General features: G+C 66.0%; 53 protein-coding genes, 2 tRNA genes and 1 pseudogene (2 of these 56 only partly in view). 34 read left to right on the top strand and 22 right to left on the bottom strand.

All coding sequences use genetic code 11. From position 1 onward, the window contains the following. On the bottom strand, positions 1 to 424 hold the start of the coding sequence (locus WFP78_RS06070) for a LysR substrate-binding domain-containing protein (RefSeq protein WP_336959747.1). The gene continues 497 nt to the left of window position 1, outside the view; 424 of the gene's 921 nt are visible here — the first part of the coding sequence; the start codon lies at positions 422 to 424; the stop codon falls past the left edge of the window. 115 nt (positions 425 to 539) lie between these two features. Here WFP78_RS06070 and WFP78_RS06065 point away from each other — a divergent pair, with 115 nt between their 5' ends. From WFP78_RS06065 to purC, 8 genes are all read left to right on the top strand, one after another. Continuing rightward, a complete protein-coding gene (locus WFP78_RS06065; RefSeq protein ID WP_336959745.1) occupies positions 540 to 704 on the top strand; it encodes a hypothetical protein in 165 nt (54 codons plus the stop codon). A gap of 281 nt (positions 705 to 985) precedes the next feature. After that, positions 986 to 1,165 carry a hypothetical protein gene (locus tag WFP78_RS06060; protein WP_336959744.1) on the top strand — a complete coding sequence of 60 codons (180 nt, stop codon included), beginning with the start codon at positions 986 to 988 and terminating at the stop codon, positions 1,163 to 1,165. Positions 1,166 to 1,255: 90 nt separating this feature from the next. Then, positions 1,256 to 2,032 carry a trehalose-phosphatase gene (gene otsB / locus WFP78_RS06055; protein WP_336959742.1) on the top strand — a complete coding sequence of 259 codons (777 nt, stop codon included), beginning with the start codon at positions 1,256 to 1,258 and terminating at the stop codon, positions 2,030 to 2,032. Between the two features lie 51 nt (positions 2,033 to 2,083). Continuing rightward, positions 2,084 to 3,862 carry a glycoside hydrolase family 15 protein gene (locus WFP78_RS06050; protein ID WP_336959955.1) on the top strand — a complete coding sequence of 593 codons (1,779 nt, stop codon included), beginning with the start codon at positions 2,084 to 2,086 and terminating at the stop codon, positions 3,860 to 3,862. Beyond that, positions 3,859 to 5,256, top strand: a complete 1,398-nt coding sequence (locus WFP78_RS06045; protein ID WP_336959740.1) for an alpha,alpha-trehalose-phosphate synthase (UDP-forming) — start codon at positions 3,859 to 3,861, stop codon at positions 5,254 to 5,256. The genes WFP78_RS06050 and WFP78_RS06045 overlap by 4 nt, the downstream gene beginning before the upstream one ends. A gap of 156 nt (positions 5,257 to 5,412) precedes the next feature. Then, positions 5,413 to 5,658 carry a hypothetical protein gene (locus WFP78_RS06040; protein ID WP_336959739.1) on the top strand — a complete coding sequence of 82 codons (246 nt, stop codon included), beginning with the start codon at positions 5,413 to 5,415 and terminating at the stop codon, positions 5,656 to 5,658. Beyond that, the gene (locus WFP78_RS06035) at positions 5,655 to 7,178 is read left to right on the top strand and encodes a methyl-accepting chemotaxis protein (RefSeq protein ID WP_336959737.1); all 1,524 of its coding nucleotides are present in this window, start codon (positions 5,655 to 5,657) and stop codon (positions 7,176 to 7,178) included. The genes WFP78_RS06040 and WFP78_RS06035 overlap by 4 nt, the downstream gene beginning before the upstream one ends. Before the next feature lie 145 nt (positions 7,179 to 7,323). Next, positions 7,324 to 8,103 (top strand): phosphoribosylaminoimidazolesuccinocarboxamide synthase, encoded by a 780-nt coding sequence (gene purC, locus WFP78_RS06030; protein ID WP_336959735.1) that lies wholly within the window; start codon positions 7,324 to 7,326, stop codon positions 8,101 to 8,103. A gap of 65 nt (positions 8,104 to 8,168) precedes the next feature. On the opposite strand, the gene WFP78_RS06025 is transcribed toward purC, so the two are convergent. Further along, positions 8,169 to 8,318 (bottom strand): hypothetical protein, encoded by a 150-nt coding sequence (locus tag WFP78_RS06025; RefSeq protein WP_336959734.1) that lies wholly within the window; start codon positions 8,316 to 8,318, stop codon positions 8,169 to 8,171. Positions 8,319 to 8,563: 245 nt separating this feature from the next. On the opposite strand from WFP78_RS06025, the gene purS reads away from it, so the two are divergent. Then, positions 8,564 to 8,797 (top strand): phosphoribosylformylglycinamidine synthase subunit PurS, encoded by a 234-nt coding sequence (gene purS, locus WFP78_RS06020; protein WP_004207358.1) that lies wholly within the window; start codon positions 8,564 to 8,566, stop codon positions 8,795 to 8,797. Positions 8,798 to 8,800: 3 nt separating this feature from the next. Beyond that, on the top strand, positions 8,801 to 9,475 hold the full coding sequence (gene purQ, locus WFP78_RS06015; RefSeq protein ID WP_336959731.1) for a phosphoribosylformylglycinamidine synthase subunit PurQ: 675 nt from the start codon (positions 8,801 to 8,803) through the stop codon (positions 9,473 to 9,475). Between the two features lie 329 nt (positions 9,476 to 9,804). Here purQ and WFP78_RS06010 read toward each other — a convergent pair whose 3' ends face one another. Further along, on the bottom strand, positions 9,805 to 10,176 hold the full coding sequence (locus WFP78_RS06010) for a hypothetical protein (RefSeq protein WP_336959729.1): 372 nt from the start codon (positions 10,174 to 10,176) through the stop codon (positions 9,805 to 9,807). Beyond that, complete coding sequence (locus tag WFP78_RS06005) at positions 10,176 to 10,913, bottom strand: queuosine precursor transporter (protein ID WP_336959727.1); 738 nt, start codon at positions 10,911 to 10,913, stop codon at positions 10,176 to 10,178. The genes WFP78_RS06010 and WFP78_RS06005 overlap by 1 nt, the downstream gene beginning before the upstream one ends. A 155-nt stretch (positions 10,914 to 11,068) precedes the next feature. Between WFP78_RS06005 and WFP78_RS06000 the strand changes: the two genes are divergently transcribed. Next, positions 11,069 to 11,145, top strand: a tRNA-Arg gene (locus WFP78_RS06000). Between the two features lie 256 nt (positions 11,146 to 11,401). Here the strand turns inward: WFP78_RS06000 and WFP78_RS05995 are convergent. The 4 genes from WFP78_RS05995 to WFP78_RS05980 form a co-directional block, all read right to left on the bottom strand. Beyond that, positions 11,402 to 11,653 carry a hypothetical protein gene (locus tag WFP78_RS05995; RefSeq protein WP_336959725.1) on the bottom strand — a complete coding sequence of 84 codons (252 nt, stop codon included), beginning with the start codon at positions 11,651 to 11,653 and terminating at the stop codon, positions 11,402 to 11,404. 23 nt (positions 11,654 to 11,676) lie between these two features. Continuing rightward, positions 11,677 to 12,981: a M20/M25/M40 family metallo-hydrolase gene (locus WFP78_RS05990; RefSeq protein WP_336959723.1), complete on the bottom strand. Its 1,305-nt coding sequence runs from the start codon at positions 12,979 to 12,981 to the stop codon at positions 11,677 to 11,679. Positions 12,982 to 12,997: 16 nt separating this feature from the next. Further along, complete coding sequence (locus WFP78_RS05985; protein WP_336959721.1) at positions 12,998 to 14,293, bottom strand: M20/M25/M40 family metallo-hydrolase; 1,296 nt, start codon at positions 14,291 to 14,293, stop codon at positions 12,998 to 13,000. An 81-nt stretch (positions 14,294 to 14,374) separates the two neighbouring features. Then, positions 14,375 to 17,281, bottom strand: a complete 2,907-nt coding sequence (locus tag WFP78_RS05980) for a TonB-dependent receptor plug domain-containing protein (protein ID WP_336959719.1) — start codon at positions 17,279 to 17,281, stop codon at positions 14,375 to 14,377. Positions 17,282 to 17,522: 241 nt separating this feature from the next. On the opposite strand from WFP78_RS05980, the gene WFP78_RS05975 reads away from it, so the two are divergent. From WFP78_RS05975 to WFP78_RS05950, 6 genes are all read left to right on the top strand, one after another. Next, positions 17,523 to 18,779, top strand: coding sequence for an amidohydrolase family protein (locus WFP78_RS05975; protein ID WP_336959717.1), 1,257 nt, complete (start codon positions 17,523 to 17,525; stop codon positions 18,777 to 18,779). 110 nt (positions 18,780 to 18,889) lie between these two features. Beyond that, a complete protein-coding gene (locus tag WFP78_RS05970) occupies positions 18,890 to 19,555 on the top strand; it encodes a response regulator transcription factor (RefSeq protein ID WP_336959715.1) in 666 nt (221 codons plus the stop codon). Positions 19,556 to 19,578: 23 nt separating this feature from the next. Next, positions 19,579 to 21,057 carry a sensor histidine kinase gene (locus WFP78_RS05965; protein WP_336959713.1) on the top strand — a complete coding sequence of 493 codons (1,479 nt, stop codon included), beginning with the start codon at positions 19,579 to 19,581 and terminating at the stop codon, positions 21,055 to 21,057. A gap of 78 nt (positions 21,058 to 21,135) precedes the next feature. Further along, entirely contained in the window at positions 21,136 to 21,537 is a 402-nt protein-coding gene (locus WFP78_RS05960) for a cytochrome c (RefSeq protein WP_336959711.1), read from the top strand. Then, positions 21,534 to 23,453: an outer membrane protein assembly factor BamB family protein gene (locus WFP78_RS05955; protein WP_336959709.1), complete on the top strand. Its 1,920-nt coding sequence runs from the start codon at positions 21,534 to 21,536 to the stop codon at positions 23,451 to 23,453. The genes WFP78_RS05960 and WFP78_RS05955 overlap by 4 nt, the downstream gene beginning before the upstream one ends. Next, positions 23,450 to 24,832, top strand: coding sequence for a CapA family protein (locus WFP78_RS05950; protein ID WP_336959707.1), 1,383 nt, complete (start codon positions 23,450 to 23,452; stop codon positions 24,830 to 24,832). Before WFP78_RS05955 ends, WFP78_RS05950 begins: the two co-directional genes overlap by 4 nt. A gap of 43 nt (positions 24,833 to 24,875) precedes the next feature. Here WFP78_RS05950 and WFP78_RS05945 read toward each other — a convergent pair whose 3' ends face one another. After that, the gene (locus WFP78_RS05945) at positions 24,876 to 26,159 is read right to left on the bottom strand and encodes an amidohydrolase family protein (RefSeq protein ID WP_336959705.1); all 1,284 of its coding nucleotides are present in this window, start codon (positions 26,157 to 26,159) and stop codon (positions 24,876 to 24,878) included. 230 nt (positions 26,160 to 26,389) lie between these two features. Here WFP78_RS05945 and WFP78_RS05940 point away from each other — a divergent pair, with 230 nt between their 5' ends. The 15 genes from WFP78_RS05940 to rplL all read left to right on the top strand — a co-directional run bounded on the left by WFP78_RS05940 (position 26,390) and on the right by rplL (position 41,197). Continuing rightward, on the top strand, positions 26,390 to 26,722 hold the full coding sequence (locus WFP78_RS05940; protein WP_336959703.1) for a c-type cytochrome: 333 nt from the start codon (positions 26,390 to 26,392) through the stop codon (positions 26,720 to 26,722). Further along, positions 26,719 to 28,632, top strand: a complete 1,914-nt coding sequence (locus WFP78_RS05935) for an outer membrane protein assembly factor BamB family protein (RefSeq protein WP_336959700.1) — start codon at positions 26,719 to 26,721, stop codon at positions 28,630 to 28,632. The genes WFP78_RS05940 and WFP78_RS05935 overlap by 4 nt, the downstream gene beginning before the upstream one ends. Next, positions 28,629 to 29,966: a M20/M25/M40 family metallo-hydrolase gene (locus WFP78_RS05930; protein ID WP_336959698.1), complete on the top strand. Its 1,338-nt coding sequence runs from the start codon at positions 28,629 to 28,631 to the stop codon at positions 29,964 to 29,966. The genes WFP78_RS05935 and WFP78_RS05930 overlap by 4 nt, the downstream gene beginning before the upstream one ends. 53 nt (positions 29,967 to 30,019) lie before the next feature. Beyond that, positions 30,020 to 31,261 carry a dicarboxylate/amino acid:cation symporter gene (locus WFP78_RS05925; protein WP_336959696.1) on the top strand — a complete coding sequence of 414 codons (1,242 nt, stop codon included), beginning with the start codon at positions 30,020 to 30,022 and terminating at the stop codon, positions 31,259 to 31,261. 218 nt (positions 31,262 to 31,479) lie between these two features. Continuing rightward, positions 31,480 to 32,532, top strand: coding sequence for a purine nucleoside permease (locus WFP78_RS05920; protein ID WP_336959693.1), 1,053 nt, complete (start codon positions 31,480 to 31,482; stop codon positions 32,530 to 32,532). A 118-nt stretch (positions 32,533 to 32,650) separates the two neighbouring features. Further along, positions 32,651 to 35,908, top strand: coding sequence for a TonB-dependent receptor (locus tag WFP78_RS05915; RefSeq protein WP_336959691.1), 3,258 nt, complete (start codon positions 32,651 to 32,653; stop codon positions 35,906 to 35,908). 155 nt (positions 35,909 to 36,063) lie between these two features. Next, complete coding sequence (locus WFP78_RS05910) at positions 36,064 to 36,474, top strand: low affinity iron permease family protein (protein WP_336959952.1); 411 nt, start codon at positions 36,064 to 36,066, stop codon at positions 36,472 to 36,474. A 64-nt stretch (positions 36,475 to 36,538) separates the two neighbouring features. Beyond that, positions 36,539 to 36,614: transfer RNA gene (locus WFP78_RS05905), tRNA-Trp, on the top strand. 173 nt (positions 36,615 to 36,787) lie between these two features. Next, positions 36,788 to 36,994 carry a preprotein translocase subunit SecE gene (secE, locus tag WFP78_RS05900; protein ID WP_275484960.1) on the top strand — a complete coding sequence of 69 codons (207 nt, stop codon included), beginning with the start codon at positions 36,788 to 36,790 and terminating at the stop codon, positions 36,992 to 36,994. A 46-nt stretch (positions 36,995 to 37,040) separates the two neighbouring features. Continuing rightward, positions 37,041 to 37,577 carry a transcription termination/antitermination protein NusG gene (gene nusG / locus WFP78_RS05895; RefSeq protein WP_336959687.1) on the top strand — a complete coding sequence of 179 codons (537 nt, stop codon included), beginning with the start codon at positions 37,041 to 37,043 and terminating at the stop codon, positions 37,575 to 37,577. Positions 37,578 to 37,781: 204 nt separating this feature from the next. Continuing rightward, positions 37,782 to 38,213, top strand: a complete 432-nt coding sequence (gene rplK / locus WFP78_RS05890) for a 50S ribosomal protein L11 (RefSeq protein ID WP_336959685.1) — start codon at positions 37,782 to 37,784, stop codon at positions 38,211 to 38,213. A 3-nt stretch (positions 38,214 to 38,216) separates the two neighbouring features. Beyond that, positions 38,217 to 38,915: a 50S ribosomal protein L1 gene (gene rplA / locus WFP78_RS05885; protein ID WP_336959683.1), complete on the top strand. Its 699-nt coding sequence runs from the start codon at positions 38,217 to 38,219 to the stop codon at positions 38,913 to 38,915. A 192-nt stretch (positions 38,916 to 39,107) separates the two neighbouring features. Next, positions 39,108 to 39,902, top strand: a complete 795-nt coding sequence (locus tag WFP78_RS05880; protein ID WP_336959681.1) for an aspartyl/asparaginyl beta-hydroxylase domain-containing protein — start codon at positions 39,108 to 39,110, stop codon at positions 39,900 to 39,902. A 317-nt stretch (positions 39,903 to 40,219) separates the two neighbouring features. Continuing rightward, on the top strand, positions 40,220 to 40,735 hold the full coding sequence (rplJ, locus tag WFP78_RS05875) for a 50S ribosomal protein L10 (protein WP_336959679.1): 516 nt from the start codon (positions 40,220 to 40,222) through the stop codon (positions 40,733 to 40,735). Between the two features lie 87 nt (positions 40,736 to 40,822). After that, complete coding sequence (gene rplL, locus WFP78_RS05870) at positions 40,823 to 41,197, top strand: 50S ribosomal protein L7/L12 (RefSeq protein ID WP_336959677.1); 375 nt, start codon at positions 40,823 to 40,825, stop codon at positions 41,195 to 41,197. Positions 41,198 to 41,704: 507 nt separating this feature from the next. Here the strand turns inward: rplL and WFP78_RS05865 are convergent. From WFP78_RS05865 to WFP78_RS05830, 8 genes are all read right to left on the bottom strand, one after another. Beyond that, complete coding sequence (locus WFP78_RS05865) at positions 41,705 to 43,330, bottom strand: M56 family metallopeptidase (RefSeq protein WP_336959675.1); 1,626 nt, start codon at positions 43,328 to 43,330, stop codon at positions 41,705 to 41,707. Beyond that, positions 43,327 to 43,695, bottom strand: coding sequence for a BlaI/MecI/CopY family transcriptional regulator (locus WFP78_RS05860; RefSeq protein WP_336959673.1), 369 nt, complete (start codon positions 43,693 to 43,695; stop codon positions 43,327 to 43,329). The genes WFP78_RS05865 and WFP78_RS05860 overlap by 4 nt, the downstream gene beginning before the upstream one ends. 424 nt (positions 43,696 to 44,119) lie before the next feature. After that, complete coding sequence (gene grxD, locus WFP78_RS05855; RefSeq protein WP_336959671.1) at positions 44,120 to 44,452, bottom strand: Grx4 family monothiol glutaredoxin; 333 nt, start codon at positions 44,450 to 44,452, stop codon at positions 44,120 to 44,122. A gap of 59 nt (positions 44,453 to 44,511) precedes the next feature. Further along, positions 44,512 to 44,745: a BolA family transcriptional regulator gene (locus WFP78_RS05850; protein ID WP_336959669.1), complete on the bottom strand. Its 234-nt coding sequence runs from the start codon at positions 44,743 to 44,745 to the stop codon at positions 44,512 to 44,514. A gap of 10 nt (positions 44,746 to 44,755) precedes the next feature. Continuing rightward, the gene (locus WFP78_RS05845; protein WP_336959667.1) at positions 44,756 to 45,079 is read right to left on the bottom strand and encodes a DUF1476 domain-containing protein; all 324 of its coding nucleotides are present in this window, start codon (positions 45,077 to 45,079) and stop codon (positions 44,756 to 44,758) included. 60 nt (positions 45,080 to 45,139) lie between these two features. Continuing rightward, a complete protein-coding gene (gene leuD, locus WFP78_RS05840) occupies positions 45,140 to 45,733 on the bottom strand; it encodes a 3-isopropylmalate dehydratase small subunit (RefSeq protein ID WP_336959665.1) in 594 nt (197 codons plus the stop codon). A gap of 112 nt (positions 45,734 to 45,845) precedes the next feature. Then, entirely contained in the window at positions 45,846 to 47,300 is a 1,455-nt protein-coding gene (leuC, locus tag WFP78_RS05835; protein WP_336959663.1) for a 3-isopropylmalate dehydratase large subunit, read from the bottom strand. Between the two features lie 60 nt (positions 47,301 to 47,360). Continuing rightward, the gene (locus WFP78_RS05830; RefSeq protein WP_336959661.1) at positions 47,361 to 48,047 is read right to left on the bottom strand and encodes a glutathione S-transferase family protein; all 687 of its coding nucleotides are present in this window, start codon (positions 48,045 to 48,047) and stop codon (positions 47,361 to 47,363) included. A gap of 391 nt (positions 48,048 to 48,438) precedes the next feature. Between WFP78_RS05830 and WFP78_RS05825 the strand changes: the two genes are divergently transcribed. Next, entirely contained in the window at positions 48,439 to 49,149 is a 711-nt protein-coding gene (locus tag WFP78_RS05825; RefSeq protein WP_336959659.1) for a Bax inhibitor-1/YccA family protein, read from the top strand. Between the two features lie 3 nt (positions 49,150 to 49,152). Next, positions 49,153 to 49,431 carry a TFIIB-type zinc ribbon-containing protein gene (locus tag WFP78_RS05820; protein WP_336959657.1) on the top strand — a complete coding sequence of 93 codons (279 nt, stop codon included), beginning with the start codon at positions 49,153 to 49,155 and terminating at the stop codon, positions 49,429 to 49,431. A gap of 309 nt (positions 49,432 to 49,740) precedes the next feature. Here the strand turns inward: WFP78_RS05820 and WFP78_RS05815 are convergent, their stop codons facing one another. From WFP78_RS05815 to WFP78_RS05795, 5 genes and pseudogenes are all read right to left on the bottom strand, one after another. Beyond that, positions 49,741 to 51,204 carry an efflux transporter outer membrane subunit gene (locus WFP78_RS05815; protein ID WP_336959655.1) on the bottom strand — a complete coding sequence of 488 codons (1,464 nt, stop codon included), beginning with the start codon at positions 51,202 to 51,204 and terminating at the stop codon, positions 49,741 to 49,743. Next, positions 51,201 to 54,375 (bottom strand): annotated as a pseudogene (locus WFP78_RS05810) (efflux RND transporter permease subunit). The gene WFP78_RS05815 and the pseudogene WFP78_RS05810 overlap by 4 nt, the downstream one beginning before the upstream one ends. A 1-nt stretch (position 54,376) precedes the next feature. Further along, on the bottom strand, positions 54,377 to 55,582 hold the full coding sequence (locus WFP78_RS05805; protein ID WP_336959652.1) for an efflux RND transporter periplasmic adaptor subunit: 1,206 nt from the start codon (positions 55,580 to 55,582) through the stop codon (positions 54,377 to 54,379). 95 nt (positions 55,583 to 55,677) lie between these two features. Beyond that, complete coding sequence (locus WFP78_RS05800) at positions 55,678 to 56,223, bottom strand: adenine phosphoribosyltransferase (protein ID WP_336959650.1); 546 nt, start codon at positions 56,221 to 56,223, stop codon at positions 55,678 to 55,680. A gap of 106 nt (positions 56,224 to 56,329) precedes the next feature. Then, on the bottom strand, positions 56,330 to 57,164 hold the 3' portion of the coding sequence (locus WFP78_RS05795) for a cytochrome c1 (protein ID WP_336959647.1). The gene runs 8 nt beyond the window's last position; 835 of the gene's 843 nt are visible here — the last part of the coding sequence; its start codon lies off the right edge, out of view; the stop codon is at positions 56,330 to 56,332.

Here is a 57,164-nt window from a genome sequence, read left to right as displayed (position 1 = left end):
CCATGTCGATGCCATCGCGGGCGAAATCGACCAGCGTGTCGGACGTGTGGATACGCACCGCCAGCCCCGGCTGCTTCATCTGGAAAGCGCCGATGCGCGAGGCGAGCCAGAGATGCGCGAAGCTGTTGGTGCAACTGATCGTCAGCACGCTTGCGTCCTCGCCCTTCACCGCCGCGAAGCCCGCGCGCATCTCCCCAAAGGCGCGGGTGAGGATGGGGGCAAGCGCGCGCGCCTTGTCCGTCAGCATCACGCGGCGGCCGGAACGATGAAACAGGCTTATGCCAAGCCGTTCCTCCAGCAGCTTCACCTGATAGCTGACCGCCGCCTGGGTCATGCCCAGTTCCTCTGCCGCGGCGGTGAAATTTTCAAGGCGCGCCGCAGCTTCGAAGACGCGGACGGCGGAAAGGGGCGGCAGGCCGGACATGGCCGAATGATAAGCTGGGCTTATCTAGCCTGTCCATGCTTTTGTTGGCCGCAAGGGCAGGTTCGCGATATCGATCATGGGCGGCCAACAGTCCGCACGATGAAAGGAGATCGACATGCCAAGCGACTATGACAGCCGCCACTGGGCGGAGCATCACCAGCATGTGAGCGCCGGCATCGGCCGCCTGTTCGGGGGCATCATGCAGGCCTTCTGCGTGCTGCACAATATCGAATGGTCGGCGCCCTGGATGGCCGCGAAATGCCTGCCGCGCCGCAAATGAGCGACGGGCGACCGCATAGCGGGTATCGGGCGCCGGACATGGCCGGGGCTGATCGCCATGCCGTTCGGGTGAAGCCGGGAAACGCGATGATCACGCAGCGCAGACCCTGAAACGCGGCACGGGACTCGTTCCAGCATGAGCTGAATGGCGATCGACCCCGGCCTTTCCCCGCCGATCCGGCGCCTGTTACACTTTCCGACAATTATGGCTGCCGCCCGGCACATCCGCGTGACATCCGCCCCTTAGACCCGCTCCATCATCCACGGGACGGGCCATCGTTCATGCCGCGCTTCTTCATCGCACTGGCGTCCATCGCCATCACCGCCGCGCCGCTCTGGACGATGCATTCGGCCCCGCCCCGCCCCATCGCGCAGGCGCCCGGCATCATCGGCCTGGACAAGCCCATCTTCCTGGGACGGATGACGGTCACAGCCTCGCCGCTGCCGGACGACAGGCTGTGACGTGACGGGGGAGAGGATCGCGCATCCTTCCGCAACCACCCTTTCTCCTTCCGCACTTGCGTTTCCCGCCGGCCGCTCCACCTTGGGCGCGTGGCCGATTCTGACATCCCTCCCCTCGCCGTGCCCCCGCTGACGCTGCTCGACGGCGCGGCGCTGTTCCTCGATTTCGACGGGACGCTGGTGCCGCTCGCCGATGTGCCGGATGCCGTGCATGTCGATGCGGACCTACACGCCATGCTGGAACGGCTGCGCGATGCGCTGGCGGGGCGGCTCGCCATCGTCAGCGGCCGGTCGGTGGAAACCCTGCGCGGCAGCTTCGGGCTGGGCGGCTTCCTGCTGTCCGGGTCGCATGGGCTGGAGATGGTGCGGGCAGATGGCAGCATCGCCGCGCCGGAACGGCTGCCGGGCGTGGATGTGGCGCAGGCGGCGCTGGATCGCTTCGCCGCCGGCAGGCCGGGCGTCATCGTGGAGCGCAAGACGCTGAGCGTCGGCCTGCATTACCGCCGCGCGCCGCAATGGGCAGAGGATGCGGCGGTGATCGTGACGGCGCTGGCGCAGGATACCGGCCTGATGATCCAGCCCGGCAAGATGGCGCTGGAACTGCGGCCGGGCGGTGTCGACAAGGGCAGCGCGCTGATGCTGATGATGGATGACAGCCCCATGGCCGGCGGCACGCCGCTGTTCATCGGCGACGACGTGACCGACGAACAGGGCTTCCGCGCCGCCGCCGCCCTGGGCGGCCATGGCATCCTGGTCGGGCCGGCGCGCGACACTCATGCGGTCTGGCGATTGGAACAGGTTGCCGCTGTCAGGCATTACCTCTCCAGCTATGCTGCTACCGCGAAAGGAGGAGCATCAACGCCCTGAAAATGGGGACAAGCACGGATCGGAGATATTTTGAATAGGCGCGACCTCGACCTGTGGCCGATCGGCAATTGCCAGGCATCGGCACTGATCGACAGGGCAGGACGAATGATCTGGGCCTGCGTTCCCAGGGTGGATGGCGATCCCGTCTTTTCCGCACTGCTCGACACCGATGCATGGGACAGCCCGGACGCGCGCGGCTTCTGGGCGATAGAGCTGGAAAACTGCGCCACGGTCGAACAGGCCTATGTGCGCAACACCCCGATCCTGCGGACCCGGCAGACGGACCGGGACGGCAACGCCATCGAGACTTACGACTTCTGCCCCCGATACATGCAACGCGGGCGGATGTATCGCCCGGTCGCCTTCGCCCGCGTGGTGCGCCCCGTCCATGGCAGCCCGCGCATCCGCGTGCGCCTGCGCCCGACGACGAGCTGGAACGCGGAGCGGGTGCCGATCAGCTATGGCTCCAACCATGTCCGCATGCAGCTGAGCTACATGGCCATGCGCCTCTCCACCGACGCGCCCATCGGCCTGATCGCGCAGGAGAGCTTCTTCCGGCTGGAGCAGGACGCGCATTTCTTCCTGGGGCCCGATGAGAGTTTCTCCGACGCGCTGCGCCCCATGGTCGAGCGGATGCTGGACGACACCCAGGCGCAATGGCAGCATTGGGTGCGCGGCCTGGCAACGCCCCCCGAATGGCAGGAGGCGGTGATCCGCGCCGCCATCACCCTGAAACTCTGCCAGCATGAGGAAACCGGCGCGATCGTCGCGGCGCTGACCACCAGCATCCCCGAACATGCCGATAGCGGGCGAAACTGGGACTATCGCTTCTGCTGGATTCGCGACGCCTATTATACGGTGCAGGCGCTGAACCGGCTGGGGGCGCTGGACGTGCTGGAAGCCTATCTCGCCTATCTGCGCAACATCGTGGACGGCGCCAGGGGCGGGCATATCCAGCCGCTCTATGATGTGCGGGGCAATGCCCGGCTGGAGGAATGGGAGGCAGGCAACCTGCCGGGCTATCGCGGCATGGGGCCGGTGCGGGTCGGCAATGCCGCCTATGCGCAGGTGCAGCACGACGCCTATGGCCAGATCGTGCTCTCCTCCGTGCAGGCGTTCATCGACGAGCGGTTGTTGCGCAAGGCGGGCAAGGCGGATTTCGAATCGCTGGAGGACGTGGGCGAGCGGGCATGGGCGGTGTACGACCGGCCCGACGCGGGGCTTTGGGAGCTGCGCACCCGCGCCCATGTCCACAGCTACAGCGCGGTCATGTGCTGGGCGGCGTGCGACCGGCTGGCCCATGCCGCCGCCGCGCTGGACCTGGCCGATCGCGAGGCGCACTGGGCCGGGCGCGCGACGCTGATGCGCGACATCATCCTGCAGGCGGCATGGCGGGAGGAGAGCAACGCCATCTCCGCCACGTTCGAGGAGGATGCGCGCGACGCCTCCCTGCTGCAACTGCTCGACCTGCGCTTCGTCACCGCCGACGATCCGCGCTTCGCCGGCACGCTGGCCGCGCTGGAGGCGGACCTGCGACGCGGCGACGACATGCTGCGTTACAGCGCGCCCGATGATTTCGGCGCCCCCGTCACCGCCTTCAACGTCTGCACTTTCTGGCTGATCGAGGCGCTGCATCGCACGGGACGGACGGAAGAAGCCCGCCGCCTGTTCGAAACCATGCTGGCGCGGCGCACCGCCGCCGGGCTGCTTTCCGAGGATATCGATCCGCTGACGGGAGAATTATGGGGCAATTATCCGCAAACCTATGCGCTCGTCGGCATCATCAACTGCGCCATGCTGCTCAGCAAGCCATGGAGCGAATGCCGATGAGCCGCCTCATCATCATCTCCAACCGGGTCAAGCGCCCCGGCTCGGGCGCCGAGCAGGGCGGCCTTGCGATCGCGCTGGCGGCGGCATTGCGCGAAAGCCGGGGCATCTGGTTCGGCTGGTCGGGCGAGACGACGGAGCAGTTCACCGGCCAGATCGCCTTCAACGAGGATGACGGCGTGAAGACCGCGACCATCGACCTGGAAGCGCAGGATATCGACGAATATTATAATGGCTATGCGAACAAGACGCTGTGGCCGCTGTTCCATTTCCGCATCGACCTGGCCGAATATGAACGCGATTTCGAGGGCGGCTATAACCGGGTGAACGAGCGCTTCGCCGAAACCGCAAGCCCGCTGATCGAGCCCGAAGACACGCTCTGGGTGCATGACTATCACCTGATCCCGCTGGGCCAGATGCTGCGCGCCCGCGGGCACCGGAACCGCATGGGCTTTTTCCTCCACATCCCCTGGCCGCCCACCCGCCTGCTGGTGTCGCTGCCCCATCATATCGAATTGGTGGAATCGCTGTTCGCCTATGACGTGGTGGGCTTCCACACCGAGGAGTGGCTGGAATCCTTCCGCCATTATGTCGAAAAGGAAATGGGCGGCACGGTGCAGGGCGACCTCGTCACCCTGGGAGACCGCACCATCCAGGCGGTCGCCTGCCCGATCGGCATCGACGCGAAGGAATTCGTGGCGGCGAGCACCAGCCCGGCGGCGCTGGAGATGCAGGGCCGGGTCGATGACTCGCTGCAGAAACGGGCGATGATCGTGGGCGTCGACCGGCTGGACTATTCCAAGGGGCTGGAGGAGCGCTTCAACGGCTATGCCCGCTTCCTGAAGGACAATCCCGACATGCACCGCAAGGTGGTGCTGACCCAGATCGCGCCGCCCTCACGCGGGGAGGTGGAGAGCTACCAGCAGATCCGCGCGACGCTGGATGCGCTGGCGGGGCGGATCAACGGCGAATATAGCGATGTCGACTGGACACCCATTCGCTACGTCAACCAGGGCTATCCGCGCGACCAGCTGGCCGGCATCTATCGCGCCGCGCGCATCGGGCTGGTGACGCCGCTGCGCGACGGGATGAACCTGGTCGCCAAGGAATATGTCGCGGCGCAGGACCCGCAAGACCCCGGCGTGCTCATCCTCTCGCGCTTTGCCGGCGCGGCGCTGCAGCTCAAGGACGCATTGCTCGTCAACCCCTACAGCCCCGAGGAGATGTCGGATGCGATCCAGCGCGCGCTCGCCATGCCGCTGGACGAACGCAAGCGGCGCTGGCGCGCGATGATGGACTGCGTGATGCAGCAGGACGTGGTCTGGTGGCGGACCTGCTTTACCGGCCGGCTCCAGCCGCAGCAGACAGAGGCAGCGGAACCGGCGACGGCAGAATAGTTCCAGGTTGGAACAAGTTGTCGTGTTGGTTAATCACTCGATAGGCATTTTTTGTAAGAATGGACCATGGTTGCCGCTCGGTCCTTTATCATGCGCAATGCCGCGATGTGGCTTCAGGTCGCGTGCATTTGTGCGGCATTTGCCGTGATGGCCTTCATGCCCCCGCGTACGGGCCGCATGATGCTGTTGCCGCTGGGCATGCGCAGCCATGGAGAGATGCTGTCCCTTGCGATCGCCAGGGGGGCCTCGCCGGTCGGATATGGACCGGCTGCCGGCTCGCTGGTGGTGGAGGGCGCGCGCGACCGGCTGGTCCTTGCCATGCTGGCGCACGGCATCGTCACGATCGCCGCGCCGGCGGCAGGATGCGGCGCAAGGCCGACGGGAGGGGGACGGAGAACATGAACGAACTGGAGCAATTGCGCAGGCGTGGCATCACCCTGCTCGCCGCTGGCGGCTGGGTCGCGGTGCTGGCATTGCTGATCATCGGCATCAACACGGGATCGCCCGATCTGGGTGCCGTCCTCGCGCTCGCGGTGATCGCCAATATCGTGCCCACGGCGATGGCGCTGCGCCATCGCCACGACGACGCCGCGCGACTGACCGTCGGCACGCTGGCGGCCATCCACCCGGCGCTGGGCGTCTATCTGCTTGCCGGCCATCAATGGCAGACGGACGGGCATATGTATTTCTTCGTCACGCTGGCGGCGCTGACGGTGCTGTGCGACTGGAAGCCGATTGCGCTCGCCTCGGTGCTGATCGCGCTGCACCATCTGCTGCTGGAATTCATCGCGCCATCCTGGGTTTTCGTATCGGTCAGCAATCTGGCGCGGGTGGCGATCCATGCGATTGCCGTGCTCCTTCAGTTCGCCGCGCTGGGCTATGTGACCGTCCAGCTGCGCGCGCTGATGATCCGGCAGGGCGAGGCGCGCGCGCAAAGCGAGACACTGGCCGCCGAGGCCATAGAGCAGCGGCGCGAGGTCGAGGCGGCCATGCAGCTGGTGCGCGACGCGCAACGGCGCGAGACCGAGGAACGCGGCAGGCGCGAAGCCACGGAACGTCAGGCAAGCGCATCGCGGCGCGACGACATGCTGGCGCTGGCGCAGGCCTTCCACGCCTCCGTGGCCGAAGTGGTGCAGTCCATCGGCACGGCGTCCGAAGCCCTTGAGCAATCGGCCGTCTCCCTGAACAGCATCGCCCACAAGACCAGCCATGAGGCGACCGAAACCGCCGCCCATGCGCAGCAGTCCTCCCATGCCGCCGACATTCTGGCGGGTCGCATCCAGGACCTGTCGGAATCGATCAGCGCCATCGCCGCCAGCGCGGAACAACAGGCGACGCTTTCGAGCAACGCCCATATGCTCTCGACATCGGGGCATGACATGGTGCGTGCGCTGGCACGGCGGACGGGCACGATCATGGACTTTGCCGATTCGATCCATGAGATCGCCGCGCGCACCAACCTGCTTGCGCTCAACGCCACCATAGAGGCCGCGCGCGCAGGCGATGTCGGACTGGGCTTTGCCGTGGTCGCCGGCGAAGTGAAGCAGCTGGCGGGCCAGACCGCCAATGCCACGGGCGAGATCCGGCTGCTGTCCGATTCCGTTCAGACGGGCGCGGATGGCGCCGACAACAAGCTGAACCACATCACCCAGATCATGGGCGAGCTGGACGATTCGGCCAAGGCGATCCGCGCGACGGTGGAGCTGCAGCGCGAGACCGCAATGGTCATCGAGCATACCGCGCGCGAAACGGCGATGGGCGCGACCCGCATCGCCACCCAGATCGAGTCGGTCGTTTCCATGGCCAGCGTCACCGAGACGCTGTCCGGAAAGGTCTCCGGCGCCGCCACCGGCCTTGCCCACAGCGCCCGCGCGCTACAGCAGGCATCGGACGATTTCGTCAGCCGCGTGCATGCCGCCTGATGGCGTTCATCCCCCTGGCGGCCCGCCACTATTTGCACCCGAACCCGCTTTCGTCTATGGGCGCGAACACCAGCCCCGGCATCGCTGATCCCCAAGAGATTCGCGTCGCCGGGGCGCCGTTTTTTGTCCAGTCAGGAACATGCCCATGGCACGTCGCCGCCAGATTTACGAAGGCAAGGCCAAAATCCTTTACGAAGGCCCCGAGCCCGGCACGCTGATCCAGTATTTCAAGGATGACGCGACCGCTTTCAACGCCCAGAAAAAGGGTACGATCAACGGCAAGGGCGTTCTGAACAATCGCATTTCCGAGCATATCTTCACGCTGCTCGGCAATATCGGCGTGCCCACCCACTTCATCCGCCGCCTGAACATGCGCGAGCAGCTGATCCGCCAGGTGGAGATCGTGCCGATCGAAGTGATCGTGCGTAATGTCGCGGCCGGATCGCTCAGCAAGAAGCTGGGCATCGAGGAAGGCACGCAGCTGCCCCGCACGCTGATCGAATATTGCTACAAGGACGATGCGCTGGGCGACCCGCTGGTTTCCGAAGAGCATATCGCCTGCTTCGGCTGGGCCAGCCAGGACGAGATGCACGACATCGCCGACATGGCGATCCGCGTGAACGACTTCATGAGCGGTCTTTTTGCCGGCATCGGCATCCGCCTGGTCGATTTCAAGCTGGAATTCGGCCGCGTGTGGGAGGGCGACTTCAGCCGCGTCATCCTGGCCGACGAGATCAGCCCGGACGGCTGCCGCCTGTGGGACATGGCGACCGGCGAAAAGCTGGACAAGGACCGTTTCCGCCGCGACCTGGGCGGCGAAGTGGAAGCCTATCAGGAAGTCGCCCGCCGCCTTGGCCTGATGCCGGAGGGCACGGACACGACCGTGCTGGACCTCGACACGCATCGCAAGAAGCGCGGCAGCTGAGACAGCGCGGGCGCGCCCTCTGTTGATGGCGCGATGGCTTGAGACCGGCGCGCGCTGAACAGGCTTCAGCCGCGCCCGCGATAGCCGACCACGGCGCCCATCACGAAGGTCGCGAGCAGCGCAAGCTGGATGCGGCCATGCGGGTCGTCATAGCCGATGATCTGCCCGCCCCAGGCGAGCAGCGCGATATAGGCCGCCAGTACGAGTGCGGACATAGCCTTGCCCCCATCCTCTCCGATCCGGAGGCTATCATGGGTGGCTTTAAGGCTTTGCTAATGGCCGGGGGCGGGTCGCCCGCCCGCCATCGCGCGAAAAAACTGGCAAAGGACGCGCGCAGCCGCTTCATCTTGCGGCAGAGTTCGGCTAGGGGGTGCGCGCAGTCGCACCATGTTGACATGCGATCGTCCGGTCGCGGGGCATTTTCCCCACGGCCGACATCGCACCAGGGAGATCCGATCCGATGAAAGCCCGCATCTTCGTTACGCTCAAGGGCGGCGTGCTGGACCCGCAGGGCCGCGCCATCCACCATGCGCTGGAGGGGCTGGGCTTTGGCGGCGTCAACGACGTGCGCGCCGGCAAGCTGATCGAGCTGGACCTGGCCGATGGCACCAGCGATGAAGACATCGACGCGATGTGCCGCAAGCTGCTGGCCAACACCGTCATCGAAAACTACCGGATCGAAAAGGTCGCCTGAGCCATGAAAAGCGCGGTCATCGTCTTCCCCGGCTCCAATTGCGACCGCGACCTTGCCGTCGCCTTCGAAACGGTTTCGGGCCGCGCGCCCACGATGGTCTGGCACCGCGACACCGAACTGCCCGACGATATCGACCTGATCGGCGTGCCGGGCGGCTTTTCCTATGGCGACTATCTGCGCTCCGGCGCGATGGCGGCCCGCTCGCCGGTGATGCAGGCGGTGGCGAAGGCGGCCGAGCGCGGCGCCTATGTACTGGGCATCTGCAACGGCTTCCAGGTGCTGACCGAAAGCGGCCTGCTGCCCGGCGCGCTGCTGCGCAATGCCGGCGGCCATTTCGTCTGCCGCGACGTCGCGCTGAGCGTGGAGAACAGCCAGACCGCCTTCACCAGCCGCTATGACGCGGGCGAGGCGATCAGCTTCCCCGTCGCCCATCATGACGGCAATTATTTCGCCGACACGCAAACGCTGGACCGGCTGGAAGGCGAAGGCCGCGTGGCGCTGCGCTATGCCGAAAGCGTCAACGGCTCCGCGCGGGACATTGCCGGCATCCTCAACGAGGCCGGCAATGTGCTGGGCATGATGCCCCACCCCGAACGCGTGATCGAGCCCGCCCACGGCGGCACCGATGGCCGCCGCCTGTTCGAAGGACTGGTGGAGGGCTTGCTCGCGCGGGCTTGAGGGTGGCGACGCCTCTCAGCGCGTAGCGTGCGGGAGGACGGCTGGTTGCGGCCAAAGTCGGACATTTCTTTTTTGTCATCCTGAACTTGTTTCAGGATCTATCTCACCTTCTCAACCACCGTCTGTTGGGAAAAATGGATGCTGAAACAAGTTCAGCATGACGGGTGGAAGGGAAGTGGCCTCCCCACCCAACTTCGTCATTCCCGCGCAGGCGGGAATCCATCTCTCATCGGAAGGCACTGGATGTCATGTCAGGAGAGGGTCCCCGCCTGCGCGAAGATGACAATATGGGATGGATGGCGACGCACCGCCCACCCATCAGCCTCCCCTCAAGCCTCCGCTTCCACCTCAACTTCGCCCCCGCGCCGTTCCGTCCACCAGCGCCGGGCGCGCAGGAAGGCGAAGACCAGGGTGGGCATCGCCATGGTGTTGAGGATGTCGTGTTGCGAGGCGGGCCAGTTGCTTTCGATGCTGCCGGCCGGCTGGTTGAGGTCGATGAACTCGTTGATGAGTTCCGCCGCCAGCAGCAGCGCCCAGGGCAGCGGATTGTCGAGCGCGCGGCGGGTCGCGACGGCAGCGGCCAGCCAGCCGATGATGCCGACATGCACGTGCAGCGCATCGGGCGACAGGTTGAGCCAGGCTTCGACCGCCCTCTTCGTGCCGCCCCAGATGACCGCGACTTTCTCAAAATGCAGCGCCATCACAGCCTCGTGCGGAACGGCGTGAAATCGGTGCCCTTGTCGAAGATGTCGATCCCTTCGCGGCGCTTGAGGCTGTTCACCACCAGATAAGTGACGGGCGTCAGCACCGCTTCCCAGCCGACCTTGAGCGCCCAGTTGGTGACCATCACGGTCAGCACCTGATCCCTGCTCCAGATGCCCAGGAAGGCGAGCGGATAGAACAGGATGCTGTCCACCCCCTGCCCCACGATGGTCGACCCGATGGTCCGCATCCACAAATGCCTGCCCTGCGTCAGCAGCTTCATGCGGGCGAGGACGAAGCTGTTGGCGAATTCCCCCGCCCAGAAGGCGGTGAGCGAAGCAAAGACGATGCGCCAGGTGTTGCCGAACACCGATTCATAGGCCGCCTGCCCGCTCCAGCCGGGCGCAGGCGGCAGGGCGACGACGACATAGCTCATCAGCGCCATGAACAGCATCGCGCCAAAGCCCGCCCAGACGCAGCGGCGCGCGCGGGCATAGCCATAGACCTCCGTCAGCACGTCGCCCAGCACATAGCCCAGCGGGAAGAACAGGATGCCCGCGCCGAAGGTGAAACCGCCCAGCATGGAGAGCTTGGCCGCGCCGATGAGGTTCGACAGCAGCAGGATGGCCACGAAGGCCGCCATCATGAAATCGAAATAGCGCAGCGGCCGGTTGCCCAGCGCGACCGCGTCGAGCCGGTGGGGGGCATGTGCGCCCGGCGCATCCTGCGCGCTCATATCTTCTCGCAATTGCACAACGGCCTGCATATCGCAGTCATGCGTCATTGCAATGGCATTGCAATGCCTTTGCATCGGCGCAGATGGACATCCCGGCCCGCACGCACGCATTTGCAAGCCGCCGCGCGCGCCGCTATGGGCGACCTGCGGCATGTGGCCCCGTAGCTCAACTGGATAGAGCACCCGCCTTCTAAGCGGGATGTTGCGTGTTCGAGTCACGCCGGGGTCACCATCGCGCCTACCCGCAGGACCATCGCTGGACGCGCCGAAACAGGGTGGAGGCGCGATCGCGCGCGATCCCTGCATAGGGGCCGGCACGAGGTTGACCGGCACCGCAATCGGCGGGACGAGCGACCTGGTCCGGGCACAAGAAACAAATTGGGTCGTCGGCGCCCCGGGCTTTCGACGGGCCGCATGTTCCGGGCCGTCAGGTGGGTCCACCCGACGGGAACATACTCCGCGCCGCGATCGGGTTCCCGCGCTTTTCCCTAAGCCGGGCCGTCTCCAAGGGGCCTCCCGAGCCTTTCGAGCAGCCGCTCGGCCACAGATCGGCGGATCGGGTGGCCATCGCGGATCTTCACCCAGGTGTTCATGCTGATCCCGAATGTCGCCATGATGCATTCGGGCGTCTGCGCGCGCAGCATGATGCGCATGTCGTCCACCACCGATTCCGGGATGATCCGCATATTGGCCATGGGGGCCGTGCGGGCCAGGTGCGATGCGGGTGCGATAGTCTCCACGGTCGTTCCTCCGGGCATTGCGTTCAGCGATATCCTGCAACGGCCAGGATCGTGATGAGATCCAGCGTACGAACCCGCACCGCCGGCACGCGCGCCACGCCGATCCATTCGTCGAGCGAGTGGCCCCGGCCGCCCTCCGCGGCACGCGCGATCGTGATCGCGGGAATGCCCAGGCTCATCGCAACGTTCGAATCCGTCGAGCCCGCGCCATATTCGGGCGCGATGCCGGCCGCCATATAGGCGGCCGCGGCGAAGCGGACGATGTCGCTGTCCTTCGCCGTCGCGCCCGCCGGCCGGTCTCCGACCAGCTTGAGGTCCGCCTTCACCGGCCCTTCCTTCGTGGACCGCGCGGCATTCTCGACATCGACGGCATCGCGCACGCCGGCCAGGAAGCCGCGTTCGACCTGCGCCAATGCCTCCGCGCTTTCCGAACGCATGTCGACTTCCAGCCACACGTCGCGCGGAATGGCGTTCACCGAGGTGCCACCGCCGACCACGCTGGCGCTGTACGTGGTCTTCGGGCTGGCGGGCACGGGAATCTTGTAGAGATTGACCACCGACTGGGCGAGTGCGGACAGCGGATTGACCAGCCCGAACGCACCAAAGCTGTGCCCGCCGGGGCCGGTGAAGCTGACCCGGTAGCGCTTGGACCCCACGCCGCCGATCGTGAATTCGGCCGAGGACGTGCCGTCGATCGAGAAGAAGGCGCCGATCCTGCCGGCATATCTGCTTTTGGTGAACAGATAGCGGACCCCGCGCAGGTCGCCCAGCCCCTCCTCCCCCACGGTGCCGACGAACAGGATATCGTCGGGCGTGCGGATGCCCGCCTTCTCCATCGCCCCGATCAGGCTGAGCTGGGTGGCAAGGCCGGCGCTGTCGTCGCCCACGCCGGGCGCGAACAGCCTGTCGCCCTCGCGCCGCACCTTGATGGGCGTGCCCTCGGGGAAGACCGTGTCCATATGGGCCGAGACGACCACCAGCTTGCCGCTGCCGCCGCCCGCGCCCTTGCGTAGCCCGGTCACATTGCCTTCCGCGTCGATCACGACATCGGCCAGCCCCGCGGCGCGGAACCGATCGGCATAGGCGCTGGCACGCGCCGATTCCTTGAACGGCGGCGACGGGATTTCGGCCAGCGCGACGATGTCGGCGACCCATTGGTCATGGGTACGATCGATCTCGGCGATCGCCGCCTTGACCTGCGGCCGGGCAGCGATCGCCCGCACCACCCGGGCATGATCGGTCGCGGCGGCGGCGGGGGCCGCCGCCGCGCTTGCGGGCGCAAGAGCGGAAAGCGCGGCGGCGCAGGCCAGGAGCGGCGGCATCTTCATGATCGACCGGCCCCGCTCAGTCGCCGTGCGCCAGCGCGATGACGATGGCCAGCCCCACCTGCATGCCCCCCAGCGACGGTTCCTTGTCGAGCGGCAGCGATTCGTCCAGCGAGTGGCCGCGCGCCGGCGCGAAGCCGGAACCGAGCGTCACCGCCGGGATACCCATGCTCATCGGGATGTTCGAATCGGTCGATCCGATGCGGTATTTGGGCGTGACGCCGACCGCGTTCATCGCCGCCGTCGCCACCTGGACGATCTCGCTGTCGACCGGCGTCTGGCCCACCGGGCGATCGCCGATCAGCTTGGCTTCATAGCTGATCTCGCCCAATTTGGTGGAGCGCGCCGCATTTTCGGCCGCCACCGCCTTGGGCAGGATGTCCATCAGATAATCGACTTCGGCCTGGAGCGCTTCCTTGCTCTCCGAACGCATGTCGATCGTCATCGCCACGTCATGCGGGATCGAATTGACCGAGGTGCCGCCTTCGACAATGCCGACGTTGAACGTCGTCTTGGGGGCTTCGGGCACCTTCATCTGGCCGAACGCGACGATGGCGTTGCTCATCGCATAGGACGGGTTCACCATGCCGAACGCGCCATAGCTGTGCCCGCCCGGCCCGTGGAAGTTGACGCGATAGCGCTTCGATCCGACGCCGCCATTGGCGATTGCCCCGCGTCCGGTCTCGAACGAGATGAACTGCTTGATGCGGTCCTTATACTTGCTCTTGGTGAACAGGTAGCGCACGCCGCGCAAGTCGCCCGCGCCTTCCTCGCCGACATTGCCGACGAACAGGATGTCGTTCCTGGTCTTGACGCCGGCGCGGTCGAGCGCGCGGATGAAGGCGAGCAGCACCGCAAGGCTGCATGTGTCGTCACCGATGCCGGGCGCGGCAAGGCGATTGCCCTCGCGGCGCACCTTCACGTCGGTGCCCGGCGGGAAGACCGTATCGAGATGCGCGGCGATCACCAGCAGCGGGCCGCCGGGCGCGGTCCCCCTGCGCAGGCCGCTCGCATTGCCCTCGGCGTCGATCTCGACGTCGCTCAGCCCGGCTTCCTTCAGCATCGCGGCATAGGCCTTGGCGCGCTCGGCCTCGTGGAACGGCGGCGCGGGGATCTCGGTCAGGGTGATGACATCCTGGACGATCCGGTCCCAGTCGGACTCCAGGCTGGCCTTGGCCTTGGCGAAGGTCGGGCTCGCCATAAGCGTCTTGAGCCGCGCGACGGCCGCGGGAGACGCGGTCTGCGCCGAAGCCGGCGCCGCGCAGGCGATGACCGCAGCGGCGCTCGCCGCCACGATAAGCGGACGGGTGAACATTGATCTTATCCTCTCTGGTGGAGATTGAGGGGGGCTGGCGGGCCGCATCGCGATGGACGCGGCCCGCCGCCGGGAGGTTTTTCAGAACTTGAACCGCACGCCGCCGGCAAAGGTACGGCCGATGATGTCGTATGTGCCCTGGTTGCCGGTGGTGGTGAGGATATAGGCGAACGGATTGCCGTTCTGGATGTTGTTGGTGATGTTGCGCACCGTCGCGAACAACTGCACATGGCGGCCGTCGCCATAGTCCTTGAGCGTATACTGGATCGAGGTGCTCAGCAGGAATTGCGGGGCGATGTCGTTGGTGCCGTCCAACCGGGCGACCAGATAGGTGCCCGCCGGGTCGCGATCGTTGGTATAGTGGCCGCCACCGATATAGCGCCCTTCCAGATAGATGCCGAACGGCCCCTGATCATAGTTGAGCGTGGCGTTGAAGCGCCAGCTCGGGTTGGTGCTCTCACCCGCGCTGTCGGAGACGCGGCCATTATAGACCTGCTCATATTTGGCGAGATAGGTGGCCAGCAAGCGGGCGCTGAACCTGCCGTCGAGCACGCCGAACCAATTGTCGACATTGCTGGTGTAGCTGGCCTCGAAATCCACGCCGCGCACGTCGAGCGTGCCCTGGTTGATATATTGGCGCAGGATCTGGCTGATACGTTCATTGTCGCCGGCATAGCCGCCGCCGCGCGTGATCAGGTCGCAATAGGTCTGGATATGGTTGGTGTAGCAGCCATCGAGCACGTCGGAGACCGCCGGCAGGCCGATCGAGTCCTTCAGCTTGATGCTGTAATAGTCGATCGAGGCATTGAAGCCGCGCGCCAGGTTGAGCACGATGCCGGCGGTCCAGGTGTCGCCGATCTCGGGCTTCAGGTCGCGATTGCCCTGCTGGGGCGAGAGCGCGGCATATTGGATGTTGCCGAGCAACGGATCGATCACCGAGGTGGACTGGGTGATGGACGAGGCGAACAGCTCGCCCAGCGCAGGCGCGCGGATATCACGCGAGCGCGTGGCCCGCAGCCGCAGGAAATCGTTGACTTCCCAGGTCGCGCCCAGCTTCCAGCTCGTCACGCCGCCGCTGGTGCTGTAGTCGGTGTAGCGCACCGCACCGTTCAGATCGAGATTCTTGACGAACGGCACGTCCTTGAGCAGCGGCACCAGGACTTCGCCATAGATTTCCTTGACGTTGACATTGCCCGACAGCGCCTTGGGATTGTGGATGTTCCAGCCCGTGGTCGCCGAGATCGGATCGACGGTCTGGGCGACCGATTCCTCGCGCCATTCCACGCCCGCCGCGACCGAAACCTCACCCGCCCAGAGCGAGAAGGGGGTGCCGCTGATGTCGGCCGCGGCCGATTTCTGCTTGAACACCGCATCCTGCCACGACGTGCCGGTCACATAGTTGATCGCCTCCTGGCTGGGCGCGCCTTCGCCGAACAGGTTGATCGGCACGCAGCCATTGCCCGCCGCGGTGAGGGTGGAACGGCAGACGATCTGGCCGTTCGCGGGATTGACCACCGCGTCGAGCGCCTGGCGCCAGTTGGCGTTCAGGCGGTTGCCGCGCACATCCTCGCGATAATCATTCTGGCCCATCTGGAAATAGGCGCTCCACTTCCAGTCGGTCAGCACCTTGCCCTCGGCGCCGATCAGGTAGCGCTGGGTCTGGTTGACGTTGAGCGGACGGTTGTAGGAAACGTCGCGGCTGATCCGCCCCAGATTGAGCGAGGCCAGGCCGTTCGCCTTCATCGTATCCTTGATGCTCTGCGGCAGGAAGGCGTTGTCCGCGTTGATCTTGATCGTGCCGAGATCATAGGGAAGCGACAGGTAGAAATCGGTGCGGCTGCGCGCATAGCTCGCCTCGCCGAACAGCGTGAACGCGTCGGAGACATCGTAGCTGGCGCGGGCAAAGACGTTCACCCGGTTGAGCGGCACCTGGAGCTGGCCGAGCTGGTTCGACGTGACCGTGCCGATCGGGCTGCCGCCGACCATATATTGCGAGCCGACCAGCGTGCCGTAGTTGAACGGCGCCGGCACGCCGCCGGGCAGGAACTGCGTGCCCTTCAGGATGGTGCTGGCCGCGCCGCCGGTGGTGGTGCTGCCCGTGATCAGGCCGCCCAGCGTGGCGGTGGAGACGTTGACATTGTCGGCCAGGTAACTGCGCGGCTGGCCATTGCCGAGCACATAATTGGGATTGGCGATGACGTTCCACTTCGAGCTGGCCAGGATCGGGCGGCTGGAGCCCGGCCCGATGCCGTTGCCGTCCTCCCACTCGCCCGCGATCACGAAATTGCCGCGGTCGTCGGCGAAATTGGTGCCCCAGGAAAGCGCGGCCCGATATTTCTTGCCGTCGCCATAATTGGAGATGCCATATTGGGCCGACCCTTCCAGGCCCGTCATCTTCTTCTTGAAGATCAGGTTGACCACGCCCGCGATCGCATCCGACCCCCAGGCGGCCGAGGCGCCGCCGGTGACGACTTCGGCGCGCTCGATCAGCACGGTCGGGATGACGTTGAGGTCGACGCGGCCCTGCACCGTGGCGGGGACGAAGCGATGCCCGTCCACCAGCACCAGCGTGCGGACCTCGCCCAGGTTGCGCAGGTCGACCAGGTTGGCGCCGCTGTTGAGCGAGGTGTGGTTGGTCGAGGTGGGCGTGGTGCCCGCGCCGAAGGCGGGCATCGTGTTGAGCACGTCGGCGACGTTGGTCGCGGCCTGCTTCTGGAAATCCTCGACGCCGACCACGGTGGTGGGGGTCGGGGCGGTGAAGCCGCTGCGGGCGATGCGCGACGCGGTGACGACGATTTCGCCGCTTTCGGCCGGCGCGCTGTCGCCCACGCCAGTCTGGTCGCCTGCCGGAACGGCGGCGGCCGGCGCGACGGCCTGCGCATGGAGCGGCGAGGCCATGCCCAGGCCGATGGCAAAGGCCAGCGCCAGCATGCTGCCGCCGCGCAGCAGCCGGCAGTCGGATTCGATCGATCGACGAGACTTGGTCATTGACACACCCCCTTGTTATTCGCGACGCCTTCCAGCACCCGATCTGCATTCCTCTGGTTTTTTCTGTTCTGCCCGGAGCGCGATTCCGCTTTCGGGATGGGACAAGCTATGGTCGCCGACCTGTCATCAAGCTGTCGCTTTTCTGCAAATTACAGCGCGGTCGAATTCCAGACTATGACAGCTTGGTGACAGCTAGCTCCCGCACACATTGATGCATCATTGCCAAGACAGGGTCGCCTCCATGCTTCTGAGTACGTCCGGTATCCGCACCATCGCCATCGCGTCCGCCACCATTTTCGCGGCATCCACGGCAACCGCGCAGGAGACACCCTTCACCCCGGCCCCGCCGGCCGCCAGGCCGATCACCATCCATGCGGGCGAATTGATCGACGGCAAGGGCAAGGTGGTCCGTGACGTCACGGTGACGGTGCTCGGCACGAAGATCACCGCGATCGCGCCAGGCAAGCCGGCCGCGCCGACCTATGATTTCGCGAAGCTGACGGTCATGCCCGGCATGATCGACACCCATGTCCACATCACCGCGCATTTCAACGACGAAGGGCGCGCGACCGACAAGGGCGAAACCGGCGAGCAGAAGGGCCTGAAATGGGCCGAGAATGTCTATGTTACCCTGCTGAGCGGCTTCACCACCGTCCAGAGCATCGGCGCCGACGACGATCTCGTGCTGCGCAAGGCCATCGAGGGCGGCCGGCTGCCGGGGCCGCGGCTGCTGACCTCGGCCAAGCCGATCAACAATCCGAAGATGACCCCGGACGAGATCCGCGCCTTTGTCGATGCGACCAAGGCGAAGGGCGCCGACGTCGTGAAGATCTTCGCGTCGGCCAGCAGCCGCGACGGCGGCGCGCCGACCATGACCGATGCCCAGATGGAAGCCGCCTGCGGCGAAGCACGCAAGATCGGCATCCGCACCTGGGTCCACGCCCATGCCGCCGCCGCGGTGCGCCAGGCGATCAACGCCGGCTGCTACGCGATCACCCATGCCCGCTACATCACCCAGGCCGAACTCGACCTGGCCGCCGCGCGCGGCGTCTTCATCGAGCCGTCCTGGGGCGTGGTGCAGCAGAATTATCTCGCGCACCAAGCGAACTACGAAGGCATCGGCAATTACAGCAAGGAAGCCTTCGCGCAGATGCGTCGCTATCAGCCGAGCACGCCGGCGGTCTGGCGCATGATGCTGCAGACAAAGGGGCTCAAGCTTTTGGCGGGCGGCGACACCAATGCCGGTGGCGAAGGGCATAATGTCGAGGAGACGATCTGGCGCGTCGAACATGGCCAATCCGCGATGGACGGCATCACGACCACCACCTCGGCCGATGCGGCCGCGCTGGGCCTGGGCGACGTCACCGGATCGATCGCGCCGGGCATGGAAGCGGACATCATCGCGGTCGCCGGAGACCCGCTGAAGGACATCACCGCACTGCGCAACGTCGTCTTCGTGATGAAGAGTGGAAAAGTATACAAAAATGTGGCTCAATAGGCAGGCTCAGAATCGATGCGTTAACAGGGTTGGCGCCGGACGCTGAAACGATCTGCTGTAGGGACATGGGGAGCAGGGTGCCGCTGAACTGACCGGGGGGAGAAGGACAGTTGCGGTTCATGATTGTAGAGGACGATGCCAGTCTCGCACGGGGGATGGAGGCGTTGCTCGGCGCGGCCGGTTTCACGGTCGACATCTTCTCGACCGGCGAGGAAGCCATCGACATCGCCATGAGCGAGCCCTACAGCGCCATCATCCTCGATCTGGGCCTGCCCGACATGGATGGGCTGGAAGTGCTCCAGACCATGCGCCGCCGTGGCATCACCACCCCGATCATGATCCTCACTGCCCGCGATTCGCTTGCCGACCGGGTCGACGGGCTCGACAAGGGGTCCGACGACTATCTTTCCAAGCCCTTCCATCCGCGCGAGCTGGAATCGCGCGTGCGCGCGCTGGTCCGGCGCGGCCAGGGCACGCCGGACCCGGTGCTGAAGATCGGCAGGCTCGCCTTCAACCGGTCGAGCCGGACCGTCTATCTCGACGACATGGCGATCGACCTGCGCCGCCGTGAGCTGGCGGTGCTGGAGGTCTTGATGGGCCGCCCGGGCAAGATCGTCGCCAAGGAGCGCCTGTCGGCCGAGGTCTTCAACTTCAACGATGCGGTCGCCCCCAATGCGCTGGAAGTCTATGTCGGCCGGCTGCGGCGCAAGCTGATGCCGAACGGACCGGTGATCCGCACCGTGCGCGGGCTTGGCTATATGATCGACGCCACCTGAACGGCATGGCGCGAACGCGATCCGTGTCGCTGCGGGGCCGCCTGACGGGCGCGGTCATGGTCCCGCTCGCGGCACTGGTGCTGCTGTTCGGCGGCATCACCAGCTGGACGCTCCACACCAACTATTCGCGCACGTCGGATCGCGTGCTGGTGGGGTCGGTGCGCACGGTGAGCGTGGCACTCAATGCCGACGAGACGCTGCGGCCCAAATTGGTCCCGCTCGCCATCCACCTGCTCAAGCGCCGCGCGCGCGCCGTCACGGTGTTCAGCATCTATCATGGCAACACGCTGGTCGCGGGCATGCCCGCTCTGAAACCGCCGACCGACTACGACCTGAACGACCACATCGCCGACCGGCATCCGCCCGCGACCTTCCCGCAGCCCTTTCGCGACGTCCGGCTGGATCGTGGCTATGTCGACCCCAAGGATGCGCAGACGGTGGTGCAGGCGGCCTATCTGCGCGACGGCATGCTGAACGGCAAGGAGGTGCGGATCGCGACCGAGATCCGCAGGATACCGGGCGATCCGCACGCGATCGCGATCCAGGTCGCCGATTTCCGGGACGATCGCCGCGCCTATGAGCAGGGCTATTATCTCCAGGTGGCCGGCGGCGGCATCTTGATCCTGCTGATCGCCGTGCTGCTGTTCTGGTGGGCGATCAGCTGGGGCCTGGCGCCGTTCGCGGGGCTCACCGCGCAGGTCGAGGCCGCGCGCGAGGTCGCGCCGGTACATTTCCGCCTGATCCCGCCGCCCAATATGCTGCGCGAGGCGCTGCCGTTCGTCCAGGCGTTCAACGCGCTGATGGTGCGCGCCGAAAAGGCGACCGAATCGCTGCGCCAGTTCACGGCCAACGCATCGCATCAGATGCGCACCCCGCTGGCGATCGTGCGGGTGCATCTGGGCGTGCTCGAACGCTTCGGCGCCAATTCGCCCAAGGGGGAGGCGGCGCTGCGCGAGATTCCCGAAGCCGTCGCGTCGCTTGAGCGCCTGCTGCTGCAGCTCATCGCGCTGGCCCGCACGGAGGAACAGGCGATCGACCCGGAAATGGCATTCGACCTGGCGGAGACCGCCGCGACCGTGACCGGCGAGCGTGCGGCACTGATCGAGGACGACCGGCTCGACATGGCGTTCGAACGCGACGGCGCAGGGCCGATGATGGCGTTCGGCCACCCGGCGCTCGCGGCGGAGATGATCGGCAACCTGATCGACAATGCGATCCGCTACAATCGCCCCGGGGGTTCGGTGGTCGTTCGCTTGCGGCGCGACCGGGAAAGCGCGCGGGTGCAGATCGAGGACGACGGCCCGGGCATTCCGGAAACCGAGCGCGAGCGGGTCTGGGAGCGCTTCTATCGCCTCCACAACGATAATGGCCAGACGGGCAGCGGCCTGGGCCTGCCGATCGTCCGGGCGCTGGCCGAACGGATGGGCGCCAGCGTCTCGCTGAGCTGCGGCCGTGGCGGCCGGGGCCTGTGCGCGACCGTGGCGTTCAAGGCTGTCGCATAAGGCGGTGCATCGTCCGATTCTGACAGCTTCGTGACAGCCAGCCCCCATAGCCTGCGCCAAACGGACAGGAGCGACGCAATGGCGAAAATGCGAAAGTTGATGGTTGCGGGCGCGGCCTGCCTGGCCGCGAGCGCGGGCCTCGCGACGCCGACGGTCAGCCATAGCGCGGCGCAGAGCGCACGGGGCGAGATCGGCTATGCCGCCCATTGCGCGCGCTGCCACGGTGCCGCGATGGGCGGCGGCGGCGCGCCGACGCTGACCGGCGCCTTCTGGAGCACATGGAAAGGACGCTCGCTGGGCGAACTGCTGGGGCTGATCCAGGGTTCGATGCCCGCCGACGAACCGGCCAGCCTTGACGACAAGGCCTATGCCGACATTCTCGCCTATATGATGGAGAAGGGCGGCTATCCGGCCGGCGCTTCGGAATTGCCGGCATCGCCCAAGGCGCTCGAAACCGTGCAGATCGGCGCGCAACCATGATCCGCGCCGCCCTCACCCTTGCGCTCCTGCTGGCATCCACCGCCGCCATCGCCCGCCCCCGGGATGGCGAGTGGCCCGATTATGCCGGCGACAAGGCATCCACCCGCTATGCCCCGTTCGACCAGATCGACCGCGACAATGTGGCCTCGCTCCACATCGCCTGGCGCCGTCCGGGCATCGCGCCCGAACTCGCCGCCGCCGATCCGAGCGTGCGCACCACCGGCTATTTCAAATCGACGCCGCTGATGATCGGCAATCGCCTCTATGCGCAGGACAGCGCCGGGCTGATCGAGGCGTTCGATCCGGGCACCGGCGCGACGATCTGGGTGCAGGAGCAGTTCGCCGGCGACACGGTGCATGGCTCGGGCATGCGCGGCATCGCCTATGTCGAGGTGGCGGGAAAAGGCCGGCTGCTCGCGGTGCGCGATCACTGGCTCTATGCCATCGACCTGTCGGGCAGGATCATCCGCAGCTTCGGCGACAATGGCCGCGTCGACATGGTTCCCGGCATGGGGCCGCGCGCCACCGACTATAGCTGGGGCGGATCTCCCCAGGTGTGCGGCGACGTCGTCGCGCTCGGCGCCACCCAGACCGACGTGCCGGGATCGAAGGAGCAGCCCCCCGGCTATGTCCAGGCGTTCGACGTGAAGACGGGCAAGCCGCGCTGGCGCTTCAGCCCGATCCCCGCGAAGGACGATCCTGCGGCGAAGACCTGGGAGGACGGATCGGCCGCCTATACCGGCCAGGGCAATGTCTGGGCGCCGATGAGCGCGGACGAGGCGCTGGGGCTGATGTACCTGCCCACCGCCTCCCCCACCAACGACATGTATGGCGGCCATCGGCTGGGCGACAATCGCTATACCGATTCGGTGGTCGCGGTGCGCTGCGGCACCGGAAAGGTCGCCTGGCACCAGCAGATCATCCACCATGACCTGTGGGACATGGACCCCAATGCCGCGCCGATGCTGGTGGACGTGACCGTTGCGGGCAAGCACGTGCCCGCCGTGGTGCAGCTCACCAAGCGCGGATCGGCCTTCGTGTTCGACCGGCGCGACGGCACGCCGGTATGGCCGATCGAGGAACGGCCGGTGCCGGCCGCGACGACGCCGGGCGAGCGCACCGCCCCCACCCAGCCCTTCCCGCTCAAGCCCGCGCCCTATGAGCCGCAGATGTCGGGTGGCGAGAATCTGATCGACTTCACCCCGGCGCTCCGCGCGGCGGCGCTCGACATCACCCGGGATTTCGTCACCGGGCCGATCTTCACGCCCCCGGCGGTCGAGGGCACAGACGGCAAGCGCGGCAGCATCCAGATGACGAACGGCGGATCGGGCTGGCCCGGCGGCGCCTTCGATCCGGAGACGGGCATGCTCTTCGTGCCCTCGTACAGCCGGGTGATGTGGATCACGATCGTGCCGGGCGATCCGGCCAGCACAGACCTGCGCTACATCAAGGGCCGCCGCAACCTGATCGAGGGGCCACAGGGGCTACCGCTCAGCAAGCCGCCCTATGGCCGCGTCACCGGCATCGACCTGAAGAGCGGCGACATCAAATGGGTCGCCGCCAATGCCGATGGCCCGCGGACCCATCCGGCGATCCGCGCGCTCGACCTGCCGCCGCTGGGCGTGCCGAGCCACGACATGCCGCTGGCGACAAGGTCGCTGTTCTTCCTGGGCCTGGCCGATCCGGTGACGATCCAGGGGCGCACCGCCGACGGCAAGATCCCGCTCCAGGCCTATTTCGACGACAGCCTGCGCGCGTTCGACAAGGCGACCGGCGAAGTGGTGGCGTCGATCAAGCTGCCCGCCGGCGCCACCGGTGCGCTGATGAGCTATATGTACAAGGGCAAGCAATATATCGTCGTGCCGGTGGGATCGATGAAGAAGCCCGCCGAGTTCATAGCGCTGGCGCTGCCATGAGGTGCTGGCTGGGCGCCGCGCTGCTGCTCGCCTGTCCCGCCGTGGCGCAGGCGCAGCAGGTGGCCAAGCCGCTGGACATCCAGCCGGTGCCGCACCGCCCGATCGCCGGCGGCTTCACCCTGGCGACCGCGGGCGACCTGATCTACCTGCGCGCGATGCTGCCCACCATCGCGGCGCAGGCCCCGGACATGCTGGCGCTGCTGCGCGACGCCGACCTGACGTTCGGGAATTTCGAGACCAACATCCTCGATCTGAGCCATTTCGCCGGATCGCCCCAGGCCGAATCCGGCGGGACATGGATGTTCGGCGCGCCCGGCGTGCCGGCGGACGTGCGCGCGATGGGCTTCGACCTGGTCGGCATGGCGAACAACCATGGCACCGATTGGGGCGTCGAGGGCATGCTGGAGACCACGCGCCGGCTTGACGAGGCCGGGATCGTCCATGCCGGCGCCGACCGCAACCTCTCCGCCGCGCGGGCACCGCGTTATCTCGACATGGCGAAGGGCCGCATCGGGCTGGTCGCCGCGACCACCAGCTTCACGCCGATGTCGCGCGCCGCCGATCCGATCGGCGAAGTGCCCGGCCGGCCCGGCGTCAACGCGCTCCGCACGTTGCGCACGACGCTGATCCCGGCCGAGCAGATCGAACCGCTGGCCCGGGTCGCGGCGGCTATCGGCGGCGGCGCGCGCCATGACGGCGCAACGGTCGAGCTGAGCGGCATCCGCTACCGCGCCAGCCCCGACGGCAAGCCGGGCCTTTCCTATGCGCTCAATCCAGCCGATCTCCAGGCCAATCTGCGCAGCATCCGCCAGGCGCACGAGAACGGCAATTTCACGATCTTCTCGCTGCACAATCACGAGCCCGGCAATCCCAGCCAGACGCCGGCCGACTTCGCCGGGCCGCTCGCCCATGCCGCGATCGATGCGGGCGCGGACGTCGTCGTCGGCCACGGGCCGCATCAGGTGCGCGGCATAGAAATCTACAAGGGGCGGCCGATCTTCTATTCGCTGGGCAACTTCGCGATGATGAACAACTCGCTCGATCAGATCCCGGCCGACATGTACGATCAATATGGCGTCGCGCCCGCCACCGACGTGACCGCCCCGGAACTCGTCTTCGCGCGCAATGCCCAGGCCTATGCCAACCCGCTGTTCCTGGAGAGCGTGATCGCCACCAGTCGCTTCGTCGACGGCGCCGTCGCGGAAATCCGCCTCTATCCGCTCGACCTGGGCAGCACCGAAAAGGGCGCCGGTCGCGGCGTGCCCCGGCTCGCGGACGCGCAGGTGGGGCGCCGGGTGCTGGAGCGGCTCCAGGCACTCTCGGCGCCGTTCGGAACCCGGATCATGATCGAAAAGGGCGTGGGCGTCATCCGCCCCTGACGCATCGGGCGGGCCGGCTCCTCCACGAAGCCGGCTCCGCGCCTCACTCGCTCACATTCTTGTAGACCTTGCCGCCCTTCATGACGAAGCGGACGCGCCACAGCGCGGTGATGTCCTTCAACGGGTCGCCGTCGACGGCGATGATGTCCGCCTCCATGCCCGGCGCAATCGCGCCGATCCGGTCGCCCAGGTCGATCGCTTTGGCGTCGATCGAGGTGGCGGCCATGATCGCCTTCATCGGGTCCTGGCCCTGCTGCACCCGCCAGACGATCTCGCGGGCATTGTCGCCCTCGGCGCCGGCATTGGTGTCCCCACCCGAAAGATAGGTGACGTTGGTCACTGTCAGGAAGCGGCGCCACTTGTCCTTGTTCTCCTGGACATTGCCTTCCATATATTTGAACGCGTCCTCGGTATAATTGCCCGTGCCGAGATATTTCGCCTTGTTGCGCATATAGTTGGGCTGGACCAGGCCGAAGGTCGGCTCGATATACAGGCCCTTCTCGCCCGCCAGCTTCAGCGTATCGAGCTGCGCGAGCTGGGCATGGGTGACGGTGGTGCAATGCCCGATCGCGGCGCGCACGGCGCTGTCGGCATGGGCATGGACCCAGGTCCGCAGCCCGAGCCGTTTCGCCTCGTCGCAGGCGACTGCGATCTGCTCGTCGGTCCAGGTCTGGCCGCCGCCGTCGCGGATGCTCTTCGTAACCATCAGCTTGATGAGGTCGGCGCCCTGTGCCTTGCGCAGGGCGATGGTCTGGCGGATGGCGTCCAGAGACAATTTGGGGTCGCGCAGCGGCTGGCCCGAGCTGAGCAGGCGCGGCCCCGGCAGCCGGCCATTGGCGATTGCCGCGCGCAGCGCGAAATCGTCGTTCGATCCGATGCTCTGGACGGTGGTGAAGCCTGCCATCAGCGTCAGATAGACATTTTCGGAGAATTTGAGCGCCTTCTGCTCGGGCGTCTCGCCCTCCTCGGTCGCGCGGTTCTCGTCGTTGAAATGCGTGGTGATGTGGACATGGGTGTCGATCAGCCCGGGCAGCACCGTCAGCCTGGCGAAGTCATAGGTCGGCGCGGACGCCGGCCTGCCCTTGCGCAGCGCGGTGATTTTTCCGTCGAGCACGGTGATCGTCATGTCGCGGCTCACCCCGCCCTTGCCGTCGATCAGTTCGCCGGCATGGATGGTGATCGGCACCGGCTTTTGCGGCGCGGGGGTGAACGGCGTCGCCGCGACCTGCGCTGTCGCGGGCAACGGCGCCAGCAGGAGCGCGGTGGCGCAGGCACTGGCGCAGGCACTGGCACAGGCGTTGGCGCGCAATCGTGCGGACGTGATCATGATATTCCCCCTTGTTGCATAGCGACCGGCTTCACGCGATCCGAGGCGGCGGCAATGATCTTGCAGAGCCGTTCGCGCCAGGCATCGTTCACCGGGAATATCGTGCCGAACATCGCCTGCTCCCCAAATCCATGAGAAAAGGGCTAGGCCGCAAAACTGTCTGCAACCTGTCACGAAAGCGGCATCCCGCGACAGCTTTGTGACAGGCGTGCGGCATAGCCCTTGACCGCATGCAAAGTTCGCCGATCATCCTGGCCCTGGGCATCGGCGCCGCCGCGATCACGCCGCTATGGGCGCAGACCGGCCCTGCGTCGCCCGCTGCCGCCGGAACCGAAGCTGCCGCCGAAGCCGGTGCCGAAGCCTTCCGCCGGCATTGCGCGGCCTGCCACGGCCCGGAAGGCGAAGGCGCGGCGGGGCCGCAACTGGTCCCGCTGCCGATCCCCGCCGCCGATGTCCGCGCGGTGGTGCGCGAAGGCAGCGGCCAGATGCCGCCGATCGCCCGCGAGCAATTGCCCGACGCCACGCTTGCCGCGGTGATCGGCTTCCTGGCGAAGCCGCGATGATGCGCCGCGCGCTGCCCTTGCTGCTGATGCTCTGCGGGAGCATCGCCCATGCCCGGCCGGACGACGATTGGCCCAGCTATGCCGGCGACGCCGCCGCCACGCGCCACACGACGCTGGGCGACATCGACGCGGCGAGCCTGCCCCGGCTCAGGCAGGCATGGAGCTGGCGCCATTTCGATGCCCCCGATCCGGCGGGCAAGACCGCGCCTGCCGCGTTCGAGACGACGCCGCTGATGCTCGACGGGCTGCTGTATGTCAGCACCCCCTATGGCAATGTCGCCGCGCTCGATCCCGTCACCGGCAAGGAGAAGTGGCGCTTCGACACGCATGGCGAGGCGCCGGGGCCGTGGCGCTCGGCGAGCGGGTTCAAGAATCGCGGCGTCGCGGCATGGCGGGATCGCGGCCGGCTCTTCATCTTCGTGGCGAGCCGCACCGGCCTGTATCGCCTGGACGCACGCACCGGCCGCCCGGTCGACCGGTTCGGCGATCATGGCCGGGTCGCGATCAACACCGGCCCCGGCTATCGGCCCGGCATCGCCGATCCGGCGAATCTCCAGCCCTCCTCGCCGCCGCTGGTAGTGGGGGATGTCGTGATCCTGGGCGGCGCGCTGCCCGACCGCCTGCTCAGCGATCCACCGCCGGAGGGCGCTGTCCAGGCGTTCGACGCGCGCACGGGCAAGCGGCGCTGGGTATTCCACATCGTCCCGCGATCGGCCGATGCGCCAGGCGCGGCAAGCTGGCGGGACGGCAGCTGGGCGCGCACCGGCCATGGCAATGTCTGGGCGCCGATGAGCGCCGACCTGAAGCGCGGCCTGGTCTATCTCCCCACCAGCACCACCACCAACGACTTCTACGGCGGCGCGCGCAAGGGCGACGGGTTGTTCGCCGAAGCGCTGGTCTGCCTGGACGCGCGCACCGGCAAGGTCCGCTGGCATTTCCAGACGGTGCATCACGGCGTCTGGGACTATGACAATCCCGCCGCGCCGAACCTGATGACGATCACCGTCGGCGGCCACCGCATCGACGCGGTCGCGCAGGTGAGCAAGCAGGGCTTCACCTATGTCTTCGACCGCGTCACCGGCACGCCGGTCTGGCCGATCGTCGAGCGCCCGGTGCCGACCGATACCGACATCCCCGGCGAGGCGCTGTCGCCCACCCAGCCCTTCCCCACCCTGCCGCCGCCGCTGATCGGCCAGGGCGTCGCGCTGGAGGACGCCAACGACCTGACGCCAGAGATCGCCGCCGCGGCGCGCGCGGCGATGAGCGCGTACCGGATCGGGCCGGTCTTCACGCCGCAGACCCTGCGCGGCACGCTGCAGCGCCCATCGGTGGGCGGCGGCGCCAATTGGGGCGGCGCGGCCTTCGACCCGGCGAGCGATACGCTCTATGTGCGCGTCAACGATGCGATCTCGCTGTCGCGCGTGGCGCGGGTGGCCGGCGACGATCCGACGATGCGCGCGGACTATGCCGCCACCGCGGGATCGCGCACCGTCACGCTGCCGGGCGGCATCCCGCTCACCCGGCCGCCTTATGCGATGCTCGTCGCGGTCGACATGGACCATGGCGCGATCCGCTGGCGCGCGCCGCTGGGCGAAGGCCGCGAATCGATCCGCAACCATCCCGCGCTGAAGGGCGTCGCGCTGCCCGCGCGGCTGGGCAACACCAACACCCTGGCCGGGCCGCTCTCCACCCCCGGCTTGGTCTTCATCGTCGCCGGCGACGGCTATCTCTATGCCTTCGACAAGGCGACCGGGGCGGAACGGTGGCGCGGCGCGCTGCCCTATCCCACCGGCGCCAGCCCGATGAGCTACCGCGGCGCCGACGGGCGCCAATATCTGGTCGTCGCGACCGGCAGCGGCACGGCCTCCGCCCTGATCGCCTTCGCACTCGAAAAAGGAACCCATGAATGAAGATGACCTGCCTGCGCGGCGCCCTCAGCCTGATCGCCCTTTCCGCCGCGCTGGACGCGACGCCCGCCGCCGCGCAGATGTCTGCCGCCGAACGCAAGATGATCGCGACGATCGACAGCGAGAGCGAACGCTCGATCGCGCTGCTCGAAAAGCTGGTGAACATCAACAGCGGCACGATGAACCCGGAAGGGGTCAGGCGAACGGCCGACGCGATCCAGCCCGAATTCGAGCAGCTGGGCTTCACCGTCCGCTGGGTGCCGATGGCCGAGGTCAAGCGCGCCGGCCATCTGATCGCCGAGCACAAGGGCAGCCCCAAGGGCAAGCGGCTGCTGCTGATCGGCCATCTCGACACGGTGTTCGAGCCGTCTAGCGGCTTCCTCACCTTCAAGCGGGAAGGCAATATGGCGACCGGACCGGGCGCGGGCGACGACAAGGGCGGCGACGTGGTGATCGTCGCGGCGCTGCGCGCGATGCAGGCGGCGGGCACGCTCAAGAACGCGAATATCATCGTCGTACTGACCGGCGACGAGGAGCGCGTGGCGACGCCGATGACAATCTCCCGCCGCGACCTGATCGAGGCCGCCGACCGATCCGACGTCGCGCTCGATTTCGAAGGTCTGGCGCGCGAGGGCGGCAAGGACATGGGCACCGTCGCGCGGCGCGGCAGCAACGCCTGGAAGCTCACCACCACGGGCCGCAGCACCCATAGCTCGGGCATCTTCGGCGAGGGCGTGGGCTATGGCGCGAATTTCGAGATGGTGCGCATCCTCGACACCTTCCGCCGCGAGCTTCACGAATATGGCCTCACCTACAATATCGGGCTGATGTCCGGCGGCGCCACGGCCTCGCTCGACGAGAGCGAGACGGTGGGCACCGCATCGGGCAAGAAGAACATCGTCGCCGGCACCGCAATCGCGATGGGCGACCTGCGCGCACTCAGCGACGATCAGAACGCCAAGATCCAGGCACGGATGCAGGCGATCGTCGCGCAGCACCTGCCGCGCACCGATGCGAAGCTGCAATTCTACGACGGCCTGCCGGCGATGCCCGCGACACCGGGCAACCTGGCGGTGCTCGCCAGCCTGAACGGCGTGAACCGCGACATGGGGCTGGCGGAGATGCCGCCGCTCGACCCGATGCAGCGCGGCGGCGGCGACATCTCGGTGATCGCCTCGCGCGTCGATTCGCTCGCCGGCCTGGGCACCGTCGGCAAGGGCGCGCATGCCGCCGGCGAACAGGTCGATCTCACCTCGATCCCGCTCCAGGCCAAGCGGTCGGCGCTGCTGATGTCCCGCCTGGCGGCCGAACCGCGCGGAACCGCAGCCGCAAAATGACGCCCGTTCAAGCGGCGCGGCCACCGGCGTCGGCGACACGCAGGCGCTGGCGGGTGCCGGCGCACATCCAGAATGTCCTGGGCCTCGCGGTCGGCCTGGGCGGCGGGCTCGCGGTCAATCTCTGGGCGCCCGGCGCGCCCTGGGTCGCGGGCTTCACCGAACAGGTGACACGGCCGATCGGCGAACTGTTCCTGCGGCTGCTCTTCATCCTGGCGCTGCCGCTGCTCTTTTCCGCCATCGCGAGCGGCGTGGGCGGGGTGCGCGATCTGGAGACGCTGCGCCGGATCGGCGGGCGCACGCTGGCGCTGACGGTCGCGGGCTCCGTGCTGGCCGCCCTGATCGGGCTTGCTGCGGCCAACCTGTTCCGCCCGGGGGACGGGGTCGATCAGGCGACGGCACAGACCCTGCTCGCCAGCGCGCGCGGCACGCAGCCGATGGTCGCGGCGGGGGCTCCCGCGGCGACCGGGCTGAGCATCGCGATGCGGCTGTTTCCCGCCGACATCGCCTCCGCGGCATCGCAGGGCAATGTGCTGGGCGTGATCTTCCTCGGCGCGCTGCTGGGCATCGGGCTGGTCCTGGTGCGCACCGACGCGAGCGCGCGCCTGCTCGCCGCAATCGAGGGCCTGTTCGAAATCGGCATCCGCCTGCTCGGCATCGTGATCCTGTTCACGCCGGTCGCCGCGGCATGCCTGTTGTTCAACCTCGCCGTGCTGTTCGGCTGGGACCTGCTCAGCCATCTGGGCGCTTATGTGAGCGTCATCCTGTTCGCGCTGATGCTGTATATGGGCGTGGTACTGTCCTCGGCGGTGTGGATGTTGGGCGGGCTCAACCCCCTCGCCTTCTTCCGCGGCGTGCAGGACGCCGCCTTCATCGCCTTCTGCTCGGGCTCGTCGCAGGCCACCCTGCCCACCGCGCTGCGGGCCGCCGAGGAACGGCTGAAGCTGCCGAGCCAGGTCGCCCGCTTCGTGCTGGGCGTGGGTACGTCGGGCAACCAGAGCGGCACCGCCGTCTATCAGAGCGTGACCGCGATCTTCCTGGCGCAGGTGCTGGGCGTCCAGCTTGGGGCGGGCCAGCAACTGTCCGTGCTGGCGGTATGCGTGCTGGGCGGCATCGGCACCGCGGGCGTGCCCGCCGGGTCGCTGCCGGTCGTGGCGATGATCCTGGGCATGGTCGATATCCCGCCGAGCGCGATCGGGATCGTGATCGGTGTCGACCGGCTGCTCGACATGTGCCGGACGACGCTCAACGTGGTGGGCGACCTCGCCCTGGCCGTCATCGTCACCCGCGAAGGATAGCGACAGGAACATACGCCTTCCGTCTCACCGGATGGATCATCGGCAAGCCCAGGCGGGCCACGACATCTTGCGCACCGCAACAACTCTGTTAGCATATGCGCCAAGCCCCGGGGGACATGGGGGTATCCAGGAGAGGCCACCTTCGGTTTGGGGGCCGATTTTTGGGTTTCTGCAGGGGTCTGTTGTCGATTTGTCGATCAGCGTGCATTGCCGCGGCAATGGCGCTGGCGCCGTCGTTGCCTGCCGCGCTGGCCGCCGACGGTGCGCCCGCACCCGCGCCCATCGAAGTCCGCGTCGTCATTGTCACCGCTTTCGAGATCGGCGAGGACACCGGCGACCGTGCCGGCGAATATCAGGCCTGGGCACAGGTGATGCCGCAGGTGATGCCCTTCCCCGCCGGCTTTCGCCATCTGCGCTACGACCCCGTCCGCAAGGCGCTGCTGCTCTCGACCGGCATCGGCACGAATCGCGCGGCGGCCTCCACCATAGCGCTGGGCCTCGATCCGCGCTTCGACCTTTCCCATGCCTATTGGCTGGTCGCGGCGATTGCGGGCACCAATCCCAACAGCGCATCCATCGGCTCCGCCGCGTGGATCGGCGATGTCGTGGACACCGACTATGGCTATGCCGTCGACCCGCGCGAGGCGCCCGGGGACTGGCCCGCCGGCATGTTCGCCCGCGACAGCAAGCGCCCCTATCAGGCGCCCCATGGCGACGCCCAATATAATCTCTTCCCGCTCAACAAGGGCTTGCGCGACTGGGCCTATGGCCTGACGAAGACCGTCGTCATCCCGGACACGCCCGTCCTGCAGCAGATCCGCGCAAGCTATGCCCGCTATCCCGCCGCCGGCCAGCCGCCCGCCGTGATCAGGGGCGTGGAGGCGAGCGGCCAGACATTCTGGCACGGCGCGCTGCTCAACACCCATGTCGAGCGCTGGTCCGATTACTGGACCGGCGGCGGCGAACCCTTCGTCATGACGGCGATGGAGGATACGGGCGTCGCCAACGCGCTCAACATGCTGCACCGGCTGGGCAAGGCCGATCCGGCGCGGCTGATGATCCTGCGCACGGGCAGCAACTATTCGGTCCAGCCCGAGGGCGTGGGCGCCGCGGAGAGCCTGATTTCCGAGGCATCCGGCCTGTCCGCGCTGCAGGCTTCGCTGAATGCGGCCTTTCTGGTCGGCATGCCCGTGGTGGACAGGATCAGCAGCCATTGGAAGGCATTGCGGGACAAGGTGCCCGGAGACGCGGAGGTCGTGCGGTCGCCATAGAGGGCGCCCTTCATCGACCATGCGAATGGAGATTGCGGCCCCTTAGACAATGCTGAGGCGTGCGGAAGGGGCCGCTGGGGAAAAACGGGAATAACAGACCGAAAAAGGGGAAATTTCGATGCGTCATCTTCTGCACGCCGGCGTCTGCGCCATCGCAGTCTGCTCGGCCACCGCTGCCTATGCCCAGGAAACCACGTCATCCATCCGCGGCGAAGTGACCGCAAGCGGCGCGCCGGTCGCCGGCGCCAGGGTGACGGTGAAGCATGTGCCTTCGGGCACGACCACATCGACCACCACGGGCAATGACGGCACCTTTGCCGCGTCCGGCCTGCGCATTGGCGGCCCCTTCTCCGTGACGGTCGCGGCAGAGGGCTATTCCGACTTCACCGTCACCAACATCTCGCTGACCGCCGGCCAGCCGCTGCGCCTGCCGATCGCGCTGCAGGGCGCCGGCGACGAGGTGATCGTGACCGCCGCGACGTCCGGCGCGGTCGACCTGTCCTCCGGCCCGGCCTCCGTCCTTGGGCGCGAGGAGATCGAAGGCGTCGCCTCCGTCAGCCGCGACATTCGCGACATCGTGCGCCGCGACCCCTTCGCCACCATCGACCCGGCGCAGAGCCGCGGCGTGATGATCGCCGGCCAGAATGCGCGCCTCAACAAATTCTCGGTCGACGGCCTGCGCTTCTCCGACAATTTCGGCCTGAACGTCGGCGGCCTGCCCACCGCGCGCGGCCCGGTGCCGCTGGACGCCATCGAGCAGCTGTCGGTGAAGATCGCACCCTTCGACATTTCCGAAGGCGATTTCCAGGGCGGCGCCGTGAACGTGGTGCTGCGCTCGGGCACCAACAAGTTCACAGGTTCGGCCTTCTACACCTATTCCAGCGACAAGCTGACCGGCGACCGCAGCCGCGATGCCCGCGTCAGCCTCGATTTCAAGAGCAAGAATTTCGGCGCCTTCCTTTCCGGCCCGCTGATCGAGGACAAGCTGTTCTTCGCGGCATCCTATGAAAAGATCGAGGAAGGCACGCCGATCGCCATCGGCACCGCCGGCTTCGCCAATGTGGTGCCCAATGTGTCCGATGCGCAGATCGACACGCTGACCGGCATTTCCCAGTCCGTGTACAATTATGATCCGGGCGGCGTGACCCGGTCGACCCAGGAAAAGGACGAGAAATACACGGTCAAGCTGGACTGGAACATCATGGACGGCCAGCGCCTGGCCTTCACCTATATCCGCAACGACAGTTCCAACAGTTCGACCGCCGGCTTCTCCTCGACCACAGCGACCACCCCGGCGCTGGCGCTGGCTTCCAACAACTACCGCCGCCCGGAAAAGGTACAGTCCTACGTCGCCCAGCTGAACTCCGACTGGGCCGACAATTTCCACACCGAAATCCGCGGCAACTTCCGCAAATACGACCTCACGCCAGTGCCGTTCGGCGAATTCCCGTTCAGCCAGATGCAGGTCTGTCTCGATCCCAACGCCAATACCGGCAGCGCGATCCAATGCACCCAGGGTTCGACCGCCAACCCCGGCACGGCTCGCCTGTATTTCGGCCCGGATCAGTTCCGGCATTTCAACTATGTTCGCACCAAGCAATATGGCGCTGACATCGCCATGCGCTGGGAAATGGGCGACATTTCGATGAAGGCGACGGCGGCATGGTCGCATCTCGACGTTGCCAATGCCTTCACCGCCAACGCGCTCGGCACCTATTATTTCGACTCGCTGGCCGACTTCCAGGCCCAGCGCGCGAGCACCGTGACACTGGCGGGTTCGATCACGGGCAACCTCAATGACGTGCTCGCCAGCTTCAAATATGACCAGTACACCTTCGGTTATCAGGCAAGCTATGACCCCAGCCGGACGCTCAGCCTGAGCGCCGGTGTGCGGACGGACCTGTATGCCGGCATCGAACCGCCGCTTCTCAACACCTTCTTCACCGCACGCTATGGTTTCAGCAACCGCGCGGTGATCAACGGCAAGATGGTGGCCCAGCCGCGTTTCTCCGCCATCTGGACCCCGACATCGGAACTCAAGATCCGTGGCGGCGTGGGTCTGTTCGCAGGCGGCTCGCCGGACGTCTTCCTTGGCAACAGCTATTCGGTGGCGGGCGTCAACGGCAACTCGGTAACGATCAGCCGCAATGCGGACGGCACATGTACGCTGCCGACGGCGGCTGTCTGCAATGCAGCGCTGAACGGTGTCGACGGTCGCAACTTCTCCAGCGTGCTCACCGAATATCTGCGCACGAACAATAGCTCGCTTGCATTGGCGAACGTCAACGCGATGGACCCCAAATACAAGATGGAGTCGACCTGGAAGAGCAGCCTGTCGATCGACTACACGCCCAAAAACCTGGGTTTCCTGGGTTCCGGCTGGAACTTCGGCGGCGATCTTTATTATGGCTGGGTAAACAATGCGCCGATCTATCGCGACCTGCGCATCGCCGCATCGGGCAGGACGACGCCCGACGGCCGATCGATCTACAGCCTGATCCCGGGGACCAGCGGCGCAAATTCCGACCTGCTGCTCTCCAACACGTCGAAGGGCCACTCGCTGGTGGCGGTCGCCCGCATCGACAAGAGCTGGGACTGGGGCCTGTCGGTGGGCGGCAGCTACACCTTCCAGGATGTGACCGATGTCAGCTCGATGAACGGCACGACCGGGTCGGGCACCTACGGCCAAAACGCGATGGTTGATCCCAACATCGCCGCCTATGGCACGTCGATCTACGAGATTCGCAACAGCTTCAAGGTCCACTTCGACTTCGATCATGCGTTCTTCGGCGACTACAAGACCCGCTTCAGCCTGTTCGGCGAGCGACGTTCGGGTATCCCCTACAGCTTGACGATGAGCGACACGCTCGGCGCCAACGGGCATGGCAATGTGTTTGGAGCGACCGGCAGCGTCAACCGCTACCTGCTGTATGTGCCGACACTCAACGATCCGCTGGTGGCCAACACCACGGCAGCCGACGCGGCCACGCTGGCATCGCTCAATGCCTTCATCGACGCCAATGGGCTGAGCAAATATCGCGGCCAGATCCTGTCCAAGAACTCGCAGCGCAGCCCGCACTGGTCGAAGATCGACCTGCACATCGACCAGGAACTGCCGGTGCCGACGCTGAACGGTCCGCGCTTCAAGCTGTTCGCGGATATCGAGAATGTGCTGAACCTGATCAACAAGGACTGGGGTTCGCTGCGCCAGGTGACATTCCCCTATCTGGCATCGGTCGTGAACGTCTCATGCGTGGCCGTGGGCAGCAACAGCTGCGGCCAGTATCGTTATTCGAACTTCTCCAACCCTGCGGTGAACAACCAGACGCGCTATTCGATCTGGAGCGTCCGTATCGGCGCGAAGGTCGAATTCTGATCCGACCGGAGCGCGCCGCGTCCCATCCGACGCGGCGCGCTCCGGCGCCTTGCGGCACGGAAATGGGCACCCGCGCATTGCGTCGGGCGCCCATTTTCATTTCGTCCGCGATCTGAGAGAAGCAGCGCAGCTTCGCTGGAGAGGATAATATGCCCATGGAACGCCTGTTCACCCTTCTGGCGGGGCGGATCGCTTTTGTCGCCGGCCAGCCCGCCGCCTTCATCCTGGCGCTCGCCACGGTCGTCATCTGGGCGATCACCGGGCCGATCTTCGCCTTTTCCCAGACCTGGCAGCTGGTCATCAACACCGGCACGACCATCGTCACCTTCCTGATGGTGTTCCTTGTCCAGAATTCGCAGAATCGCGATGCGGCGGCGATGCAGGCGAAGCTGGACGAGATCATCCGGGCGATCGAGCCGGCGCGCAGCGCCTTCATCGGCATCGAGCATCTGACCGACAAGCAGATCGAGGAAATCCGCGCGCAGCTGGAGGCGGAATGCGAGGAAGGGGCCGACCCGTTCCTGTCGGGCACGCTCAGCGTCGACCAATTGCTCCGCCGCCGCTGAAAAGCTGCACTCCCCGCTTGCACTGCCCCCGCCCCCAAGCTAATGACGCGCCTTCGCGGAGCGCAGGAGTGTAGCTCAGCTGGTAGAGCGTCGGTCTCCAAAACCGAATGCCGTGGGTTCGAGTCCCTCCACTCCTGCCAAACTTGCCGGAAAACTTGCGCTCAGCCGTGTGTAAGTCTATGGACCCGCGAGATTTTCGGTCGCGAAGGGGCGGCCGCATCCGGGGCAAGGCCATCAAAAACGATGGCGCAACACCCGGAGGGCGGCCTGTCGCTTCGCGGATTTTGTTGTTTTTGAACGGGTTGATCGACAGGTGGCAAAGACGTCCCCAAGCGAGTTCGTGAACCAGGTGAAAGCCGAAGCGTCCAAGATCGTGTGGCCCACGACTCGCGAGACGATGATGGTGACGATCATGGTGCTCATCATGACCTCTCTGCTGGGTGTGTTCTTCTTTGGCATCGACACCCTGTTCGGGGCGATCGTGCAATGGCTGCTGGCGCTCGCCGCCGGCCAGGCCTGAGCATTGGCCAAGACTGGCCTGAGCAACTGGAGTGTGAATCGGTAACATGGCGCGCTGGTACATCATCCACGCCTATTCAGGCTTCGAGAACAAGGTGCGCGATTCGATCGTTGCGGAGGCCGAGCGCATGGGCCTGACGCAGCTGGTCGAATCGGTCGAGGTGCCCACCGAGACCGTGACCGAGGTTCGCCGCGGCAAGAAGGTGCAGTCGGAGCGGAAATTCTTCCCCGGCTATGTCCTTGCCAAGCTGGCGATGAACGACGACGTCTATCACCTCGTCAAGAACACGCCCAAGGTCACGGGCTTCCTGGGCTCCTCCGGCAAGCCGCAGGCGATCAGCGAGGCCGAAGCCGCCCGCATCCTCAACACCAAGGAGGAAGCGGCCGCCGCGCCCAAGCACAAGATCAACGTCAATTATGAGATTGGCGACAGCGTCAAGGTGCTGGACGGCCCCTTCGCCAGCTTCAACGGCGTGGTGGAAGAGCTGGATTTCGAGAAGAGCCGCGTGAAGGTCTCCGTTTCGATCTTCGGTCGCGCGACCCCGGTCGAGCTGGATTTCGAGCAAGTCGAGCTGTCGAAATAATCCCTTGTGCTCCTGCGCAGGCAGGAGCCCAGGGTTCCAGGCGCAGCGCAAGCCGCCCTGGGTTCCTGCTTCCGCAGGAACACATGACATTCCCCACGGGGAATAATTGCGGGAGGCAGGTCTTCGGACCTGCCGTCTGACCGCTAAACTTGAACCGGACGGGATGCCCGCAAGGGCGCCCTTCCAGCAACAGAGTGAGTGACAATGGCTAAGAAGATTACGGGCTATATCAAGCTCCAGGTGCCTGCGGGCGCCGCCAACCCCTCGCCACCGATCGGCCCTGCACTGGGTCAGCGCGGCGTGAACATCATGGAATTCTGCAAGTCGTTCAACGCGCAGACCGGCGACGTCGAAAAGGGCACCCCCCTGCCGACCGTCATCACCGTGTTTGCCGACCGCAGCTTCTCCTTCGTCACGAAGACGCCGCCGGCGACCTTCCTCATCAAGAAGGCCGCTGGCCTGAAGTCGGGCTCGAAGGAGCCGGGCAAGGTTTCCGCCGGAAAGATCAAGCGTTCGCAGCTGTCCGAAATCGCCCAGGTCAAGATGAAGGACCTGAACGCGAACGATATCGACGCGGCGACGAAGATCATCGAAGGCTCCGCCCGCGCGATGGGCCTCGAAGTGGTGGAGGGCTAAGACATGGCAAAGCTGACGAAGAAGGCGAAGACGCTTGGCGCCGCCATCGACCGGGAAAAGCTGCACGGCGTTGACGAAGCGCTGTCGCTGATCAAGACCCACGCGACCGCCAAGTTCGACGAGAGCGTCGAAGTGGCGATCAACCTGGGCGTCGATCCGCGCCACGCCGACCAGATGGTCCGCGGCGTCGTCACCCTGCCCGCCGGCACCGGCAAGACCGTGCGCGTCGCCGTGTTCGCCCGCAACGAGAAGGCGCAGCAGGCGCTTGACGCCGGCGCCGACGTGGTTGGCGCGGAAGACCTGCTGGAGAGCATCCAGGCCGGCAATATCGACTTCCAGCGCGTCATCGCGACGCCGGACATGATGGGCCTGGTCGGCCGCCTCGGTAAGGTTCTGGGCCCCAAGGGCCTGATGCCGAACCCGAAGCTGGGCACCGTGACCCCGAATGTCGGTGAAGCCGTGAAGGCCGCCAAGGGTGGCCAGATCGAGTTCCGCGTCGAAAAGGCCGGCATCATCCACGCTGGCCTGGGCAAGGCAAGCTTCAGCCAGGCCGACCTGCGCAAGAATTTCGATGCGTTCGTCGATGCGATCGTCAAGGCGAAGCCCTCGGGCTCCAAGGGCAAGTACGTCCGCAAGATCGCCCTGTCGTCCTCGATGGGCCCGGGCGTGAAGGTCGACGTTTCGGAAGTCGCCAGCGCCTGAACGGCCTGACGGCACCGATGGAATAGAAAAAAAGGCCCCTGTCCGGCATGGACGGGGGCCTTTTTTCATCGCCGCGCGTTTCGCTATCCACCGCAACGGGTGGCAGTGACAATCGACAGCCGCTATCGACGGATCATACATGCGGTTGCCGTCTGTACATGGCACGCCGCATGGAAGCGACATGAGTGACAGATGAATCAGCAGACGCCCGTCGACATCCCGGATGACATCAACGCCACCCTTCCGCCCAGTTCAAAGCTGATCCCCAGGAAGCCGCTGATCCTGCGCTTCGGCAAATGGATACAGCCCAAGACCAATCGCTGGATCGCCGGTTCCTCCCGGATCGGCGACAGGCCCGTTTACGATCCGCACAGCTTCGACTGGGTGCCGGAGCTGGAGAAGCACTGGAAGGACATCCGCGCCGAGGCCGCCGCCGCGCTGCAGGATATCGAGGCGGTGCCGCCGCTCGCGACGATCTCCCCCGACCACCGCCGCATTGCGCCGGCGGGGCGCTGGCGCTCCTATTTCCTCATCGGCTATGGCTATCGCGACGAAGCCAATTGCACGGCCTGTCCGCGCACGGCCGAACTGGTGTCGCGCATTCCGGGGCTCAACTCCGCCTTTTTCTCCGTGCTGGTGCCCGGCACGCATATCCCGCCGCATACCGGCGTGACCAAGGCGTTCCTGACCTGCCATCTGGGCATCCAGGTGCCGCAACAGGCCGGGAAATGCCGGATGCGCGTGGTCGACCAGTGGCTGCAGTGGGAAGAAGGCAAGTGCCTGGTGTTCGACGACTGTTTCGACCATGAAGTGCGCAACGACACGGACGAGACCCGCATCGTGCTGCTGCTGCAGTTCCGGCGCCCCGTCGGCATCATCGGCAAGATCGTGGGCGGCCTGTTCCTGGAGGGCGTGCGCCGGTCCCGCTTCGTGCAGGATGCGCGCAAGGGTATTGCGCAATGGTCGGCAAACCGCGTGGGGCAATAAGCCCGGCGGACGCTGCGTCCACGTAGAAATCAAGTGACAGGACGGGCCGAACCGTGTATCGGCGCGCCACCGGACCGCTTGCGGTCCACCGTCCGAGACCGTTGGTGAGGGGGATTTGCCCCTCTTAATGCCCAGCCTAGACGGGGAAAAGTTCTTGCCGGATGGGCCCTTCGCCCATTCCGGGCCTGCCCCTGTTCGGGAACGAACGTTACGGGCCGGCGACCTCTCCCCTCACGGACACGCCCTCTATCCGGTTCGCCGGAGACAGGGTTTTGCCGCCTTCCGGGCTGTTCCGGAGGGCTTGAATGGAGAATGGCATGGATCGTAATCAGAAAGCTGATGTCGTTTCCGCGCTGAACGCAACTTTTGCCGAGCTTGGTGTTGTCGTGGTCACACGCAACCTGGGCATGACCGTCGCCCAGTCGACGGTTCTGCGGCAGAAGATGCGCGATGCCGGCGCGACCTTCAAGGTTACGAAGAACCGCCTCGCCAGGATCGCGCTGAAGGACACGCAGTACGAGCAGATCAGCAGCATGCTGACCGGCCCGATTGCACTGGCCTCCTCGGCCGATCCGGTCGCCGCCGCCAAGGTTGCGATCGAATTCGCGAAGACCAACGACAAGCTTGAGATCGTTGGTGGCGCGATGGGCGAGATGCTGCTCGATGCGGAAGGCGTGAAAGCGCTGGCATCGATGCCGTCCCTGGATGAACTGCGCGCGAAGCTCGTCGGCCTTATCGTGGCCCCGGCGACCAAGCTCGCAACCGTCACCCAGGCACCGGCTGCGCAGCTCGCGCGGGTCTTCAACGCCTATGCGGAGAAGGAAGCCGCATAAGCGGCCGCCCTGTCCGACGTTCGTTTTTCAACTCTTGTATAAGGGGCCCTCAAGGCTCCGCCCAGAAGGGATTAGGTAAGTAAAATTATGGCAGACATCAACGCACTGGTCGATCAGCTTTCGGCCCTGACCGTCCTCGAAGCCGCTGAGCTTTCGAAGGCTCTTGAAGAGAAGTGGGGCGTTTCGGCCGCCGCTGCCGTCGCCGTTGCCGGCCCGGCCGCTGCCGCTGCCGGCCCGGTTGTCGAAGAGCAGACCGAGTTCGACGTGATCCTCACCGGCGACGGTGGCAAGAAGATCAACGTCATCAAGGAAGTCCGCGCCCTGACCGGCCTGGGCCTGACCGAAGCCAAGACCCTGGTGGAGTCCGCTCCCAAGGCGATCAAGGAAGGCGTCAGCAAGGACGAGGCCGAGAAGGTCAAGAAGCAGCTTGAAGAAGCCGGCGCGACCGTCGAGCTCAAGTAAGCTTTTCCTCCGATCCTTCGGATGAAAGAAGAGGGCGGTCCCGATGGGGCCGCCCTTTTTCGTTTGGGTGACGATGGGCTTTCATGATGGTGGCGAACGGTCGAAGTCTGCCATTTCCTTTTTGCCATCCTGAACGTGTTTCAGGATCTATCTAACCTTCCCAGCCGCCGCCTGTGGGGTGGCATGGATGCTGAAACACGTTCAGCATGACGGGTGCGAGGAAGGCGGCAAACCAACCAACTTCCGTCATCCCCGCGCAGGCGGGAACCCATCTCCTGACCTGGCATCCAGCGCCTTTTGACGGGAGATGGATTCCCGCCTGCGCGGGGATGACGGAAGAGTGATTTCTTGCCCGTAGGGACATTCCCAGCTCAGCTCTGACATCACCCATAGGAAGCGAGCAACCCGATCGGCCAACGCAGAAAGGGCGGCAATCCCATGGATCGCCGCCCCTGCCCGCCCTCGACATGGAGGGTTGAATGTTTCTGCTGGGCGGTCCGCCCGCTCTCAATCCTGCTCCGCCTTCAGCTTTGCGATCTGGCTGTCGAGGTCGGCGAGGATTTTCGTGCGGAGCGAGGCGCTGAGGTCCTGCTGCTTTTCCATGTTCACGCGGGCCTCCGCCAGGCCCTGGAGCGCGGAGAGGCGGGCTTCCCTGGCGATGCCCTTGCCGCAGATCATCACGCGCACGCGCTGGGCCCTGCCATTTTCCTCCACAACCTGCGTCGTGCCGCCCTGGCGCCCCTTCGCGCACCGCTCGTCGACGTCGACCTGGGGGATCATGCGGGCGATCTCGCCGTCATCGATGGTGATGTCCTGCGTGATCGTCTTGCCGTCACGGGTGCGGACGACCACGCGGTGCCCCTTGCCGTCGGCGAAGACGGTGGGCGGCAGCGGGGGAACGGGCGGTGCCGGCGGCTCGGGCAGTTCGATCACATGCTCGCGCCGCGTGCCGTCGGGCGATATCATCACGATCTTCCTCATGCGCGGGGCAGCGGCAGGCGGCGCGGGCGGAACCGGCGGTTCGGGAATGGCGATGGCCTGCGCGGCGCGGGCGGCCTCATCGGCCTTGCGCGCCGCGATATCGGCGGTCTGCAGGGCATCGTCGGCAGCGCGCGCGGCCCTGTCTGCCATGGCTTCAGGCGCTTCGGGCGATTGCGGCAGGAAGCTCGCGAGCTTCACCATATGGGCGTTGCCGACCTTTTCGGAGACGGCCGCCATTTCCTGCGCGGCGCGGCCGCCCGACGCGGTGAGCGCAAGCCCCGCGACGGTGACGAAGGAAACCGCGGTCATGCCCCAGCTGATGCGGCGGAGCGAGTTGCTGTGGGTGGAAAGCATCTTCAGCCGTCCTTTCAGATTGTCGATGGTGTTGAGGTGGCATGCGGCGGCATATTGGCGGCCGCTCGCCGCCTTCAGGATCGCCCGGCCATAGGCCTGGGCATGGGCGGCGCCATGACGCGCCAGGACATCGGCATCGCAGGCCAGCTCCTGATCCGCGCGGAAGGCGCGATAGGCGATCCAGGCCAGCGGGTTCCACCAGTGCAGCGCCAGCACCGCCAGCGCGACGAGGTTGGCGCACAGGTCGCCCCGGCGATGATGGGTCAGTTCATGGGCGATCGCCATCGCCCGCTCGTCCGCCGTGTAGCGATCGGCGAAGTCGACGGGCAGCACCACATATTTGCGGCGCACACCAAAGGCGAGCGGCCCGCCGACATGCACGCTTTCCACCAGCGACACGCCGCCCCGCACGTCGATCAGCAGCGCATCGCCCAGCATCAGCCGGCGGAAGCGGAGATAGGCGACAATCTCTATCGCGCAGAACAGTATGGCGCCGGCAAGCCACAAGGCGATACCCGCCTCCAGCCAGGGGAATGGCGCGGACTGGGGCGCGGCGGCGTCTGCGGTCATGTGCAGCACGACATAGGCACCGGAGCCGTCGATGGCCGAGGGCGGCAGCACCGCGTCGGCCGCCGTGCCACGCGGCAGCGGCGGCAGCGCCAGGCGGGCAACCGGGATAGCCCAGAGCATATAGGCGATCTTCGCCCCCAGATGCCGGGCCACCGGCACGCGCAACATCATCACCAGCGCCATCAACAGGGTGGAGGCGACCAGCCCCTCGAACATCCAGGCGATCATGGCTTCAGCTCCCTCAACAGTGCCTCGATCTCTTCGATATCCTGCGGCGACAGCTGATCCTGCTCCGCCAGATGGGCGACGAGGGGCATGATCCGCCCGCCGAACAGGCGATCGACCAGGCGGCGCGATTCCCCCGTCACATAAGCGTCCCGCGCCACGCGGGGCGTGTAGAGAAAGCGGCGGCCATCCTGCTGCGCCGACACGATTTCCTTGGCGAGCAGGCGGGACAGCAGCGTCTTGACCGTCTGGATGCTCCAGCCGCGCTCCCCCGAGACACGCGCGGCGACATCGGCGGCCGTCAGCGGCGCATCCTGCCAGAGCGCCTCCATCACCGCATATTCCGCCTCGCTGATCTTCTCGCTCACGCTATCATGCTCCACATCGCGCCACGGGGATGAAAGTCGGGGGACGGGACTCGTCGACTACAACTGTCATCGTTTGTCATCGTTACGACTACAACTGTAGTCATTCAGCTGAACGGTCAATGAACAATCGACAGGATGCACGGCACCGTCGACGGGAGGCCGGACTGTCGGGAATGTTTACAGACCATCGCCAGCCCGGCGACGCATTAACCAGCGAACGGCAGGGGCACCGCCGACTTGCCGGAACTGGCATGGCACCTGCAATGATCGGCATGTTCCGACCGAGAGGTGAACGGGGGGACGCAGCAGCAGCCTTGCCCGCAGCGCGTCCCCCACCCGGAGCATCCACGCAGAACCGGCACACAGCAAAAAGGCCGCAGCGCGCATGCGCCACGGCCTTTTGCGGGATTACCCGAAATCGGGGTCAGCTGGCGTTGGCGACACCCTGCTGCGTCATCAGCTGCTGCAATTCGCCCGCCTCGTACATCTCCATCATGATGTCGCTGCCGCCGACAAATTCACCCTTCACATACAGCTGGGGGATGGTCGGCCAGTCGGAAAATGCCTTGATGCCCTGGCGCACGGCCTGGTCCTGCAGCACGTCGACCGTGTCATAGGCGACGCCCAGATGCTCCAGGATCGCGATCGCGCGGCTGGAAAAGCCGCATTGCGGGAAGAGCGGCGTGCCCTTCATGAACAACACGACGTCATTGCCGCTCACGATTTCGGCAATGCGCGCCTGGGTTGCATCGGTCATCATCGGTTCCATTTCATGTCGTGGCGGGTCCAAGCCGCCGTCAAAGCTCTGTCAGTCCCTCAATTGGGGACGGCCGTGGTCAGTTGCAAGGCGTGCAGCACGCCGCCCATGCGGCCACCGAGAGCGCCATAGACGGCCTGATGCTGCCTGACCCGGCTGAGCCCCCGGAAACTTTCCGCAACCACGCGCGCGGCATAATGATCGCCATCGCCCGCAAGGTCGGTGATCTCCACCTCCGCATCGGGAATGGCGCTTCGGATCATCGCCGCGATCTCTTCGGCTGCCATCGGCATGATCGGCGTCTTATTTCGGTTCGATGAACTGGCGGCGGGCAATCACGGCCTGCTCGTCCAGCGCCGTGCGCACGGCCATCTCGTCAATGTCGACACCGGCAGAGGTCAGGTCGCCCACCAGCTTGCGCACGACATCCTCGTCGCCCGCTTCCTCGAAATCGGCCTGGACCACCGACTTGGCATAGGCGTCGGTTTCCTCGGGCGTCAGGCCCATCCTGGCGGCGGCCCATTCGCCGACCAGGCGGTTGCGCCGCGCAGTGACGCGGAACATCATTTCCTGGTCGTGCGCGAACATATTTTCAAAGGCGCGCTCGCGGTCGTCAAAAGTCGTCATGCGTATGTGCCCCGGTGCTGGCGCTGAATTGTTCCTTTGCAGATAAGCCCGCCGCGCGCTTTAGGCAACGGCAGGAACCAGCCAAGGCCGTTCGGCGCGTGCTTTTTCCTCATAGCTGTCGATGCTCTTCACGTCCGACAGGGTCAGGCCGATCTCGTCAAGGCCGCCCATCAGGCACATCTTGCGGAAAGGATCGATGTCGAAGGTGAAGCGATCCTGGAACGGCGTGGTGACGGTCTGGTGCTCCAGGTCGACATGGATGGGATCGGTCTTCGCGACCTCCATCAGCCGGTCGACCGCCTCCTGCGGCAGCACCACGGTCAGGATGCCGTTCTTGAACGCATTGCTCGAAAAAATATCGGAAAAGCTGGGCGCGATCACGGCCTTGATACCCATGTCCGCCAATGCCCAGGCGGCATGTTCGCGGCTGGACCCGCAGCCGAAATTGTCGCCCGCGATCAGGATGGGGCTGCCGGCATAGGCGGGATCGTCGAACACATTGGCGGGGTCTGTCCGCAGGGCTTCGAACGCGCCCTGGCCCATGCCCGCGCGGCTGATCGTCTTCAGCCATTTGGCGGCAATGATCATGTCGGTGTCGACATTCTTCACGCCCAGCGGATAGGCGCTGCCTTCGACCGTCTCAACCTTGTCCATCACTGTCCTCGCGGCGTGGCCGATTGCGCCGGCACATCTTCGGCGCGGCCGACGCTTGCGGCCATGATCGCGCTTGCCAGCGCGCCAAGCGCCAACAGCCAGAATGCCTTTTTCATTGCACCAGCTCCCCGTTTTTCTCGGCTATCAGTTCACGCACGTCCGTCAGATGACCGGTCAGCGCGGCAGCGGCCGCCATGACGGGCGAGACCAGGTGCGTGCGCGCGCCCGGCCCCTGCCGCCCCATGAAATTGCGGTTGGATGTCGATGCGCAGCGCTCGCCGGCGGGCACCTTGTCCGGGTTCATGCCAAGGCAGGCGGAACAGCCCGGCTCGCGCCATTCGAAACCGGCCTCCACGAAGATGCGGTCCAGCCCTTCCTGCTCGGCCTGATGCTTGACCAGGCCGGAGCCCGGCACGATCAGCGCCTGCTTGATGCCGCTGGCGATCCGCTTGCCCGCGATCACGGCGGCGGCGGCGCGCAGATCCTCGATACGGCTGTTGGTGCAACTGCCGATGAAGATATGCTCGACGCTCACATCCTCCATCCGCTGGCCGGCATGGAGGCCCATATAGTCGAGCGCTTTCATGGCCGCCGCGCGCTTGGAGGGATCGGCGAAGCTCTCGGGATCGGGCACCGCGCCGGTGATCGGCACGACATCCTCCGGGCTGGTGCCCCAGGTGACATTGGGCGCGATCGTCGTCGCATCGAACGTCACGGACGTGTCGAAGCGCGCGCCCGGATCGGTCGCGAGCGTCCGCCACCAGGCGACGGCCGCATCCCATTCCGCCCCCTTGGGCGCCATCGGCCGGCCCTTCAGATAGGCGAAAGTCTTTTCGTCCGGCGCGAACAGGCCGGCGCGGGCGCCGCCCTCGATCGACATGTTGGACACCGTCAGGCGCCCCTCGATCGACATCTCGTCAAAGGTCGAGCCGCGATATTCGATGACATGGCCGGTGCCGCCCGCCGTGCCGATGCGGCCGATGATCGCCAGGATCACGTCCTTCGCGCTGACGCCGAAACCCAGTGTGCCGTCGACGCGCACTTCCATGGTCTTGGACTGCGAGAGCAGCAGCGTCTGCGTGGCGAGCACATGCTCCACCTCGCTGGTGCCGATGCCGAAGGCCAGCGCCCCCAGCGCGCCATGCGCCGCCGTGTGGCTGTCTCCGCAGACCAGCGTCGTGCCCGGCAGGGTGAAGCCCTGTTCCGGCCCCACGACATGCACGATGCCCTGCTCGATATCGGTCGCGCCGAAATATCTGATACCGAATTCGGGCGCGTTGCGTTCCAGCGCGGCAAGCTGCTGCGCGCCTTCCGGATCGGCGATGGGAATGCGCTTGCCCGCCGCGTCGATGCGCGCGGTGGTCGGCAGGTTGTGATCCGGCACGGCCAGGGTCAGGTCGGGCCGGCGCACCGTGCGGCCGGCGGCCCTTAGCCCCTCGAACGCCTGCGGGCTCGTCACCTCATGAACGAGGTGGCGATCGATGTAGATGAGGCAGGTGCCGTCATCACGCCGTTCGACGACGTGGGCGTCCCAGATCTTTTCATAGAGTGTGCGTGCGCGTGTCATATCTCCTTCCCCCTAAACCCAAGCGAATCAGGGTTAAAGGGGAAAAGCGACGAATATTTCCTATTCTGCCCTGTAGTCGGCAACAATCCTGCCCGCCGCGCCCATCTCCTGCTCATGGGCGGGCTCGCGCCATGTCTCGGCCAGGCCGGCCTTTTCCCAAGCCTGCATCGCGGGCAGCGCCAGCATCTGGTCGACCCAGCCCTGCGCCGCCGCGCCCAGCGCCAGGCCATAGGTCCGCACGCGAAAGGCCACCGGCGCGAAGAAGGCATCGACCGCGGAAAAGCGGTCGCCGGCCAGGAACGGACCGCCGAAACGGGCCAATCCCTCGCCCCATAGTTCGTCCAGCCGGGCGATGTCCTTGCGGAGCGCGGCGGCATGCGCGTGCGTTTCCACGCGGACGCCGATATTCATCGGGCAATCGTTGCGCAGCGCGGAAAAGCCCGCATGCATCTCCGCCACCGCGCATTGCGCCCAGGCGCGGGCCCGTTCGTCCGCCGGCCACACGCCCTGGTGGCGATCGGCCAGATACAGGACGATACCCAGCGAATCCCACAGCGTCCGGTCGCCGTCGATCAGCACCGGCACGGTGCCGGTGGGCGAAAAGGCGCGGAACCTGTCATAGTTGACGCTGTCCAGAAAGGGCTCGACCCGATCCTCGAAGGCGATGCCCAGAACGGTCATCAGCACCCATGGCCGCAACGACCAGCTGGAATAGTTGCGGTTGGCGGTAATCAATATGTAGCCCATGGCGGCCCTCCCTCAATACACCACCCTTTCTATGCGATGGCGCATCCCCGCAAATGGAAATAACGGGAAATAGACAAGCCATGCTTATGCAATGAAAGCCGATGAACAGGCGGTTCTGGACGCGATCGGTCACATGATGGTGCGATATGGTCTTGAAATCTTAATCCCTGCCGCCGATATTGCAGGAGCGGGCCGGGCCCCTCTGGCGGCCGGACCTTCCCGATCAGGGAAACCGGACGTGATGTCGGACCGCATCGAGTGTGCTCGATGCCGGTTCGGAGGAATGCCCCCCAATCCTTCTCGAATAGGCATCGGGCCACTCGGTCCCCGACTGTCCGGTGCCCATGGTGCCGGCCGGTCTTCGGTTTCGAATGGATGGAGTAGAAAAACCGTGAACAATCCCGTTTCAACGCCCCGCTATGAGGCGGCACGCGGCGCCGCGTTCGACGCGGGACTGCGCAATCATTTCCTGGGCGTGTACCGCAACATGGGGCTCGGGCTGGTCATCACCGGCCTTGTCGCCCTGGTGATCGGCACCACGCCGGCGCTGTACCAGCCGATTTTCGGCACGCCGCTCAAATGGGTCGCGATCTTCGCGCCACTGGCGTTCGTCTTCTTCTTCAGCTTCCGCTTCGAAAAGATGACGACGGCAAGCGCCCGCATGGCCTTCTTCGCCTTTTCGGCGGTGATGGGCGTGTCGATGGCCAGCATCTTCCTGGTCTTCACCGGCTCCAGCATCGCGCAGACCTTTTTCATCGCGGCGTCGATGTTCCTGGGCATGAGCCTGTGGGGCTATACGACCGGACGTGACCTGTCGAAGGTCGGGTCGTTCCTGATCATGGGCCTTGTCGGCATCCTGATCGCGGGCCTGGTCAACATCTTCCTCGCCTCCTCGGCGCTGCAGATGGTCATTTCGATGCTGGGCGTCGTGATCTTCACCGGCCTCACCGCCTGGGACACGCAGCGCATCAAGAGCGAATATGCCTATTATGGCGGCACGGCCGCGGCCGAGAAGATGCAGGTGATGAGCGCGCTCAACCTGTACCTGAACTTCGTCAACCTGTTCCAGATGCTGCTGAACCTGACCGGCGAGCGGGAATAAGCGATGCGGGACCAGCAGACCGTTTCCTCGATGCTCTGCCCCGTCTGCCATACCGGCCTCGCCATGACGGACAGGCAGGGTGTCGAGATCGACTATTGCCCGCAATGCCGGGGCGTATGGCTGGACCGGGGCGAGCTCGACAAGATCATCGAGCGCAGCACCGGCCCGATACAGGCCGCCCCGCCCACGGCGCCAAGCTATCGGCCGGACAGGCCGCAGGGGCATGACAGCCCTTATGGCAGGAAACGGAAGAAGAGCTTTCTGGAAGAGCTGTTCGACTGAGGAACGCAAAAAAGGGACGGGCTGGAAACGGCCCGTCCCTTTTTTATTTTGCCGTATAAGCTGTGCTGTAATCGGCCCATGACATGGCAAGATCGTCCCCCCTGAACTTGGTTCAGGGTCTATTTCTCCCAACATTCTGAGGCACCCGAAGGCGCAATAGATGCTGAAACAAGTTCAGCATGACGATCTTTATGGGACGGATTTCCGTTCCGAATGACTAGAGCATTTTCAAATTGACCGTTTACGGTCAATGGCTCGGAAAATGCGACAACAAAGGACGAGAGCGTTTTCGCTCATAGTGAAAACGCTCTAACCGCCTGTCGCCGCCGCCCTGGTCGGCGCGGGCGCCTCTTCCCAGCCGCCGCCCAGCGCCTTGAACAGGGCGACCTGCGCCTCGGCACGGTCGGACTGGGCCGATGCCAGTGCCGCGCGGGCGTTTGCGCGGGATCGTTGGGCATCGAGAAGCTGGAGGAAACTGTCCGCCCCTGCCCCGAACCGCCGCTCGGCGATCCCAGCGGCGCTCTCGCTGGCGTCGAGCGCCCGCCTGAGCGCGGCCTCCCGGTCCAGCGCGCCCTTCAGCCGGGCGAGCGCCTGCTCGGTTTCCTGCAACGCCGTCAGCACCGCCTTGTCGAAGGCGGCGAGGGAGCCGGCCGCAATCGCCTCATTCTGCCGCACGCGGGCGCGCGCGGCGCCGCTGAACGGGAAGTTCCAGCTGATCAGCGGCCCGATGGAATAGCTGAGCGAATCCTTGGTGCCAATGTCGCTTGGGCTGGTCGCGCCCAGGCTGATCGCGCCCATCAGGCTGATCGAGGGATAGAGCGCCGCGGTCGCGACGCCGATCCGCGCGGTATCCGCCGCCAGCGTGCGCTCGGCCTGCCGCACATCGGGCCGGCGGGCGAGCAGCGCCTGCCCATCCCCCACCGGAATGGCGACCGACACCGACGGCGGCACGGTGCAGGCGGCAACCGCCCGATCCGCGCGGGCGGGCGGATCGCCCGTCAGTACCGCAAGCGCATAGAGCGCGGCGCGCTGTTCCGCCTCGAAGGTCGCGATCTGCGCCTTGGCCTGTTCCACCAGCACCACGGCCTGATCGACATCCCGCTGCGTCCCCCGGCCACCCGAGAGCAGGCGGCTGGTGAGATCGAGCGTCTTGCCCTGCAGCGTGACGGTTTCGCGCGCCGCCGCTGCCTGGGCCCCGAAGCCGCAGGCCACCGCATAGGTCCGCGCCGTTTCCGCGGCGATCGACACGCGGGCGGCATCCAGCGCCGCCTGCGCCGCGCCGACATCGCCACGGGCCGCTTCGATGCTGCGGGAGACACCGCCGAACAGGTCGATCTCATAGGACGCGTCGAAGCCCACCGAATAGAAATCGGTCTTGAACGCGGGCTGTGGCCCCAGCGCCCGGGAGCGCTGCTCCGTCGCCTGGGCGCTGGCGTCCGTCGTCGGCAGCCGCGCCGCGCCCGCTTCATTCAGCAAGGCCCGCGCGCGCTGCAGATTGGCCGACGCCCCCCGCAGGTCGTTATTGTGCGCCAGTGCCTTTTCGACCAGCCCGTCGAGCAACGGGTCTTCGAACAATCGCCACCATTGGCCCGGCAGCGCCGCCTGGGTGATCGCGGCGGAGCCCTGCGCTTCGCCCAGTGTGGCGTCGGCGGGCGGAGGCGATGCGGGAGGCTTATAGTCCGGCCCCACGGCGCAAGCCGAAAGCGCGAGCGCCGACACCATCGGCAGCAACAGGCGCCGGTTCATGACGAGGTTCATGTCGAGCGCCATCATGCGGCCTCCCCCGCCTTGGCAGGTTTGCGGCGATGTGCCGTCCATGTGCGGACCTTGTCGCCAAAGCTGCGGCTGATCACATAGAAGGCCGGCGTGAACAGCAGGCCAAAGAAGGTCACGCCCAGCATCCCGAAGAACACCGCGATCCCCAGCGCCTGCCGCATTTCATGCCCCGGCCCCGTGGCGATCACCAGCGGCAACACGCCCAGGATGAAGGCGAAGGGAGGTCATGACGATCGGCCGCAGGCGCTGATGCGCGGCGCGTTCCGCCGCCTCCAGGCGCGGCAGCCCCTCTTCCTCGCCCTGCTTGGCGAATTCCACGATCAGGATCGCGTTCTTCGCGGCTAGGCCGACCAGGACGACAAGGCCGATCTGCGTCAGGATATTATTGTCCCCGCCCATCAGGTTGACGCCCAATATGGCCGCGAGCAGGCACATCGGCACGATCAGGATGACCGCCAGCGGCAGCACCAGGCTTTCATATTGCGCGGCGAGCAGCAGGAACACGAAGACCACCGCAAGGCCGAAGACGATGATGCCGGTATTGCCCGCCTGCTGCTGCTCGAAGGCGATCTCCGTCCATTCATAGCTGAAGCCGCTCGGCAGGATCTTGCGCGCCAGCCCTTCCATCGCGACGAGCGACTGGCCGCTGGAATAGCCGCGCACGGTATCCCCCTGCAGTTCCGCCGAAGGATAGAGATTGTAGCGGACCACGCGATAGGGGCCGCTGTCGTTGCGCAGGGTCATCACCGCCGCCAGCGGGACCATGGCGCCGCTGGCCGACCGCGTCCTCAGGCGGCCGACATCGTCCGGATCGTCGCGATAGGGCGCATCCGCCTGTGCCGTCACGCGGAAGGTCCGGCCCAGATAGTTGAAGTCGTTGATGTAGGACGACCCCAGATAGGTGCCCAGCGTCGCGAAGATGTTGCTCACCGGCACACCCATCTGCTCGGCCTTCTGCCGGTCGATATCGGCATAGAGGCGCGGCGTCTTGGTATTGTAGACGGTGAAGACGGAGGTGAGGCCCGGCGTCTGGTTGGCGGCCATCATCATCTGGAAGGCCACGCCCTCCAGCGCCTTGTAGCCCGCGCCGCCGCGATCCTCGATCATCATCTTGTAACCGCCGCCGGTGCCAAGGCCGCGGATTGGCGGCGGCTGGATGACGAGCACATTGGCCGCGGTGATGCTGGCCGATGCCTGACGCAGCGCGTTCGCGATCTCAAGGTCGCTCGGGCGCCCTTCCTTCTGCGACGTCAGCCGGACGAAGACCGTGCCCGAGGACGGCGACTGGCTGAACGTCGCGCCATCGAACCCGGTCAGGGCGACGCTGCCGCTGACGCCGGGGATGTTGCGCGTCTTCTCGATAAAGGCCCGCAGCGCTTCGTCGGTGCGTTCCAGCGCGGAGCCCGGCGGCATCTGGATCACCGAGATCAGGAAGCCCTGGTCCTGCGCGGGCACGAAGCCCGACGGCGTATCGGCAAAGCGCCAGCCCGCCATGGCGAGCAGGCAGGCATAGGCGATGCCCACCACGCCCAAGGTGCGGATGAGACGCGCCGTGACCCGGCCATAGCGATGGCTGACCCGTTCGAAGCCATGATTGAACGCATGCGCGAAACGGCCCGGCCACCCGCGCCAGCCCTCACGCGGCGCGGCATCATGCTTGGGCTTGAGGATCAGCGCGCCGATCGCCGGCGACAGCGTGAGCGACACAAAAGCCGAAATGGCCGTGCAGGCGATGATCGTCAGCGCGAACTGGCTGTAGAAGGCGCCCGAAATGCCGGGGATGAAGGCGGTGGGAATGAACACGCCGGTCAGCACCAGCGCAATCGCGATCAGCGCGCCCGACACCTCATCCATGGTCTTGTGCGCGGCCTCGCGCGGCGACAGCCCCTCTTCGTCCATCAGGCGCTCGATATTCTCGACCACCACGATCGCGTCGTCGACAACGATGCCGATGGCCAGCACCAGGCCGAACAGCGACAGGTTGTTGATGGAGAAACCGAATGCCGCCATCGCGGCGAAACTGCCGATCAGCGACACGGGGATGGCGAGGATCGGGATGATCGCCGCGCGCCAGCTCTGCAGGAACAGCAGCACCACGATGCTGACGAGCACGATCGCCTCAAGCAACGTGTGCTGCACGGCCTCGATGGATGCGGTGATATATTCCGTCGGGTTGTACGGGATCACATAGGACATGCCCGGCGGAAAGCTCTTGGAGATTTCCTGCAGTTCCTTGCGCACCGCATCGGCGGTTTCGAGCGCGTTGGAGCCGGGCAACTGGGTGATGGGCAGCGCCACGCCGATCTTGCCGTCCAGATAGGCGTTGGTGGCATAGTCCAGCGCGCCCAGTTCGATCCGCGCGACATCGCGCAGCCGGGTCATGCGGCCCGCCGCGTCGCGCTTGATGATGATCTGGCCGAATTGCTCGGGGTCGGTCAGCCGCCCCTGCGTCTGGATGTTGAGCTGAAAGGCGGTGCCGCCCTGGTTGAAGGGCGCCTGCCCCACGGAACCAGCGGCGACCTGCGCATTCTGGGCGCGAACGGCGGCGGTGATCTCATCGACGGTCAGGTTGCGCGCGGCGGCAAGATCGGGATCGATCCACACCCGCATATTATAGTCGCGCGAACCGAATGCCTGCACTTCGCCGACGCCGGGGATGCGGGCGAGCCGATCGCGGATCTGCAGCGTCGCATAGTTGGACAGATATTGCAGGGACAGGCTGTTGTCGGGCGAAACCAGGCCCGCGACCATCAGGATATCCGGCGAATTCTTGCGGACGGTCACGCCGATCTGGCGCACTTCCTCGGGCAGGCGCGGTTCGGCCGAAGAGACGCGGTTCTGCACCAGAACCTGGGCCTGGTCGACATTCGTCCCCTGCCGGAAGGTGACGGTGATCGTCAGCTGGCCCGAGGCCGTGGACGAGGAGGACATGTAGATCATGTTCTCGACGCCGTTGATCGATTCCTCCAGCGGCGCGGCCACGGTTTCCGCCAGCGTTTCCGCCGATGCGCCGGGGTAGCTGGCGACGACCGCGACGGTAGGCGGCGCGACTTCGGGATATTGGCCGACCGGCAGCGAGGGATAGGCGATCACGCCCATGATGATGATCAGGACGGACAGGACCGCCGCGAAGATCGGTCTTTCTATGAAGAAGTGCGGCAAGCGCATGTCAGTTCGCCGCCCCGCTCGCCTGCGGCGAGTCCGGTGCATGGGCGGGCAGCGATTGCGGCGACTGATCGGCGGCGCGCGCGGCGATCTTGCCCTCGCGCACCGTCACCGGCATGCCGGGCTGCAACCGGGCGATCCCGTCCACGACGATCTTCTCGCCCGGCGCCAGACCTTCGCGAATCACCCGCAGCCCTTCCACCATCGGGCCGGTGCTGACGGGGCGCGCCGCCGTCTTGCCATCCTTGCCGATGGTGTAGACGAGCTTGCGGGACTGGTCGGTCAGGATCGCCTCGTCCGGCACCAGCATCGCCTTATAGGTGCCCGACCCCAGCAGGCGGGCGCGGCCGAACATGCCGGGCACCAGGAACCCCTTGGGATTGGCGACTTCGGCATGGGCGCGAATGGTGCCGCTGTTGTTGTCGATCGCATTGTCGACAAAGATCATCCGGCCCTTCCAGTTATAGCCGGTTTCATCGGCAAGCTGGATGTCCACCGGATTGGCCGCATAGCGGGACGATCCGCGCTCGCCGCGCGCCGCCTGGCGGATATATTTGAGGTAGAAGCTCTCCGCCCCTTCGAAGCTGAACCAGATCGGATTGATCGACACGACGGTCGTCAGCAGCGTCTCCCCCGACGTCACATAATCGCCAACGGCCACGCGGCGATCGGACACGCGGCCGGAGATCGGCGCGCGGACGGCGGTGAAATCAAGGTCGAGCGCGCGGGCGTCCACGGCTGCGCGGGCCGCGTTCAGATCGGCCTGGGCGGTGCGCAGCGCGGCGAGCTTGGTTTCATATTCCTCCTGGCTGACCGCCTGGAACTTGCGCAGGTCGTCGGCGCGGCGCAATTCGCTCTGCGCATTGGCGACCGCCGCCTGGCTCCGCGCGACCTGCGCCCGCGCCTGCTCCAGCGCCGCGCGATAGGGGCGCGGATCGATCTGGAACAGCAGGGTGCCCTTGGGCACTTCCACGCCGGCGCGGAAATTGATCGCCGTCACCTGGCCGGAGATGCGCGGCATCACCTGCACATCCTCGGGGGCCTCGAAACGGCCGACATATTCGTCCCAGTCCACGACATTGCGCTGGAGCGGCGCAGCGACCGTCACCGTGGGCGGCGGTGGCGCCTGGGGCGGTTGCCCACCACAGGCCGACAGGGCGAACAAAGCGAGGGCGGACCCCGTCAGCGAACGGGCGGGTGTGAGGAACATGCGCATGGCGCGTAATTGTTGCGTCGCATCAAAGATTTCAAGTCGCAACCGGATATAATTTGCGAATCTTTCTCAGTTTTTCCTGCGACGCAGTTTCAATGCCCTTCAAAGGCCATCAGCGCCGCCGTCGCGACGCCTTCGGCCTGCAACGCCACCATCCCGCCAAGCGCCGGCAGGTCGATGGCAAAAAGCGCCATCAACAGCGCCGCGCCCTGCTCCCGCAGCAGCTGGACCGCGGCAATCGCCGTCCCGCCGGTGGCGATCAGATCGTCGACCAGCACCACCCGCGCGCCGGCCGGCACCTGGCCCTTGTGCAGTTCCAGCCGGTCGGTGCCATATTCCAGCACATAATCGATGCCCACGGTCGGCCCCGGCAGCTTGCCGGCCTTGCGCACCGGCACGAAACCCGCGCCCAGCGCGGCAGCGAGCGCCGCCCCAAGGATGAACCCCCGCGCCTCGATGCCGACGACGATGTCGACATTCAGCGGACGCGTGCGCGCCGCCATGGCCTCGACCGTGGCGGCAAAGCCCTCCGGGTCCGCCAGCAGGGTGGTGATGTCGCGAAACATGATCCCGGGCTTGGGAAAGTCGGGGATCGCCCGCACCAGATCCTTGAGCATGTCTTCCACCAGCACATCCATAGCGTTCGTCCTTCGCGCAAAAGGAAGGGCGCGGTTCCCTCAAAGAACCGCGCCCCCTTATCCGTCCGGCATCCGTCCAGCGTTCAGCCGGGCGGCCTGTGCCGCATCAATGTTTCTTGCCGGCCCAGACATTCCGGTAGGCCATATAGGCAAGGCCGGTCGCGAACAGCAGGAAGAAGATGACGGCGATGCCCGCGCTCTTGCGGCTCTCCATCTTCGGTTCCGCCGTCCAGGTGAGGAAGGCAGCGACGTCCTGTGCCATCTGGTCGACGGTCGGCTTGGTGCCGTCGCCATAAGTGACCTGCCCCTCGGCCGACAGCGGCGGCGCCATCGCGAGGTTGAGGTTCGCGAAATAGGGGTTGTAGTGCAGCCCCTCGGGCGTCTTGGCATCCGGGAAGCGCTTGAGAAGCTCGGCCGGCTGCGGCTGGAAGCCCGTGATCAGCGAGTAGACATAGGCCGGGCCCTCATGGCGTGCCTTGGTCATCAGCGAGAGATCCGGCGGGATTGCATTGTTGTTCGCCGCCGCCGCCGCGACATTGTTCGCGAAGGGCTTGGGGAAATGATCGGCCGGGATCGGATCGCGGGTCGAAGGCTCGCCGGTCTTGGGATCGACGTCAGGCGTCTTGATCGCCCACTGCTTGGCGATCGCCTTCACCTCGGCCTCGCTGTAGCCCAGCTGTTCGAGGTCGCGGAACGCCACGAACTTCAGGCTGTGGCAGGCCGAGCAGACTTCCTTGAACACCTGGAAGCCGCGCTGCAGCTGCCGGCGGTCATAATGACCGAACGGGCCGCTGAAGGAGAATTCCACCTCCTTGGGCGCGCGGTGGAAGGCATGTTCCACCGTCTCGGCCGGCGGATCGCTGACATAGGAGGCCGCGCCCACCAGGAAGGTGACGAACAACCAGCCGGAGAAGAACAGGCCGACAAGAAATGCACCGATG

Source organism: Sphingobium aquiterrae (assembly GCF_037154135.1).
Classification (GTDB): Bacteria; Pseudomonadota; Alphaproteobacteria; order Sphingomonadales; family Sphingomonadaceae; genus Sphingobium; species Sphingobium aquiterrae.
The sequence above is the reverse complement of the archived record's forward strand: the minus strand, read 5'-3'. Positions and strand labels throughout refer to the sequence as shown.

Coding starts and splice junctions, on each gene's coding strand:
- WFP78_RS06065 (WP_336959745.1), top strand. CDS start 540: ATGCCAAGCGACTATGACAGCCGCCACTGGGCGGAGCATCACCAGCAT.
- WFP78_RS06060 (WP_336959744.1), top strand. CDS start 986: ATGCCGCGCTTCTTCATCGCACTGGCGTCCATCGCCATCACCGCCGCG.
- WFP78_RS06045 (WP_336959740.1), top strand. CDS start 3,859: ATGAGCCGCCTCATCATCATCTCCAACCGGGTCAAGCGCCCCGGCTCG.
- WFP78_RS06040 (WP_336959739.1), top strand. CDS start 5,413: ATGCCCCCGCGTACGGGCCGCATGATGCTGTTGCCGCTGGGCATGCGC.
- WFP78_RS06035 (WP_336959737.1), top strand. CDS start 5,655: ATGAACGAACTGGAGCAATTGCGCAGGCGTGGCATCACCCTGCTCGCC.
- purC (WP_336959735.1), top strand. CDS start 7,324: ATGGCACGTCGCCGCCAGATTTACGAAGGCAAGGCCAAAATCCTTTAC.
- WFP78_RS06025 (WP_336959734.1), bottom strand. CDS start 8,318: ATGTCCGCACTCGTACTGGCGGCCTATATCGCGCTGCTCGCCTGGGGC.
- purS (WP_004207358.1), top strand. CDS start 8,564: ATGAAAGCCCGCATCTTCGTTACGCTCAAGGGCGGCGTGCTGGACCCG.
- purQ (WP_336959731.1), top strand. CDS start 8,801: ATGAAAAGCGCGGTCATCGTCTTCCCCGGCTCCAATTGCGACCGCGAC.
- WFP78_RS06010 (WP_336959729.1), bottom strand. CDS start 10,176: ATGGCGCTGCATTTTGAGAAAGTCGCGGTCATCTGGGGCGGCACGAAG.
- WFP78_RS06005 (WP_336959727.1), bottom strand. CDS start 10,913: ATGAGCGCGCAGGATGCGCCGGGCGCACATGCCCCCCACCGGCTCGAC.
- WFP78_RS05990 (WP_336959723.1), bottom strand. CDS start 12,981: ATGAAGATGCCGCCGCTCCTGGCCTGCGCCGCCGCGCTTTCCGCTCTT.
- WFP78_RS05985 (WP_336959721.1), bottom strand. CDS start 14,293: ATGTTCACCCGTCCGCTTATCGTGGCGGCGAGCGCCGCTGCGGTCATC.
- WFP78_RS05980 (WP_336959719.1), bottom strand. CDS start 17,281: ATGACCAAGTCTCGTCGATCGATCGAATCCGACTGCCGGCTGCTGCGC.
- WFP78_RS05975 (WP_336959717.1), top strand. CDS start 17,523: ATGCTTCTGAGTACGTCCGGTATCCGCACCATCGCCATCGCGTCCGCC.
- WFP78_RS05960 (WP_336959711.1), top strand. CDS start 21,136: ATGGCGAAAATGCGAAAGTTGATGGTTGCGGGCGCGGCCTGCCTGGCC.
- WFP78_RS05955 (WP_336959709.1), top strand. CDS start 21,534: ATGATCCGCGCCGCCCTCACCCTTGCGCTCCTGCTGGCATCCACCGCC.
- WFP78_RS05950 (WP_336959707.1), top strand. CDS start 23,450: ATGAGGTGCTGGCTGGGCGCCGCGCTGCTGCTCGCCTGTCCCGCCGTG.
- WFP78_RS05945 (WP_336959705.1), bottom strand. CDS start 26,159: ATGATCACGTCCGCACGATTGCGCGCCAACGCCTGTGCCAGTGCCTGC.
- WFP78_RS05940 (WP_336959703.1), top strand. CDS start 26,390: ATGCAAAGTTCGCCGATCATCCTGGCCCTGGGCATCGGCGCCGCCGCG.
- WFP78_RS05935 (WP_336959700.1), top strand. CDS start 26,719: ATGATGCGCCGCGCGCTGCCCTTGCTGCTGATGCTCTGCGGGAGCATC.
- WFP78_RS05930 (WP_336959698.1), top strand. CDS start 28,629: ATGAAGATGACCTGCCTGCGCGGCGCCCTCAGCCTGATCGCCCTTTCC.
- WFP78_RS05920 (WP_336959693.1), top strand. CDS start 31,480: ATGGCGCTGGCGCCGTCGTTGCCTGCCGCGCTGGCCGCCGACGGTGCG.
- WFP78_RS05915 (WP_336959691.1), top strand. CDS start 32,651: ATGCGTCATCTTCTGCACGCCGGCGTCTGCGCCATCGCAGTCTGCTCG.
- WFP78_RS05910 (WP_336959952.1), top strand. CDS start 36,064: ATGGAACGCCTGTTCACCCTTCTGGCGGGGCGGATCGCTTTTGTCGCC.
- nusG (WP_336959687.1), top strand. CDS start 37,041: ATGGCGCGCTGGTACATCATCCACGCCTATTCAGGCTTCGAGAACAAG.
- rplK (WP_336959685.1), top strand. CDS start 37,782: ATGGCTAAGAAGATTACGGGCTATATCAAGCTCCAGGTGCCTGCGGGC.
- rplA (WP_336959683.1), top strand. CDS start 38,217: ATGGCAAAGCTGACGAAGAAGGCGAAGACGCTTGGCGCCGCCATCGAC.
- WFP78_RS05880 (WP_336959681.1), top strand. CDS start 39,108: ATGAATCAGCAGACGCCCGTCGACATCCCGGATGACATCAACGCCACC.
- rplJ (WP_336959679.1), top strand. CDS start 40,220: ATGGATCGTAATCAGAAAGCTGATGTCGTTTCCGCGCTGAACGCAACT.
- rplL (WP_336959677.1), top strand. CDS start 40,823: ATGGCAGACATCAACGCACTGGTCGATCAGCTTTCGGCCCTGACCGTC.
- WFP78_RS05865 (WP_336959675.1), bottom strand. CDS start 43,330: ATGATCGCCTGGATGTTCGAGGGGCTGGTCGCCTCCACCCTGTTGATG.
- grxD (WP_336959671.1), bottom strand. CDS start 44,452: ATGACCGATGCAACCCAGGCGCGCATTGCCGAAATCGTGAGCGGCAAT.
- WFP78_RS05850 (WP_336959669.1), bottom strand. CDS start 44,745: ATGCCGATGGCAGCCGAAGAGATCGCGGCGATGATCCGAAGCGCCATT.
- WFP78_RS05845 (WP_336959667.1), bottom strand. CDS start 45,079: ATGACGACTTTTGACGACCGCGAGCGCGCCTTTGAAAATATGTTCGCG.
- leuD (WP_336959665.1), bottom strand. CDS start 45,733: ATGGACAAGGTTGAGACGGTCGAAGGCAGCGCCTATCCGCTGGGCGTG.
- leuC (WP_336959663.1), bottom strand. CDS start 47,300: ATGACACGCGCACGCACACTCTATGAAAAGATCTGGGACGCCCACGTC.
- WFP78_RS05830 (WP_336959661.1), bottom strand. CDS start 48,047: ATGGGCTACATATTGATTACCGCCAACCGCAACTATTCCAGCTGGTCG.
- WFP78_RS05820 (WP_336959657.1), top strand. CDS start 49,153: ATGCGGGACCAGCAGACCGTTTCCTCGATGCTCTGCCCCGTCTGCCAT.
- WFP78_RS05815 (WP_336959655.1), bottom strand. CDS start 51,204: ATGATGGCGCTCGACATGAACCTCGTCATGAACCGGCGCCTGTTGCTG.
- WFP78_RS05805 (WP_336959652.1), bottom strand. CDS start 55,582: ATGTTCCTCACACCCGCCCGTTCGCTGACGGGGTCCGCCCTCGCTTTG.
- WFP78_RS05800 (WP_336959650.1), bottom strand. CDS start 56,223: ATGGATGTGCTGGTGGAAGACATGCTCAAGGATCTGGTGCGGGCGATC.